The sequence below is a fragment of the Gammaproteobacteria bacterium genome, assembly GCA_015709635.1.
GTDB lineage: Bacteria > Pseudomonadota > Gammaproteobacteria > Burkholderiales > Nitrosomonadaceae > Nitrosomonas.
This window is the reverse complement of the sequence record CP054180.1, coordinates 115,343-173,013: the sequence shown is the minus strand read 5'-3', so window position 1 is coordinate 173,013 and position 57,671 is coordinate 115,343. Positions and strand designations below refer to the sequence as shown.

Genomic DNA, 57,671 nt, shown 5'->3' with positions numbered 1-57,671 from the left:
ATATTACCCAGCAGCAGGTTACCATTGACGCAGATTTCGCTCGGGCGGCCATCGGCGCCATATGAAGTGCTGATTTGCATGCCCGAAGGATAAGTCGTCTGACTGACACGACCAGCGCTGTCGTATTGGTAGCTCAACGCTTGCGTGTAGTTGATGGCATTACCGTTGCCGCTAACGATCTTGGCGGTTTGTGTTTTGGTGAGCAAGCGGCCGCATGGATCGTAGCTGAAGCCGGTGCTACCGGATTCATCCGTCATGCCGATCAGCCGCCCGATGCCATTGGGTCCGGTATCGTAACTCCAAGAAATGGCGGCTGTGGCGGCCACACCGGCAGGCGGTGTGGAGTGCGTACGTTGCGTGGGCCGGTTTAACGCATCCCAGCTGTAGGTGTGCATGATGCCGCGCGCGTCCAGCATGGTCTTTAAGTTTCCGCCCGAGTCGTAGGTATACGCAGTTGTGCCTCGATCAACCGAGACTTCCTGAATCACATCGCCGAAACCATTGTAGGTGTAGGTCGTAGCGATATCGCGTGGATCGGATACGCGGGTGATTTGATCCAACGCATCGCGTTCTTGCCGGGTGTGGCCATTGGCAGGATCGATGGTCTGCGTCAGGCGGTTAAGCGCATCGAATTGATGAGCCACGGTGTGCAGCAAGGGATCGCTGGTTTGTTTCAAGTTGCCTTGCGCGTCATATCGATACTGCGTGATCTGGCTTTGCGCACCGGTGTCTTTCCATAACCGGCTCAAGGCGTCAAATTCGCATTGCCGGGTTTGGGTCAGGTTATTGAGTGGATCGAACAGCTCTTCCTTGGTGCGGTTACCCATAGCGTCCAGCGTATAGTGCACGCGATTACCCAGGTTATCGGCCATATCGGTCAAACGATGCGCGGCATCGTAGGTGTAACTTAAGAAGCTGTTATCCGGCAGGATGATTTTCTTGAGCTGGCCGGCGTTATCGTACTGGTGGCCGGTAATTTCCGTGCCAACGGTTCGTGACAGCAGCCGTTGCCGGGCGTCGTACGTCAAGACGGTGGTCAAACCATTTGGATCGATGATTTCTTCCGGCTGGCCATGCGCATTGTAGCGTGTGATTTGCGTGACATGTCCCAAGGCATTGGTGATGTTTGAAACTTGTGCGCGGCAACCTTTATGGCCGCCAGCACAGGTGGCATCAGGGGCAAAATAATTCGTGGTGGTTACATCGCTGACATCGGTACGCGGCCCGTCCTCGGTTTTTTGCAGGATCACACCGGGAATGCTGGCGTGATACAAATATCCGGTCGTCCAGGTGCGTGTGTCATTCGTTACGGTGTCCTTAATTTGATGCTGCGTAACGTTGCCGTAACTGTCATAACCAAAACCGGTTTCTTTTCCGGCTTCAGTAATTTTGATTGGCAGACGGAAATTCGCATGCCATTCGGTGAGAATCTTGCGCTCGCTGCTGTTGGCAGCAGGTGTATAACTAAACAGATCTCCCGGGCAGCTACTGCCGCTACTCAGCCCTTCAACCCGGGCAATCTCCAGGTTCCGGGCCAGATCATACGCATAACAGGTCTTATTGCCATTGAAATCGGCCCGGCTGGCGGCATTGCCGTTGGCGCCATAAGTAATCGCAGAAGACGCGGCACTACAACCCGAACCCGCCGGTTGCGATTGGCCGGTGCTCTTGGCCACACCCAGAATCGTTTGGAAATGGTGCGTGTATTGACTATTCAGCGGATCGGTGACCATCGTGTTGCTGCCGTCCACGCTATACCCCAGCACATACCGCTCCACCCCGCCCGCATGCTCGGTCACAACCGCACGGCCTTGTGCGTCGTAGGTATAAGTGGCAAAGCGAATACCGTTCTCGTCGGTGATACCGGTCAGCGCATTCGGCAGACTGGCTCCACTGGTGTATGCAGCTTCGTTGTAATGGTAGGTGCGGGCTTTGCCATCGAGATAGATGACTGATGTCAGGTTGCCATTGGCATCATAAGCATACTGATAAATTCCATTTGCCGGATCAGTCATTGTACTGATGCGGCTGGAGCCATCGTAGGTGAAGCTGAGTGCACGCCCGGTGTCATCGGTGACTGTGTACTCAGGCGGCCATTGGCATCGTAGCTGAGCGTCTGCGTGCGGCCATCGCGGCTTGAAATCGATAGCAACTTGCCGGAAGAATTGTAGGTTTCTATGGTGTCGTCGGCAGTGATCAGTTACCAGCCGCTTCCACCAACAATTTGAGCCAGCACATCGCCACCGGCCTGCTGATTGATCCAAACTGAGTTTGTCAATCGGAAATATGCCGTCCTGCCGTCAGGACGCGTAGCTGTTATGATTTTGGGATTGACATATAGGCTGCGTTGAAAAGAATGATTCCAGGATGAGCCTGCAGAAGAGCCGCCAGATAAACCCTTAGCGTTGTAGTATCGGGAAAAACTCAAACCTCCAGAAGATACAATGTCGACTTCTTCGGCGTATTTGTTGCCCGTAGCGGTATTCACGGGATTTCCGATACATGAGCCTGATTGAGGTTGACCTGCGTTGATACCTTTATCTGGAATGGTATCGGGGATAGTGCAGATCGTTTCACTAGTTATAGTGCTAACAGGGTCTCCTACATTACATACAGGATATTGCCATACTGCAAGCACATCATAAGTCTGCGACGGAGAAATCTGTTGCACCTTTGCATAACACCGATATGCTGATGCCGACCCAGAAGTAATTGAATGACCGTTTTGATCAGTGGGAATTGTAAACATGCTAAGAATGTTTGCGGTACTTGGACCCGGCACAGGATAGAATGGAGTACCTCTTAAGAGAGTGACTTGGTGCTCACAACCATTTTGTGCTGTTGACGTGTAGTAATTAGGTGCAGAAGGTTCTAGTGGGACTTTTATGATCGGTCCTCGCTCAAACCCATATACACTGGCATTTCCGATAGAAAAGAGGAAAAAAAGACCCATCAATAGTTGTTTCGATTTATTGCAAACAAAACTTCCCGTCATAACTATCCCCTAGACAACTGTTGATTGGCTATTGCTTCAGCGGGTGAAGCAGTGAATACATCCGCCCACAAAACGGTAAAAGAATGCAATTATCGCTATGTGACAAGTGCTTGAAGCACCCCAGAATGAAATGTGAGATTCTTAAAAGCAAGAAATCTTATAACTATCTTTCTAAATCAATGCGCTAAATAGCAGTCTATTTATCCGCTATTCCTCAGTTTTTCTCCATAGATTGATTCTTTGATGAACGAGACAGCTCGATCACCTATCCTTGATAAGAAGGATAGATATTTCAATCTAACTTCATGTAAGAAAAAACTTCTAAAAAATACTCTTTTTAATAAAAAATACAGTGCAGCCTGTACATTAATTTGGCAAAATTGGCCTATTTGCAGATAACCTTTCATTTACCGGGGAAATAAAATGAAATATAAGAGTCTTCAGGAGTTCAGCGCGTATGTCGCCGAACGCAATCCGAATCAGCCGGAGTATATGCAGGCAGTTACGGAAGTCATTGAAAGTTTGTGGCCGTTCATATTGGAACATCCGCGCTACGCCGAGCACGGCTTGCTGGACCGGCTGGTCGAACCGGAGCGGGTGATTATATTTCGTGTGTCCTGGGTGGACGATCACGGCGAAGTCCGGGTCAACCGCGGTTACCGCATCCAGCATAGTTCTTCCATCGGTCCTTACAAAGGCGGTGTCCGGTTTCATCCGTCAGTGAATCTGTCGATTCTTAAATTCCTGGCGTTTGAGCAGACTTTCAAGAATGCGCTGACCACATTGCCGATGGGCGGCGGCAAAGGCGGTTCCGATTTCGATCCGAAAGGCAAAAGCCCCGGTGAAATCATGCGTTTCTGCCAAGCCTTCATCAGTGAATTGTTCCGTCATATCGGCTCGGATACCGACGTGCCCGCGGGCGATATCGGCGTGGGCGGGCGTGAAGTCGGCTTCATGGCGGGTATGATGAAGAAATTATCCAATCGCGCGGATTGTGTGTTTACCGGTAAAGGATTGAGTTTCGGCGGGTCGCTGATCCGCCCGGAAGCAACCGGTTACGGCACGGTGTATTTTGCCCAGGAAATACTGCAACACGCGGGGCGCTCGCTCGATGGCATGCGCGTTTCCGTTTCCGGCTCCGGCAATGTGGCGCAGTTCGCCGTGGAAAAAGCCATGTCGCAGGGCGCTAAAGTGGTGACCGTATCCGATTCCAGCGGCACGATCGTCGACGAAGCGGGCTTCACTGCCGAGAAACTGGCGATTCTGGCGGAGGTGAAAAACCACCTGTACGCGCGCCTCGATGAATACGCCAAACGGGTCAATGTCACCTATCTGCCGGGTGCAAAACCCTGGCATGTACCGGTACAGGTCGCGTTGCCGTGCGCCACGCAAAACGAATTGAACGGCGAAGATGCAAAGATACTGGTCAAGAATGGCGTGATTTGCGTCGCCGAAGGCGCCAACATGCCGTCGACCGCGGAAGCCGTCGAATGCTTCCTGCACAACAAAGTGCTCTATGCGCCAGGCAAAGCCAGTAACGCCGGCGGCGTCGCGACATCCGGTCTGGAAATGAGTCAGAACGCCATGCGCATGTCCTGGACGCGCGAAGAAGTCGATGCGCGCCTGAAGGAAATCATGCAAGCCATCCACAAATCCTGTCTGAAATACGGCACCAAAGCCGACGGCAGCGTGAACTATGTCGACGGTGCGAATATCGCCGGTTTTGTCAAAGTGGCTGAGGCGATGCTCGGTCAAGGTGTGATCTAAAACCAGTTCGTCATAGTTAGAATCAGAAGTGGATTTCGGGCTCTTACAGCGCTGCTGTGAGAGCCCGAATTCATTGTAGAATATCAACCAGCGTTTTTTCCATCTTGTCAGTGAGTCCGCACGGTTAATAGCCATGAAAAATTTTCTTTTTGTATTGATACTATTAGCTTACGCTGGAATATCAGCGGCAAGTCAGGACAGCGATTTCCTCGGCGCCCGGGATGCCTTCCAATCGGGCAACGTCAAACTTCTCGACGATTACGCGAAACGGCTGCAGCGCCATGTGCTGTGGCCTTATGTCGAGTATTACCAGTTGCGCATGGCATTGCGCACCGCCGATAGCGCGCAAATCCGCTCCTTCCTGGCACGTTACGACAGCGATCTGGTCGCGGACCGGTTGCGCGGCGACTGGCTCAAAATGCTCGGCAAGAATCAGCAATGGCCGCTTTTCGATGCCGAGTATTCTTTAGTGGTCCATAAAGATACCGAGTTATTGTGCTATCACTACCAACGCCGTCTGAACGCCAACGATAATGCCGTGCTGACCGGCACGCGTGCATTATGGTTTACACCGTCCAGCTTGCCGGATAGCTGCACCCCGGTTTTTCAAGCGCTCATTTACAGCAAAAAGATCACTTTGGAAGATATCTGGAGCCGGATCCGCTCAGCTTTGGAAGAAGGTCAAACCGGTGTGGCTACTCACGTGAATCGCTATTTACCCAGTCACGAAGCGTTAAACAGCACCGAGTTGAATAATGCCGCGAAAAATCCGCTGCGCTACCTGGATACTTTGAAGCAAAAAATCCACACGCGCAGTGATCGTGAAATTGTCTTGTTTGCATTGCTACGCCTGCTGCGCAACGATACTGATCAGACCTATAAGCAATGGCTGAAAATCAAGAACCAGCTCACCGCATCCGATCGCTCATATTTTCTGGCACGATTGGGACATCGCGCCGCCATGCGGCATGATCCGCGCGCCCTGGATTGGTTCAGAGAAGCGCAAAATACCGCACATCCCTACCCGGCATCGGATACCGTGCTGGCGTGGCAGGTGCGTGCCGCCTTGCGAGTCGCCGATTGGAGTGAAGTGCTGAAAACCATCGACCGGCTGTCACCGGCCGAGCAGCACACGGATACCTGGCGTTACTGGAAAGCGCGCGCGTTGAAGGCAAAAGGCAAAACGCTGAACGCCAATCAGATTTTTATTCCGCTCAGCGACGAGCACAGTTTTTACGGTCAACTGGCCAGAGAAGAACTGGGCGCCACGCTCAGCATCGCGGAAAAAACCTACCGCGTCAGCAACGGCGAAGTATCCGCAATGGAACGCAAAACCGGAATTCAGCGCGCTTTGGCATTTTCGCGCATGAATTTACGCACCGAAGCGTACCGGGAATGGAGCTGGACGACGCGGAATTTCAGTGATGCAGAGCTGCTGGCCGCGGCGGAAGTCGCCCGCCGCCAGGGCTTATACGACCGTGCCATCAATACCGCTAATCGCACCCTTTCGCAGCATGATTTCAATTTGCGCTTTTTGTCGCCGCACCGTGAAACACTCAAAAAAGTTCTGCAGCAGCATGAGCTCGACGAAGCCTGGGTGTTCGGTTTGATCCGCCAGGAAAGCCGTTTTATTGCGGACATCAAGTCGCATGCCGGAGCGGCCGGTTTGATGCAGTTGATGCCCGCGACTGCGGAATGGGTTGCCAAACGGTTGGGCATAGCGAATTTCCGTCAGCATCTCGTGGTCGACGTGAATACCAATTTGCAATTGGGTACGTATTATCTCAAACATGTGCTCAGCACATTGGATAATCAGCCGCTGCTGGCCTCCGCCGCCTACAATGCCGGGCCGGGCCGGGCCAAGCGCTGGCGTGACAATGCGGTGCCGCTGGAAGGCGCGATTTATGCGGAAACCATCCCGTTCAACGAGACGCGCGATTACGTCAAAAAGGTCTTGAAGAATTCGGTGTACTACGCCAAGGTTCTCGATCATGGACACGATGCGCCGACGCTCAAGGAGCGCCTGGGCGTTGTGCGCGCAGCCAAGTAACTTTTTATTTGCCAAAACAAATCATGAAAACTTATCTTGTGGGCGGCTCCGTACGTGATGAGCTACTTGGATTGCCGGTCAAGGATCATGACTATGTCGTGGTGGGCGCTTCACCCGAGGATATGGTGCAACTTGGCTATCGTCCGGTCGGCAAGGATTTTCCGGTTTTTTTGCATCCGCAAACACACGAGCAGTATGCACTGGCGCGCACGGAACGAAAAATTTCGCGCGGCTACAAAGGGTTTGAAGTGTTCACTTCGCCGCAAGTCACTTTGCAAGAAGATCTGGCGCGGCGCGACCTGACCATCAATTCGATCGCCAAAGATGAAGATGGCAATATCATCGATCCTTTTAACGGTGTGGCCGACCTGGAAGCGGGCATTCTGCGTCACATCAGCCCCGCCTTTTCCGAAGACCCCGTGCGCATTCTCAGAGCGGCGCGTTTTGCGGCGCGTTTCAATTTTCACGCCGCTCCAGAAACGCTCGCCTTGATGAGCGATATGGTGCATAACGGCGAAGTGGATGCGCTGGTGCCGGAACGCGTGTGGCAGGAACTGTCGCGCGGGTTGATGGAAAAAAATCCGGCACGGATGTTCTACATGTTGCGCGAATGCGGCGCGCTGGCGCGCATCGTGCCCGAGGTCGATGTGCTGTTCGGCGTTCCGCAACCGGCGCATGCACATCCGGAAATCGATACCGGCGTGCATATCATGCTGGCGATCGATTATGCCGCCGCGCAAAACTATTCACTGCCGGTGCGTTTTGCCACCCTGACGCATGATCTGGGTAAAGGCACGACACCGCCCGAGGAATGGCCGCGCCATATCGGTCATGAAGCGCGCAGCATCGAACTGACGCAGAATTTATGCGAACGCATCCGCGCGCCCAAGGATGTGCGTGACCTTGCCTTGCTGGTCGCCCGTTATCACGGCGACGTACACCGGGCGGAAGCGTTGAGACCATCCACCATGGCGGATATGTTGCAGGCGGTCGATGCTTACCGCAAACCCGGCCGCTTCGACGAATTCCTGCAGGCTTGCGCGTGCGATTTTCATGGCCGCCCCGGCTATGCAACGAAACCTTATGTGCCAGCGGAACGGTTTCAGCACGCCTATGGCGCAGCCAAAAGCGTCGACGCCGGTGCAATTGCAGCCGGATTACGTCAGCGCATCACCGATTCCTCCGAATTACCCGTGGCTATCAACGCCAGTGTGCGCGAAGCGCGCATTGCCAGAATAAAAACCGCCTTCAGCTTAAATTCGGCAGCTCATTAAATCTTACCGGACGAAAGACGGTAGTGATGATACCGATGGGATTCTTCTCACCACCCCCATTACCGCATCGCCTCCCATAGCAAGGCACTCAACAGATAATCATTCGTTTAGTTCGAAAAGAATGCTTCATCATGAAGATCATGTTTTTCACTTTCGCTTATCGTGTATTATGTCAATGACTTTAATCGATCGATTGCCAAATTTCGGGACAAGAAAGGGAGGAGAACATGACATTTCACATATTCCATATTAACGAAGTATATTCCAATGCTGCAGGAACCGTTCAGTTCATTGAGTTTAAAGGAGATGCCGATGATCAGGATGAATGGGCCGGGCATACCATCACTTCGACAAACGGTGTCACCACGAATACCTACACCATTCCTACGAACCTCCCCAGCGAGGCGACTCTCAACAAGACGGTGCTGGTTGCGAGCCAGGGATTCGCGGATTTGGGCATCGTAACACCCGATTACATTGTGCCAAACGGTTTTTTGTTCACTGGCAGCGGCACGGTGAATTTTCCCGGAATGATTGGCGGCAAGATCACTTACGCCAGCTTACCGACTGACGGAATCAAGTCGCTGAATCCCGATAGTTCCACTGATATCAATTCTCCGACAAATTTTGCCGGCAAGACCGCTACAGTACCCAGTAACATTTTCTCCGGTACTGATGGCCCTGACAATTTGACCGGCACCTCCGGCGATGACTACATTCTGGCTTCCGGCGGAAATGATACCCTGGATGGGTTGGGCGGAAACGATACCCTGGGCGGAGGTTTGGGTATCGATACCGCAATCTATCACAGCAACCGCGCAAATTATACGGTTAGCGGCACTAGCTCCGGGCTCAGTGTTACGGGAGCGGAGGGTAACGATAGCTTAACCGGTATCGAACGCTTTCAATTCGCCGACAAAAAAATCGCCATCGACCTCGGCACCGGACAATCGGCCGGCAACACCGTCAAACTCATCGGTGCCGCGTTCGACGCGCCGACCATTCAGGCACATCCGGATTATGTCGGCGTTGGTCTCAATTTGTTCGATTCTGGTCAAAGTATGCTGCAAGTCGCGCAACTCGTCGTCGGCGTATTGGGCAATCCCAGCAACGACGCTTTTGTCGATCTCGTGTACCAGAATGTAGTGGGCAGCGCGCCTTCCCCGGCGGATCACAATTTTTATGTGGGATTGCTGACAGGTAGCGGCGGCTCAATGACGCAAGCGCAATTGCTCGAAATCGCGGCCAACTCGGATATCAATGCAACGAACATCAATCTGGTCGGACTGCAGCAAACCGGTGTAGAGTTTATTTAATCTCTTTGCGTTGTCTACAGTATTCGGAAGAATACTGTAGATGAACAACCATAAAAACACTCACTTGACCTTATTGGATCACCATCACCAGGAGATCTGGCGGTTATATCACGCCCGGCTGCAGAAGGTAGTTTGGCGGAACGCTTCCACGTCAGCCGGTCAACGTTTATGCCATACTGAAACGCACCGGATTGCAGAAATTTACCCTGCGTAACAGCAGTATCAATCATCGCTCAAGATGTTGCAGTACGGCCTGAAACACTTGGCTAAGGTTGCACAAATCACCCAGGAACATCTCAAGCCCGCAACCAAACGCTATCCAAGTCTTACCCCGGTGAGCTTGTTCACTTCGATACCGAATGGCATCCCTTCCTGAAAGAGCGCTCAGCACTTAGATTAATCCGCCAACTCATTCTCCACCAGCTTAACCCAATACGCCGCACCCAGCGGCAGAATCTCGTCGTTAAAATCGTAGTTCGGGTTGTGCAACAGACAACTGCCATCCGAGCTGCCGTTGCCGATCCAGATATAACATCCCGGTTTTTGTTGCAGCATGAAGGCGAAATCTTCGGCGCCCATGCTCGGGGTCGGTGCGGTATTGACGCATTGTTCACCGGCGACTGCGGTAGCGGCGCGGATGGCGCCGGTAGTTTCAGCGGGGCTGTTGAGCGTGACCGGGTAGCCGGGATTATCGGGGTTGAATTGGATGTCGGCGCGAATTCCGAAGCTCTGAGCGGTGCTTTCAGCCAGATGGCGGATGCCGTGTTCCAGTTGTTCGCGCACGGAATTTTTGAAACTGCGGAAGGTGCCGCGTACCACGGCCGAATCCGGCAACGCGTTCCAGGTATTGCCGCCATGCACTTGCGTGACGCTGACCACGGCTGCATCGGCGGGATCGATGCGGCGGCTGACGATGGTTTGCAGTTGCGTGATCAGGTGTGCCGCAGCAACCAGCACATCGTTGCCGAGATGCGGCATGGCCGCGTGGGTGGCTTGACCTTTTAAGGTGATTGCAAAGCAATCAAACGACGCCATCATCGGGCCGGATTTGACGGCAAAATGCCCCACCGGGATATCCGGAAAATTATGCATGCCGAACACCCGCTGCGCCGGAAACTGCTCGAACAAGCCTTCGTTGATCATTTGATGCGCACCGGCACGGCATTCTTCCGCCGGTTGAAAAATGAAATACACGGTACCGTCGAAACGGCCGTACTTGGCGAGATAACTTGCGGCACCGAGCAGCATGGCGCAATGTCCGTCGTGGCCGCAGGCGTGCATTTTGCCGTCGTGGCACGAAGCGTGATCGAAACGGTTTTGTTCCTGGATATAGAGCGCATCCATATCGGCGCGCAACGCAATGCTGTTGTTGCCGCCGCCGCGGCGTAAAACGCCGACGATGCCGGTTTTTGCCAAGCCCTGATGAACTTCGATTCCGGCTTGTTGCAGTTGCCCGGCTATTAGCCGGGCTGTTGCGGTTTCTTCGAATGCCGTTTCCGGATGTTGATGAATGTGTTTGCGCCAGCGCTGCATGTCGGCATGCAGCACCCGGATTTCTGCAGGAATGATCATAGTCAGTCAGTAATTGGTATTAAATAATCCCGGTATACCACATTAAATCTGAACCGGCGACTAAAACACAGCGGCGTCATGCATTGACTGCAGCACGCGCCGCAGCCAATGCACCTTTCACGTGGCTTGAGCCTCAGCGCCAGCTCAATACCACATAGCGCGATACGTCGTCATCCCGCACTAATAGCAGTACCTTATTATTGGCGCTGCTTTTCACCGCGCGTTCAAACTCCGCGGCGGTATTGACCGCCTTGCGATTCACTTCCAGGATCACGCTGCCGCGACCGATGCCCGCCATGGTAGCTACCGATCCGGGCGCTACTTCGGTAACGATAACACCTTTTCCGGCTTTGATACCCAATTGCTTTGCCAGATCGGCGGTGATCGTTTGCACTTTCAAACCCAATTTTTCACTGGCTTGCGATGACTCTTCCATCGCCAGTTTATTGTCGGTCAGTTTGTCGATTTTCACGGTAATGCTGCGCTGCTTGCCGTCGCGGACGATGTCGAATTCCACTTTACTGCCCGGCTGCTCCATTGCGACTTGGTTGCGGAAATCACCGGTTTCACTCACCGGTCGCCCCTGAAAGCTGACAATGACATCCCCGGCCTTGAGCCCCGCTTTGTCGGCCGGCGAGTTTTTGGTCACCTGGGCAATCAGGATGCCTTTTTCATTTTTCAAATCGAAGGATTTGGCCAAATCGGCGGTCAACGGCTGAATCATGATGCCGAGATAGCCGCGCACCACTTCGCCCTTTTCGATCAATTGATTGGCAATGCGTTGCACCAGATTGATCGGAATGGCAAAACCGATGCCCATATAACCGCCGCTGCGGCTGAAAATGGCGGTATTCATGCCGATCACTTCGCCGTCCAGATTCACCAGCGGTCCACCGGAATTGCCGGGATTGATCGCGGCGTCGGTTTGAATGAAGTCTTCGTAATCGTTAATACCAAGCGATGTTCTGCCTTTTGCGCTGACTACACCGACCGTCAGGGTATGGCTCAGGCCGAAGGGATTGCCGATGGCGACCACCCATTCGCCGACTTCCAATTGGGAATAATCGCCGATTTGCACTACGGGCAGCCCGCTTGCTTCGATTTCGATCACGGCGATATCCGATTTGGGATCGGTTCCTTTGATTTTTGCTTCAAACTCACGGCCATCGAGAAACTTGACGCTGATTTTGTCATTCCCTTCGACCACATGATTATTGGTCAGGATGTAGGTTTTATTACCGTGCTTATTATCCGCAGCGAAAACAAATCCTGAGCCCTGCCCGACTACGGAACGTTGTTTTCCCTGTTGCTTGCCTTTCCCTTCGGGCGCGTTGTAACGTGGCATATCCGGGAAACGATCGCCAAAAAAACGTTTAAACAGATCATCCCCGAACGGCCATTGCTGTCCATCACCAAACGGTACGCCGAACGGCGACATTTGCGCTGCTTCAGATTCCCGTTCAACCTGAATCAACACCACTGAAGGTGAAACTTTGCGCGCCACTTCAGCAAATGCCTTGCTGGTCTGCCGCAAACTTTCCACGCCGTTTCCCTGTTGCGCGAATAAATCAACCGGCATTAACAGCGCCAGTATCAACAGCATAAAAATACGATATCCACACATGATCGCTCCTCTAATTGACAAAAAACAATCGAATCGTAGTATTTGATAGATTGAAAGACCTATAGTTTAGGGTGCCTAGCACAAATTACAAGTAACCCTCATGCCATGATCAAATCTGCTAGTATTTTTTATTTCAGGATGAACACACATGATGATTGTCATTTCTCCGGCAAAAACACTGGATTTCGAAACGCCTCCGATCACCCGGGAACACACACAACCCGATTTTCTCGACGATTCGGCACAATTGATCGATGTGCTCAGAAAGCTGGAGCCGGATCAGATCGGCACGTTGATGTCGATCAGCCCGAAACTGGCAATCTTGAACTCGAATCGCTATTTTTCCTGGAAACGGCCGCTCACCCCGGACAATGCCAAACAAGCTATCTTCGCATTCAAAGGTGACGTTTACACCGGTTTGGATGCGGAAACCATGACCGCAGCGGAACTGGCTTTCGCACAAAAACATTTGCGCATGCTGTCAGGCTTGTACGGCGTGTTGCGCCCATTGGATCTGATGCAGCCGTACCGGCTGGAGATGGGTACGCAACTCAAGAATCCACGCGGCAATAACCTGTACGAATTCTGGGGAGATAAAATCACCCAGGCGCTCAATCAAGCTATGGCAAAACAAGAAGACGATATTCTGATCAACCTTGCCTCCAATGAATATTTCCAATCCATCCAACTCGACAAACTTAACGCACGAGTTATCACCCCGGTTTTCAAGGATCAGAAAAATGACGTTTACAAAATTATCAGCTTCTTCGCCAAGAAGGCGCGCGGCATGATGAGCCGTTACATCATCCGGAACAAACTTACAGAACCCGATACCATTAAAAACTTTGACGTGGCGGGCTATCAGTTCAGCACAGCGGATAGCTCAAAGGATGAATGGATTTTCACCCGCGCGGAATCCAGATCCGCATAACCTGCAGCAGTGACTTTTTAACTTTCTGGCAGACTCAATCGATGCGCGCGAATAAACCCGTAGAATTGGCGAAAAACTATGTCACGTTATCCAACCATCACGACCTCGCGTTAATCAGACCCTTGTTCGCTGATGATGCTACTTATTACTCCGCCTATTTTGGTGAATATAAAGGAAGTGCCGCTATTCACGTCATGATGATCAGCTTTTTCGATCATTTTCCCGATGCACATTGGGATGTGTCAACGTATCGCGGCATTGAAAATGATGGCGCAGAGTTTGAATTTTTAATGACCGGCACGGATGCCACTTCCGGAGAGCGGGTGAGAAGAAGCGGCGTAGAACGCATATACTTTACCCTGGAAGGATTGATCAAGCATATTGCCGTTTACAAACCCGGCAATATGCCGCAGTCGGACTAACATACTAATGACCGGAAGCATTGTTTAAATTTGCAGATAACGCTATCCTGATAAGTCATATCAATTTTTAGACTAGATAAGACCATAATGACACAAGATGAGCAAAAACGTGCAGTCGCAGCCGCTGCAATCGAGCATATCCCGGTTGGATGTATCGTTGGAGTTGGAACAGGTTCCACTGCCAACTACTTTATTGACGAATTAGCCAAAATCAAAAATAAAATCGAAGGTGCGGTCGCCAGTTCGGATGCAACAGCGCAACGCCTAAAAGGTCACGGTATCGAAGTACTCGATCTGAATAACGTCATTGACCTTCCTGTGTACGTCGACGGCGCGGATGAAATCACCGAACATTTACATATGATCAAAGGCGGTGGCGGCGCATTGACCCGGGAAAAAATCGTCGCAGCAGTAGCACGGAAATTCATCTGTATTACCGATCAGAGCAAACTGGTCAATATTCTTGGTAACTTCCCGCTGCCTGTTGAGGTCATACCAATGGCGCGTAGTTATGTCGCGCGTGAAATCGTGCAACTGGGCGGACATCCGGCATTACGTCAAGGGTTCGTTACTGACAATGGAAACATTATTCTGGATGTGCATGGCTTACAAATCATGAATCCGGTCGAATTAGAAGGAACACTCAATCAAATTACTGGCGTTGTCACCAATGGCCTTTTTGCCCGACGCCCGGCGAATACGCTATTATTGGGAACAGATAACGGTGTCCGGACAATTACTATCTGATTAACAAATCAATCTTCGGCATAAGTATAAACTTACAAACTTCGAAATCCTCAAGAGGCAATTCATGGCAAACAAAGAACATATTTCCAAGCAGTTCGATGCTGATCTTGAAGAAGTGCGCACACGCGTTTTGCAAATGGGTGGCTTTGTCGAAGAGCAGATCGAATGCGCAATTGAAGCGCTAACTACTGGTAATGAAGAACTGATTGATCAGGTTATTACCCGTGACCATCGCGTCAATGCGATGGAGGTTTCGATTGATGAGATCTGCAATCAGATTATTGCGCGCAGACAGCCGACTGCGAGTGATTTGCGGATGATTATGATGGTGATTAAAACAATTACCGACCTGGAACGCATTGGTGACGAAGCGGCAAAAATAGCACGCATGGCAAAGTTGATCTACGCATCAGATCGTATGCACATTCCACGTTTTAATGAAGTCAAGCATGTTGCCAGTATCGCTATGGATATGCTGCATAAAGCACTTGATTCCTTTGCCCGGCTGGATCTGAATGCTGCCGCGCAAATTGTGCGGCAGGATGAATTCGTTGATGAAGAATTCCGTTCGATCTTGCGTCAATTAATCACTTTCATGATGGAAGATCCAAGAAAAATCTCCACTTGTCTGGAAATTGTATTTATCGCCAAAGCCATTGAACGCATTGGAGATCATGCCAAAAACATGTCCGAATACGTTGTGTACATGGTAAAAGGCAAGGATGTGCGCCACGTAACAGCCGACCAGATTGAGCAGGAAATCAAGGAATAAGCAAAGAGATTTTCTAGGGATGCAAAAGCGCCCTACAGGATTGGAATCAGCGATTCCAGCAATCCGCAATACTTCCACCCGCACCCTGAGCTCCCGTATTGCTCAAAGTCAGTGTGCCACATACATCACCGGCCATCGAACCAACCGGAACGGCTTGTAGTATAAATGTATTATCTGCCACGGCTTGAAGCGATATATTATATTGTGCTGTACCGCTTCTCGGCGACTGCGTAACAGGTAGTGTCACCGCGATATCATCTCCCCCTGTATTTGCTATGCCATTAGCACCGACCGTCGCGTCATATTGATTATTTTGGCTGTAAAAACGCTCCATAAATTGCGCGTTTTCATAAAGCAATGACTTTGCAACAGCCCGGTTAGATTGCCTCACATAGTTCTGATAAGACGGAAACGCGACTGAGGTAAGAATACCCAGAATAGCAACCGTAATCATAAGCTCAACCAAAGTAAAGCCAGCGGCCTTAAATGAAAAGAAAGTTGAATTCATAACCCTTTTGATCTCCTCGAATCTAATTTTCATTATACTTATTGAATTTACTTCAATGCATCAGCTCTCGCCACGTGACTCTGCCACGTAGTCCGGCAGCACCTTTCGCTGTTGTCGTCAGCGCGAGCGTACCATCTGCTGTAGAGAAAACAAGGTCATCACTATCTGTATGACCTCTGATACGTGTAACTCCACCCACAGAAAATCCAATTTCTATTCCCGCTGACAAACCGTCGTCAAGCCCGAGCACTCTATTTCTATTGATGTCAAATGCTGGAGAAGAGAGCATGCCTCCTGTCAAAAAATCGACTGCATTTACGAATCCTCTACCTCCAAAATCGCAAGGCGATGCAGAAGGCACAATACTATTGAAAACAAAAATTCCATCTTCGAGGCTAGGTACGCCGGTCAACCTCTCCCCACTAACAGGTAGATTTGCGTACCAACCCTTAATCGTCGTTGAATACGACACCGAATTTTGCGTTGCTGTTCTAACAGTTCCATCCGTTATCACCTGTTGAACAAGCATTCCTGCCGTTACTGTAGCTACGGTATTATTATCCCATATCCCGTAGATTGTCTGAGTATTGGTACTGGTGGTATCTGCAGTTTCCAAGTATTTTCCTGTACCGAATAAAACCAATTGCCCGCCTTTGGGATGAAAGCTTACAGAAGGTGGAGCAATAATCGGTTTCGATGTACCGGATACAAATAAAGGTGTTCCGCCAATCGCCACATTCCAACTTGAGGATGTAGCCGAGCTTACGTCAAATTTCCACAAATTCCCCTTGATATCACCAGCATAAATCACATCGGCCTTACCATTGCCATTAGTATCAAACGGTATCGGTGTCGAAAGACCATTTCCAGTACCGGAACCGGCAATCAACTTGATGTAATCAGTTCCGATCGTCCAGCTGCCATCCTCGCCTCCTGTAATAAACAGGATATAAAGAACTGCCTTACCGCCTGTGCTGTTATAACCATTTCCAACTATCACGGCCCATTGATTGTTCTCCATTTTGACGATCTGCATTGCTTGACCGGTAAACGAATTAATTTGCGGCAAGTTGTGACTATAACCCATGTCGCTATCATCGGCGCTGGTAAACTCCCACAGCAATATATTTGCAGCATTCGCTCCAGTAAAAGTCGGCGCTGATTTTGATGTATCGGTTGGATTTGTAACATCCAGTGCATAGTACCCTTGACCACCGCCATTCATGCCACCAACAAGAATACTTTTCCAGTTCGAAGTTAATGTCGAGTAAACATCCCCCATCATGGGCGATCCATCGACAAAATAGCGATGATTGGAGGTATAGTTCTTGTCCGTTAACCAGCTTAGATTTCCATAAGCTGTACTCGGGACATAAACCAACTGTTCTTTACCGGCATTTGCAGTTGTACATCCTGCCGTCACCCCGGCAATGCAAGCATTAAATCCATGTAGCATCCCATCGTTGGCACCAACGTATAGCATTGGAGTTCGGTCCTTGTAGCTATTCTTGAATGATGCGTAACCAGGATGATCCACATCCGAATAACCCGCCGTAGGCTTTCCAACATAGAGTGGACCTGAGTTGACGATATCACCCAATTTACTGTTTGGACGAGTACGGAAATTATTAATGGATGTAGAGCTGGCACAAGTGAACGTTCCAGTCGCACCCTCATGCGCTGAATCTCCCCGTAAAAATGCCACCCTCTCCGGGCCGCAATTATCGGTAGTACCTGCAGAATTTTTGTTGAGAAAAGCTTTTTGTGCAGTGGTTAAATTAGCGTATTCAAAAGAAACCCCATCACTAGTACCTTTCGTGATAATGACGCGAGAAGCTGGCGCAATTGTTCCCGGCGCAAGTGAAACCTGCCCGGCATCCCATTCAGTGGTGCCCAGTACTCCGGCAGAGCTAATTGGAATCGACAACAATTGGCCACTCCAATCACCACTATTAAACTTTGCTTGATAAACGCGGCCGTTTGTCATTAACGAATTTGAATTGGCCGCTACAGCAGAAGCTGAGCCTGTCCGCGCCACGATATGCGATAGTGTGTTGGATAAAGCATTCGCAAAACTGGTTGGATCGGCAGCACTAAAAAAAGCGCCTCGGCCGTTTACAGCAGCATGCCAGAGATCATCTACTTTTGCGGGATCACTTGCGGTTGGATCAGGCCACGACTCCGATCCGGATGGCAATGTAGTACGTGTTCCGTTAACTCCTAAACCCACTGTAAAAGTAACCATATGCTGCCAAAAGGCAGGATCAGCAGGATTAGTGGGAACATTATTTGATAAATCACTACGCAAATCATTCTTCCAATAATTTATTGCCACATCGGCTAGCGTATTACTGTAACTATCAGAATAAGGGAGCGCAGGTGCATAGGTATAAGTTGCAGGTACCGCTGGCGAAGAATTATTAGTAATAGAAGAACCTGCCAGATTGTCGGAATTGCCTACACTTGGCGCGGTACTATCATTCCAGTAACCATCCGTCATTAAGATATTGTAATTTTGACGACAAGAGTGTTGCGTACCTCCTGTGGATCCTGGGTTTTCACCCCAAGGACCTTTGTCATCCGTTCGTTGAAAGTATTTCCCTACTTTGTCAACAGCGGTCCTGAGTGGTGTCCCCAGTGCAGGAATATCTTGGGTATAAAGATTATTAAAGAAACTTGTTCTATCGGTACCGGTAAATTGTCTGACACCACTAACCACAACACTCGTTGACACACCATCTATAGTCGAGGTAGCCTGATTAATCGTAGCGAACCCAACGCGCATGGTATTCCCCTGCGCGACAAAAGCTTTACCTACACCAGCGCGCGCCAACAATACACGAGAACGATAATAGGTATACCAATTGGCAAAGTTTTGAATTTCTTCACTGTAAGTACAGTTAGGTGCAGCAGCACAATCGGAGCGATTTGCTCCACCAACATAAGTCGAAGTAGAAGATTTTATTTCAACCTGCGTATAACTACTGGCTGAATTGGTAGGGCCACTGTTATATTTGAAATAGACAGCAGGATAAAAAGTTTTTGATGAGCTGGATGAAAGAGTTCCATCACTTTTGAGCCAGCGCGAAGTTTGTGTATTGTTAACCGTAAGATTGCGACATCCTGCCGCAGTATTCAATGGATTATGGTAAGCACACGTAGAACTGGCGTTACTCATCAATGATCCATCCGAGTTACTCCAAGGTTGATATCTTATTGTAGGATCGTAATAAATCCGGTTGACATAACTGGAACGTAACGAAGCAGAGTATTTATTAGCAGAATCAAAATCGATGGAATAGTTGCTGTAATCTGCCGCACCATAAACCCCTGATGCGCGAGGAAACATGAAATACACATCTTGAACAATCAAATCTTCCGGTAAAATCTCAAACTGCATTGATCCAGAATCATCCAGTGTAAACATGATATTGGGAGAAATATTGCCTCCCAGAAAGAGGGGAGTATTCGAGAGCGGCGATAGCGCTTGAACGCTGCTTGCTAAAAAAACCAGAGAAAAGCTAACCGCATTTCCTATCGTTAAAAATTTTCTCTTCATGATCTTTGCATCCTTATAGTCTTTTATATTCCTACGGCCTAAAAACTTCTTGCAACCAAACGACGGTACCCTGTTTGGCTCCTTGCGCCCGAACCGTAATACGGTAGTAATATCTTAAAAAATTACCGGGTGGCGTTTTTTGAATCCCTTCGATCAAATAAGTCGGTGCTGGTACGCCAGCCGGCAAAATAGGTGCGGTGTATGCAACACCGTCAACTCTAAAAGTATTGCCTGCAACATAACCGATAGGGCAAGTCGGAGTGCAGTATGTCGTCCATGAAGGCGTACTTGGAGCATCGACGCCGGAGCCGTAATAACAAAATCCGTCCGTGCAGTTTGTATCGAATTCACTCATCCCTTCAATCGATCTGGGGGAATTCGTGGAAGGGTCATTATCGCGAATATGATGCTCGGCATACCGCAAAGCCATTTCAGCCGCTTGGGTTGCAATCATACGATCCCGTATATTGGCGGACATCCGTTCTTCTACCGTCGCCATTTTTGCAGCTGTTATCCCAAGAAGTGACAAAACCAGCAAGAAAATCAGACCTGTTACGAATACTGCTCCACTTTGCCGCTGCCGAAGAGAAAATTCTATATTCATGGCGTACCATTGATGCGATTACGTAAATTAAATGTCGCCGTAAAGGCCCTTCTTAATCGTCTATCGGATGGAATTGCGATTGATGTTCCACTGCAATCAAGGTAATTACCTGCAGAAACAACATTGGTCTTTTCCGAGCGAACCAAAACGCAAACACGTGCGGTAACAACATCATTCCAATCCGCAGGTAACTCGATATACTGATCGACGGATTGATCACCGTCGTTATCTATTCCATAAAGAATTTGTAAATCTTCTACGTTGCTTAATAAAACTTGACCTGATGGCGGCGCTCCTGGCACGGTTGGTGTAGCGGAAATTTGACCCGCGCACTGCAATTCCGCGTTAGCAGCATCAATATTGAAATAATTTTGAATGATCGTACCTGCAACAGCTACCCCAGTACCTCCGCAATCGCTATCCCCAATTGCGCCCTCATATTGCAAAGTCAATGTATCCGCTATGCCGGTACCACCATTAGTGCCGCTAATTGCAGTTCCGGCGAAAGCTACTTTAAAGCCCGTGAAAGGCATTTCCACATGTCCGGCTTGCTTGATGCTGCGTCCAATAATCTCCAGCGCGAAACGTCCGCCTTCTTGTACGCGCGCATTATCTTCTTGTTCGCGGAAAACTTGCCGGCTGCTGACAAATACGCTGCCGATAACAAGCAGCAATACCAAACCTATTGTCATGCCAACCATCAACTCGACCAGAGTAAATCCACGCTGAATCCCCGGAACACCATCTCTCCGATAGTCCGTGAATCTATTTTGGTTGGCTGATGAAGCCATCATGGCGCAAACCTTGTGACAAAACACCGTGTATTTACACCTACAGGGCAGTTTGGATCAGCGTTAGGATCAACATCGACATTCATTTCTTTCTCTGTCCACATCAGTATAATTAAATACCCCGCTGCTAAGCTTCCATTCACCGTTCCAACTCCACCAGGAAGTAATCTTGCGTTTGCTGTGTTCCATTGCGCATGATCATAAGCAGCCATTTGTGTCGGATTGCATGCGCTGGCTACACAATCCGAGCTACTGGGGATACTTGCCGAAAGTGCATCGTATGCACCGGCAGTTACACCAGCAATATTGGCACGCATACGATCGGCAATATCCTCTGTTTGTTTACTGGCTATCGAACGATAGTATGCGACATTGTTGCCACGTGCACCTGACACAACCAGCGCTGCCATACTCAGCAAACCAAAAGACACAATCAGAATCGTAATGAGCACTTCTATCAAACTAAAACCGCTAGCTTGAATTTGTCGTTGTACTAAGGATTTTCTGTTTATCCGCATGCTCTGCCCGTCTCAGTACGAAAACGTCCCTGCATATTCAAGATAATGGCTTTGGAATACGATGCTCCCCGGCTGTCACATAATGTAAAAGTATCGTTGGATCCCATCGAAAAACCATTAGCCGTGAATATCACTCTTGGCTTAGTTCCGGCAAATGTATTGCCACCGGTGAAAGCAGTGCCAACTTGCAGAATTTCCTCACCAGCCTCAACCACACCATTGTTATTGATATCCGAAAAGACCAGCCAGCCATTCGACCAGATAACCCCACCAGTGCAACCGGTACCGTTTGTACTTGGGCAAAGGGTAATGGAACTGCTACGGCGAATGGCTTCACTTTTCGCTAAAGCCAGCGCGGAATAAAAGTTATTGCTTTGCATCATCAGCAAATTGTCTTGTACAAATGTGCGATAACTTGGCACAGCAAGCGATAGCAAAATGCTAGCAATGCTCATTGTGACGAGCAACTCGATCAAAGTTAAACCATTCTGGTATAGCTGATCAGCCAGCGATCTTTCTTTCATTTGAATATTTCCATACCATCTTTTAAGTTGATTTGCGGCTAGCTACCGGCTAGATTTTAGCGGCCACAATTTAGACAAACTTTAGCTTTTCAAGCACAATCTTACGTTTCAAACAATTTATCAATTCAGCACAAAACGTTATTACACGATCCGTATGGAACAGCATTTTCCTTACCAAGACTTTTTCCCTCAGCGCAAACACAAGTAATTCGTTCGTTATGAAACAAGATGTCGTTATCATTGGCGCTGGGATCATAGGGCTCGCAACTGCAGAACGTCTTTTAGCTCAGAACGCTAAAGTTACGATTCTGGAGCGCAATAGAACCGGAGAAGAGGCATCTTGGGCGGGTGGCGGCATCTTGTCTCCGCTTTGCCCGTGGGATTATGCGGATGAGGTTACTCGTCTCACCCGCTACAGCGCGCAGCTATTCCCAGCTTGGATTTCCGTTTTACACAACACAACCGGAATCGATTCCGAGTATGCAATATCCGGCATGCTGATATTACCGCCGTTTGATGCAGAAACCGCGCAGCAATGGTGTTTCAGACGAGAAATTAGAATTGAGCAGCATACAGCTGATGACATTTATGCAATGAATCAAAATGCCGAAGCTGATGCACTAAAGCCGCAAGATCACGCCTTATTTTTGCCGGATGTTGCGCAGATCCGCAATCCAAGACTCTTACGTGCGTTGCGAAGCCGTGTTGAACTATTGGGAGGGAAGATTGTTGAAAACTGCACGGTTAATCACCTTAAAACCGCACACCAACAAATACAAGCCATTGATTCATCGTGCGGCGAATTTGCCGCGGACTGCTGTATCGTTTGCGCAGGCGCATGGAGTAAAGAAATACTGGGAATTCACGCGCCCGAACTGTATATCAAACCGATTAAAGGGCAAATGCTGTTATTTAAATTCGATGCGCCGCCAATTCAATCCATCATCGTGCAAAATAACGTTTATCTCATCCCGCGCCGCGACGGTCATTTACTCATTGGCAGTACTTTGGAAGATACCGGATTCGATAAGCAAACAACGGTAGCCGCTCGCGATTATTTGTTGCAGCACGCCCAAGCCATTTTACCTGAGCTTCATGGAATGCCGATCAAGCAGCAGTGGTCAGGATTACGTCCGGCCTCGCCGGAAAACATCCCGACGATTGGCCGTCATCCAGTGATTCGTAATCTGCTGATTAACAGCGGCCACTTTCGCTACGGCGTCACGATGGCTCCCGCCAGCGCTGAAATCATCGTCAATGAACTGACAGGAATATCGCAACCGTTTGACATTACCCCTTACCAAGCGGGATGGGGAGCAGTTAGATAGCTATCAACTAAGCTTTAGGTAATGGAAATACAACCGATTCCACTACACCGCTCAACTCTTCTATCGTCACATCTTCACCGATTTGTTCGGCACCGATTTGTTTAAGCCGGGAAATCACTTGCTGTACCAGTATTTCCGGAGCAGAAGCACCGGCTGTAATACCGATATTTTTCTTCCCGACAAACCACGCTTCCTGTAATTGCTCAGCGCGGTCCACCATATATGCTTCCACATCGGCGTTTCTCGCCACTTCACAGAGCCGATTGGAATTCGAACTATTGGGAGAGCCAACCACGATGACCAAATCGCATTGATTAACCATTTTTTTAACGGCATCCTGACGGTTTTGCGTGGCGTAGCAAATATCGTCTTTCTTGGGTCCGATAATCATCGGAAATCTTCTCTTCAAAGCATCGACAATGCGGGCAGCATCGTCGACCGACAACGTCGTCTGCGTCACATACGCCAAATTGCTTTCATCCTTAACCTTCAAGGTTTCAACATCCATCTCGGTTTCAACCAGATACATACCTTTGTCGTCACCTTCAATTTGCCCCATCGTGCCCTCGACTTCCGGATGCCCCTGATGGCCGATCATGATGATCTCTTTTCCTTCCTTGCGCATCTTGGCTACTTCGACATGCACTTTGGTAACCAGCGGGCAAGTGGCGTCAAATACTTTTAATTTACGCTCAGCCGCCTCCCGCCGTACCGCGTGCGACACGCCATGCGCACTGAAAATCAGAATGCTGTCCTTCGGCACCTCATCGAGATTCTCAACAAATACAGCGCCCTTCTTTTCGAGATTCTCGACCACAAAACGGTTATGCACGACTTCATGGCGCACATAAATGGGCGCGCCATGCATGGTTAGTGCACGCTCGACGATTTCAATCGCACGGTCCACGCCGGCACAGAACCCTCTAGGATTCGAAAGTAGTACTTTGATCATTTATTTATCCTCCGACAATGGATAGGCAACCTGAACTCATTCACCAATACAAATACAGGCAGTGAAATTTTGGCACAATTATTTATACCTCTTGATAACGCCGGGCCAATGCGATACGTTTTTCGTAAGCTTCCCGGGCAATTTGAATGTCTTCCAGAAATAGCGGTAATTCTTTCAGCAACAAAGCTTGCGGACCGTCAACCAGCGCCTTGCTCGGTACCGGATGAAAATCGACCAGCACCATATTCGCTCCCGCCACGATACCTTGCGCCGTGACATGCATAATATCCAGAATGCCATCGGGCGAGCCGGCACGAGTACCCACGGAATGGGATGGATCAATACAAACCGACATGCGCGTCAGCCGTTTGACCACAGGAACATGGGAAAAATCAACAAAATTGCGATGCGGATCTCCCATGTTCGTTTTCATGCCGCGCAAGCCGAACACCACTTTGCGATTGCCTTCCGAAGCCAAATATTCAGCGGCGTTTAATGATTCGTCCAAAGTGATGCCAAAACCGCGTTTAATCAAAACCGGGAAATTTTGTTGCCGGCCGACAATTTTCAACAACTCAAAATTCTGCGTGTTCCTTGTTCCAATTTGCAACATGACACCGGTCGCATTCCCCGTTTGATACAGCGCATTGCGTATCTCTTCCAAATGCGATTCGTGGGTAATCTCCATCGCGATCACTTTTATCCCGTATTTTCCCGCCAGATCGAAAACATAGGGCAGACAGGTTTTTCCGTGCCCCTGGAACGAATAGGGACTGGTGCGCGGTTTGTACGCTCCCATGCGCGTACAAACCTGCCCATGATCGCGCAGTGCTTTCATCATGATTTCGACATGTTCGATGGTATCCACCGCGCACAGTCCGGCAAATACATTCAGTGAATCCTGTCCAAAACGGACACCGTTATAATCAAAATGGGTTGGCCGATCATCATTTTCGTGCCGCCCCAAAACCCGATACTCTTCGGAAACTCTGACGACACGATCAACACACGGAAGACAGCTGACATCCTCAATTGACAGCACTTTGGTATTACCGATCAGGTAGATTTCTGTGAGTGTTTGTTCACTGCCCGCCTCGGTATGAATGCGCGCCGATATCCCTGAAAAATTGGCAAGATGCGCCATCAACTGTTTATATTCCGGGCTATCGTGCCGGGTATTGGGAGTAAGGACTAGAATCATAAAATAATTTCAATAAGATGATGCCAACTTCCGGTCTACCGTAAAACCGGCTCACGATTTTAACCGAAAACACCGCCACTTACCATGACTACGACGCCTGCGGTAAAACTCAACTGCCACAGTTTTTTTCCTGCTTAACCCCGGCAGGCTCTACCTGAGACAATTTGTCGCATCGCCATGTTGTACAATTTAAGCTAATGTTATCAACTTCGCAGGTAATCAAAGCGACACCATCTCAAATGTTCAGTGATCTCAGCCAATCCCCTCTCAGTAAAAACTTGCAACGTTTGTTTCTCCTGCGGAACATTGCCATTGCCGCCCAGTGCCTAACCTTTGCATTAGTGCACTGGACCATCGATATCGTCATTCCCTGGGTGCAAATGATCACTGTTGTCGCAGTGCTCGCTTTGTTGAATCTGTTGACGTGGATCCGGTTGCATCGGAATTGGCCGGTATCGCATTTGGAATTTTTTTTACAACTGCAGATCGATGTTCTGGCGCTCAGCGCGTTACTGTATTTTAGCGGCGGCTCAACCAATCCGTTTATCTCATTCTTTTTGTTACCCATGACGATAGCGGCTGCCACGCTGCCGTGGCGCTATACCTGGATCATGGCTGTCATCACCATCGCCTGCTATACCTTGTTACTGTTCAATTACGTGCCGTTACCGCACGACCACAACAAGCATCTGGTTGAATTTGCATTGCATGTGTCAGGCATGTGGCTGGCATTTGTATTAAGCACCGTCATCATTGCATGGTTCGTTGTAAAAATGAGTTCATCGATCCGGGAACGCGATCAGGATCTGGCGAAAGCACGGGAACATGCCTTACGCAACGAACAAATCATTGCACTCGGCACATTGGCAGCGGGTGCCGCACACGAACTCGGCACACCGCTGTCAACCATGGCGGTTGTCGCTGGAGAACTCCAGCAAGAATATACGCAGGATCAGGAATTCCAAAATAATATCCACATCCTCCGGGATCAAATCGCACACTGCAAGCAAACCTTGACGCAACTATTGGCAAAGGCGGGGCAGGCAAGAGCCGAGCATGGCAATGAATTACCCGTGGATGCATTCCTATCGCAAGTTCTTGATAAATGGAAACTGATACGCCCATCAGTCAAATTCACTTATCAAAGCACTGGAGAGCAACCCGCACCCAAGATTATGGATAATCAATTACTGAGCCAATCCCTGCTAAATTTGCTGAACAACGCCGCAGACGCATCCTCGAAGTGCATCGAGATCAAAAGCCATTGGGACAAAAATCTGGAGCTTAAACTTGAAATCATTGACGATGGCAAAGGCTTGTCCGCGGAAGTCATGCAGCGTGCGGGAGAAGCTTTTTTTTCCACTAAAGCACCGGGGCAGGGCTTCGGCATTGGCTTGTTTCTGGCTAATGCCAATATTGAACGATTCGGCGGCAGCGTCCGCTTGTTTAATCTTGAAAATGGCGGCGCTTGCACCCAAGTGATCTTACCGCTGATAGGATCGAAAAATGATTGAACCCTTATTAAGTGACGATAGCGAACAACCTAGCTTACTCATTGTTGACGATGATCTAGTCTTTTGTGATGTATTGTCAAAAGCGCTAACAAAACGGGGCTTCAGCATCACATGCGCGCATACGATCGAGGATGCGCTGAATCTGGCTGAAGCGTCAACGCCTGAGTATGCCATTGTCGATCTTAAGTTATCCAGTGAATCCGGTTTGGTTTTGGTTGAGAAATTAAGAAACCTGGATCCGGGAACCCGCATTGTCATGTTGACAGGTTATGCCAGCATCGCCACCGCGGTGGAAGCGATCAAACTGGGTGCCACGCACTATCTCGCGAAACCCGTCGATGCCGATGAAATCATGGCGGCCTTTGAACGCACGGTAGGAGAAGCGAATATCCCGATCAGCTCGCACCCCTTATCGGTGGGCCGGCTGGAATGGGAATACATCCAGCGCATCCTCACCGAAAATGACAACAACATTTCGGTTACCGCCCGGATATTGAACATGCATCGCCGCACGTTGCAGCGCAAACTTGCCAAGCGGCCGCTACGCGAATAAAAAAAGCGCTTTAAAGCAACCTTGCGATTATCCGCATATCTTGACCGAGCATGCGCAAATCCTGAATTGCGAGTCTCTTCTTTTGCTCCAGACTCGTTAACTCCGGCAATTTGATCATGCCTTGCGCATCATCACCGATCAGGTGCGGAGCAAGATAAATAATTAATTCATCGACCAATCCCTCATCGACCAAAGCGCCGCTGAGCGTGCGACCGGCTTCCACTAGCACTTCATTGATTTCCAAATCAGCTAGCATTGTCATCATTTTTTGCAAATCAACCGTACCGTCGGCATCGGGAGAAACCATAACCCGGGCATTCGTCCGGCTGAGTGCAGCTTCTTTTTCCGGATTAGCATCCTGAGCGGTGAAAATGAACGTTTCCTCTCCACCTTGTAATAATCGGGCATGCAGCGGAATTGCCAAATGGCTATCCACGACGATTTTCTTCGGCTGACGGCCTGTTTCGACATGGCGGATGGTCAGTTGCGGATTATCGGACTGTACCGTGCCGATCCCGGTCATGATGGCGCATGACCGGGCGCGCCAGCGGTGCCCATCCTGCCGCGCAGCCTCACCGGTAATCCACTGACTGGCACCATTATTCAGCGCAGTCTTACCATCCAGGCTCGCAGCAATCTTCAAACGGATCCATGGTTTTTTTTTCGTCATGCGGGAAACAAAACCGGCATTCAACGCGTGCGCCTCGGCTTGCAGCAACCCGGTCTGTACGTCGATACCCGCCTGTTGTAACAAGGTGCACCCGCGCCCGGACACCAGCGGATTGGGATCTTCCAGCGCCATAACAACCCGCGCAACTCCAGCCGCAATCAATGCATCAGCACAAGGCGGCGTGCGTCCGTGATGACTGCAGGGTTCCAATGTGACATATGCTGTCGCACCGCGCGCTGCCGCTCCTGCATCAAGCAAAGCATTAATTTCCGCATGCGGCTGCCCGGCTTTTTCATGCCAGCCGCAACCAACAATCTGTTCATCACGAACGATCACGCAACCGACACGCGGATTGGGCATCGTGCTATAGAGCCCTTTCTCGGCCAAGCGCAAGGCGTGCGACATGAAAGCATAATCAGCGGCGGAAAACATTTTAGGCAGATATTTCCAGGCGATCCGGTTGATCGCATCGACAGCAAGTCGCTTCCATCGCTATTCTATTGATTCAGGATTTTTTCTTTGACGGTAATGACTGGTGCGGCTTTTGCACTTCCTTGATGGCATCACGAAAGTCATCCACATCCTGGAAGCTTTTATAAACCGATGCGAAGCGGATATAGGCAACCTTATCGAGTTTATACAATTCTTCCATCACACTCTCGCCGATACTGCGCGATGAAACTTCGCGTTCACCCATCGCTAAAAACTTTTGTACGATGCGATCGATGGCAGCATCGACATAACTGGTGGGAACAGGACGCTTGTGCAGCGCCCGTTTAAAACCGGTCAACAATTTGTTCCGGTCAAATTCCGTCCGGCTGCCGTCGTGCTTCACTACTTGCGGCAAACGCAATTCGACCGTCTCGTATGTCGTGAAACGCTTGTCACAAGCAGGACAACGGCGGCGGCGGCGGATCTTGTGGCCATCTTCGCTGACGCGTGAATCGATGACATTGGTATCATCGGCATTGCAAAAAGGACATTTCATACACAGCTAGGCCAGCAGCTGCTCGAACGAATGATTTTCACATCGGTTCAAGCTGGCAGAGGCCTATCCATAAACCGGAAATTTCGTGCACAATTTTTTCGCTTCAGCAGCCACACGCGATAAAACCGCCGCATCTTCCGGCGCTGCCAGCACATCAGCGATCAGATTGGCTAAGTGTTCCGCTTCCAGCTCTTTAAATCCTCTCGTCGTTATCGCCGGCGAACCGATACGAATGCCGCTAGTGACAAACGGTTTCTGCGGATCGTTAGGAATCGCATTTTTATTGACCGTGATATGAGCATGCTCCAGTGATGCTTCCGCCTGTTTGCCGGTCAGATTCATCGCTCGCAAATCCACCAGAAACATATGACAATCCGTCTGCCCCGAAACAATGCGCAAACCACGATTAGTCAGCACTTTCGCCATGACACGCGCATTCTCAATCACCTGTTCTTGATAATCCTTGAACTCCTTACTGGCCGCTTCTTTAAATGCCACCGCCTTGGCGGCAATGACATGCATCAATGGCCCGCCCTGGGTTTGCGGGAAGATGGCGGAGTTCAATGCCTTCTCGTGTTCCGGTTTGGCCATGATGATACCGCCGCGCGGACCGCGCAGGGTTTTATGCGTGGTACTCGTGACAAAATCCGCAATACCTACCGGATTTGGATAAAAACCGGCAGCAACCAATCCCGCATAATGCGCCATATCGACGAACAGATAGGCACCTACGGCATCGGCGATCTTGCGGAAACGTTTCCAATCGATGACGCGCGCATAAGACGAAGCGCCTGCAACGATCATTTTCGGTTTGTGCTCATGCGCCAACCGCTCCACTTCGTCGTAATCCAAAATCTCAGTTTCCGGGTGCAAACCATACGAAATTGAATTAAAAATCTTTCCGCTCATGCTCACGCTCGAGCCGTGCGTTAGGTGGCCGCCGTGCGCTAACGACATGCCGAGCAGGGTATCGCCAGGCTTTAACACGGATAGATAGACGGCTGCATTGGCTTGCGAACCGGAATGCGGCTGCACATTGACATACTCAGCACCAAAGAGTGCTTTTAACCGGTCAATCGCCAGCTGCTCAACCTGATCCGCGAACATACAGCCGCCGTAATAGCGCTTGAACGGATAGCCTTCGGCATATTTATTGGTTAGAACCGAGCCCTGAGCCTGCATCACCGCAGGACTTGCATAATTTTCCGATGCAATTAATTCGATATATTCTTCTTGGCGTTGTATCTCGCCTTTAATCGCCCGCCATAATTCTGGGTCGACATTTTCTATCGTGTGTTTCTGCGAAAACATGGTAATACCAATCCTTTGAAATTTTTGGGAACCGAGAAAATAAGTATATTACCACTACCGGAAGAGAAACGCTGATAGGTGATCTCAAGTTAATGGAGTAAAAAATAAGGGAAGCTCTATTTTTATGGAACTTCCCTTATTTTACTTGCAGCAAATCTGCACTGGATATTTTAGCGACTCTTCACTCTATGGCAGAATGAGATCCTATTAATCAAATGATTGCAGCTTCTTCTTCGAACGATAGGATAATTTTATCATTATCACCAATATCAACGGTTACCTTACCACCGTTGATCAATCGCCCAAACAATAATTCGTCGGCCAGTGCGCTGCGAATGGTATCCTGGATAAGTCGCTCCATTGGACGCGCGCCCATAAGAGGGTCGAAACCGTGTTTCGCAAGATATTGACGCAGCTTTTCCGTAAAGCTTGCTTCCACTTTTTTCTCATGCAACTGAGTTTCCAGTTGGATCAAGAACTTGTCGGTTATCTGCAAAATAATCTCTTGATCAAGCGGAGCAAATGAAATAATTGCATCTAGCCGGTTGCGAAACTCGGGCGTGAAAAGCTTCTTAATATCGGCCAACTCATCACCCGACGATTTAGCTTTAGTAAATCCAATCGATGATTTCGCCAGCGATTCGGCCCCTGCATTTGTCGTCATGATGATGATGACATTACGAAAATCCGCTTTCCGGCCGTTATTATCCGTCAACGTGCCATAATCCATGACTTGCAACAAAATATTGAAAATATCCGTATGTGCTTTCTCAATTTCATCCAATAATAAAACCGAGTAAGGATGCTTGATTATCGCTTCTGTCAACAATCCGCCTTGATCGTATCCCACATACCCTGGCGGTGCGCCAATCAGGCGAGATACAGCGTGACGTTCCATATATTCGGACATATCAAAGCGATGCAAATGAATACCTAGGGCATAAGCCAACTGCCTGGCCACTTCAGTTTTTCCAACGCCTGTTGGACCCGAGAACAAGAAAGAACCCACTGGCTTCTGTGGATTACCTAAGCCGCTTCTTGCCATTTTGATGGCAGCCGTCAATGCATTGATTGCATTATCCTGACCAAAAACAACAGCTTTCATATCACGACCCAATGTTTTCAACTTATTGCGATCGTTCGTTGAGATATTTTGCGGCGGAATTCGCGCAATCTTCGCTACCACAGTTTCTATCTCGCTTTTGCCGATAACTTTGCGCTTCTTCGATTTCGGCAGCAAACGCTGCGCAGCTCCCGCTTCATCAAGCACGTCAATGGCTTTGTCCGGCAAATGCCTATCGTTTATATAACGTGCCGATAATTCTGCAGCAGAAACCAATGCGCCAGCTGTATATTTAACCTTGTGGTGCTGTTCGTAGCGTGATTTCAGTCCGCGCAATATGGCCACGGTTTCATCGACACTGGGCTCATTAACTTCTATTTGCTGAAAACGTCTTGATAATGCATGATCTTTCTCGAAAATTCCACGATACTCATTAAAGGTTGTAGCACCAATACATCGCAATTGCCCCGAACTTAAAACCGGTTTCAATAAATTCGATGCATCCAGAACTCCGCCAGAAGCAGCACCCGCGCCAATGAGCGTATGAATTTCATCAATGAACAAAATAGCATTGGGATTATCAGTCAGTTGCTTCAGCAATGTTTTAAGGCGTTGCTCGAAATCTCCGCGGTATTTGGTACCTGCCAGCAAGGCTCCCATATCAAGCGAATAAATCTGATGCTTTAAAAGAAGATCGGGCACATCTTCTTCAACGATACGTTTTGCCAAACCTTCCGCAATTGCCGTTTTTCCGACACCTGCTTCACCTACCAATAAAGGATTATTTTTACGACGCCTGCACAATGTTTGAATGACACGCTCGATTTCCTTATCGCGTCCGACCAATGGATCGATTTTATTAATGAGCGCCAAGTGATTGAGGTTCACCGTGTAACTTTCGAGCAATCCGCCAGAATTCGGCTCATGTTCAGCGTCCCCTTCGTTTCCAGGCTTAGCATCATTTTCCTGCGGTACTTTACGGATATTATGTGAGATGTAATTGACCACATCCAAGCGCGTCACGCCTCTTTGATGCAAGAAATAAACAGCGTGTGAATCCTTTTCACCAAATATAGAAACCAATACATTAGCACCCGTCACCTCTTTCTTTCCCGATGACTGGACGTGCAATATGGCACGCTGAATGACCCGCTGAAAACCCAATGTCGGCTGAGTATCAACATCTTCGTTACCTTTAATCACCGGAGTATGGCGCGCAATATGGTCGAGCAATACTGATCGCAATTCTTCAATATCAACCAAACAAGCATTTAATACTTCAGCAGCGCTGGCGTTATCCAACATCGCCAATAGCAAATGTTCTACTGTAATGAATTCATAGCGTTTCTGTCTGGATTCCACAAACGCCATATGCAAACTGACTTCTAAATCGGGTGCGATCATTTCAGTTTTCCTCCATTACACACCTTAGCGGATGCTCATTCTTCCTGGCAAATTCAACCACTTGTTTAACCTTTGTACTTGCAATATCACTTGGGTAAATACCGCATACCCCTACCCCTTCCGTATGCACCTTTAACATTATTCGCGTCGCCTGCTCCTGATTCATGGAAAAAAACAGCTTCAATACCTCAATCACAAACTCCATCGGCGTAAAATCATCATTCAATAATAATATTTTATACAGTGGAGGCGGCTTTTGTTTTACCTTTTCTTCCGCAAGTATAACGGCCTCCGAGTTACTCTCCGTCATCACTTTCTTCCCTATCGGATTGCCAATTATAAATACAAGAGTACTTCATTGCAGTAATGACATATTTGACGATTACGACAAAATTTTCAAGTCTCTTAAGATAATTACCATATTCTCGAGTATAAATATATCGTAACCTCTTGACTTCAACCCTGGATTTGCGTAAAACAGCAAATGGCGTTTGACTTCAAGTTTTCAGCGGTTCAGGTTTTATCCGTCAATGGTCTTGAAATTCAAATAGTATTAGGGTTTCCGGCCCAGTTTTTATATAGGAAGTAGAAATGGCAACAGGTACAGTAAAATGGTTCAATGATTCCAAAGGTTTTGGTTTTATTACTCCTGACGATGGCAGTGAAGATTTATTCGCACACTTCTCAGCAATCAATATGTCTGGATTTAAAACCCTAAAAGAAGGTCAAAAAGTGAGTTTTGATGTCACCCAAGGACCGAAAGGAAAACAAGCCTCGAATATCCAATCCACTTAACTCTTATAAATACTGGCTTAAGACTTATTGACAAAGAATAAAGTTTTAATCTGATGACAAAATGCCTCTTCCGATAATAGGAAGGGGCATTTTTTTACCTTCTTTTTTCTAATCTTATCTTCAACCTAGATATTTAATCATCGCATCTCCAAAAGCGGAGCACGTAACCTGCTGGGCGCCCGGCATCAGCCGTGCAAAGTCATAAGTGACTGTCTTATTTTGAATAGTGGTTTCCATCGCTTTGATAATCATATCGGATGCTTCCACCCAACCCAAATGCCGCAACATCATCTCTGCAGACAATATAATCGAACCGGGATTAACTTGATCTTTTCCGGCGTATTTGGGAGCTGTACCATGTGTCGCTTCAAAGATGGCAACAGAATCACTCAGATTAGCGCCGGGCGCGATACCAATTCCACCGACCTGCGCAGCCAATGCATCGGAAATATAATCGCCATTTAAGTTCAAAGTAGCCACCACATCATACTCTTCCGGACGCAATAAAATCTGCTGCAAAAAAGCATCCGCGATCACATCTTTGATGACAATTCCGCCATTCTCCGGCGGCAATTTCATCCAGGGGCCGCCATCCAGCAACTCAGCTCCAAATTCCTTGGCGGCCACTGCATAACCCCATTTCTTAAATGCACCTTCAGTAAACTTCATGATATTGCCTTTGTGCACGAGCGTCACTGATTTGCGCTTGTTATCTATTGCATACTGAATAGCTCTTCGTACAAAACGTTCCGTACCTTCTCTTGAAACAGGCTTGATACCGATGCCCGAAGTCTGGGGAAAACGTATACTGGTTACCCCCATATCGTTAACCAGAAAATCAATCACTTTTTTTGCAGACGCTGACTCCGCTTCCCACTCGATGCCGGCATAGATATCCTCGGAATTCTCCCGGAAAATAACCATATCCGTTTTCTCCGGATTCTTTACCGGACTGGGTACACCACTAAAATAGCGCACAGGCCGCAAACAGATATATAGATCCAGCTGCTGGCGCAACGCTACGTTAATCGAACGAATACCGCCCCCCACCGGAGTGGTTAACGGTCCCTTTATAGAAACAACAAATTCTTCGGCTGCCCGCAAAGTCTCTTCCGGTAGCCAGACATCCGATCCATAAATTTGCGTCGCTTTCTCACCCGCATAGATCTCCATCCACGAAATCCTACGTTTCCCCCCGTATGCTTTCTCAACCGCGGAATCAACAACTTTGCGCATTACCGGAGTGATATCGATACCGATACCGTCTCCTTCGATAAATGGAAGGATCGGATTATTAGGCACTTGCAACAAATTATCATGACCAACCTGAATTTTTTCACCGTCACTGGGTATCTTTATATGCTGATACATGGCATCTCCAAGTATTCAAATACAATTTATAATGAGTCCGACTAGCAAAGAATTTTTGCAAAACTATTCAACCGCTTCATTTCAACCGCAGTGCAGGAGAAAATCTTCCGTTCTTGAATGGACTTAGACTTGTTGCGCATTATACGTACAAATAGGATGCCTTTCCACGATCGGCACAATAGCGATCGCATCTTTCATCACTGCTAATTGTTCCAACCGGAAAATTAAGAAATCACCGTAAGCGATTATTCGATAATGAATTTACATATCCTCATACCACATCTCTTCTGGCCTGATGCATCACAGATCAATATTTACAATGCATTACCGGTACATCACTTGGAGGCGCTGTTATCAAAAAGCGCTTCCACGATCAATCCGCCACAAGAAATGGAAACTTGGCTGTGCCGGCAATTCAATATAGCGCAGCAGCAAAACAACTGGCCCATTGCACCGATTATGTTACACCTGGATGCTCCGGACTTAGCAAAAGCAAGTAAAGATTTCTGGATGCGTGCCGATCCAGTCCATCTCCGGATTGAACAAAATCACATCATGCTCGCTGATAGTCAAGCTTTCCAAATAACTGAGAATGAAGCCAAGGAATTGATGCAAGATCTTAATAATAATCTCGCCAACTACGATTGCGCGCTCTTGCCGTTAAGACCGGATCGATGGTATCTGCGGTTAGCAAAAATACCGGATATGCAGACATATACACTGGGGCAAGTCACATGCAAAAACATCAATAATTTTCTGCCATCAGGCAATGACAGCATTATGTGGCATAAAATTTTCAATGAAATTCAGATGCTCTTACATGATCATCCGGTCAATCTGGCGCGTGAATCACGCGGCGAACTAATCATCAATAGCGTTTGGTTATGGGGTGGCGGAAAATTGCCGCAATCGGTTCGATCACCTTATACGCGGATATGGAGCGATGATGATTTTAGCCATGCATTGGCATCGGTTAGCGGCACTACATACTCTCATCTGCCGGCGGATGCCGGCGAATGGCTCATGACTCAGCCGCAAGGCAACCACCTTATGGTATTGAATTCTTTACGAGCAAAAGCTCAATACCGAAATGCTTATGACTGGCGTGAAGCGCTTGCGGAGATGGAAAGGCATTGGTTTTCTCCTGCACACACCGCACTTAAGGAAGGCAAAATTGATCAATTGACCATTACGGCACTTGATGGAACTGCAACGCGGAATTTCACCCTTACTCGTTCCAGCTTATGGAAATTCTGGCGTATGACCAAACCCCTTTCCATTTACACTGAGAAACACCAACCTGACTATGAATGAACATTACTACGGCGATATCTTCACGCGCACTAGAGTAATCGACATCGTGGATGCAGTTCCGCAAGGTAAGGAATAATCATGCAAAAAATTTCTTCATTTGATAATGCCAAACCCTATTTAGCCATTTGTATCGCGCTGATTCTCGCCGCAACCTTGATAGTTGATGCCTATTTCGCCGACGGAACCACACCGCACGTACGCGCGGCATTATGGTCCTCGTTAATTTTCACCATTTTGATCACTATCATCCAGATAGCGCGCACAGAAAAAAACACCCGGAACCTTTCCGATCAACTCACCGTGAGTAAGGAAAGACTCGGCAACGAAATCAAACATCGGTTATGGGCTGAAAAAACCGCCTCCGAGAATAAAATAAAATCACAGTTTATCGATGAAAATATTCCCGTGATGCTGGCTTATTTCAATACCGATCTGCGTTGCCGCTACCATAACCGGATATTCCGCCGCTGGTTTGGATTGAAGGCGGATCAGATTGATGGCCGGTTTCTAAAAGAGTTTTCAAATGAAGAATTTTCCTCGGATATTCAGCAGCGTATTGAAGAAATCTTAGCTGGGAAAACCATCCATAACGAGCGTATTCTTAAATCGACCAAAGGCTTTCCTTATATTTTCACGGAACAGTATCTTCCGCACCTTGACAATAAAGGAAAGGCCATTGGCTTCTACACGCTACACACGCCTCGAGCACAAGAAAAAAGCCGCATTACTGCAAAAAGCGCTAAAGCGGAAAATACACTCAAACCGGAATCAAAAAAAACCAGTGACATACAGAATAAAAACGATGAGAACCTTCACTCCGTTCACTCCGGCACGCCAGCATCTAAACAGGGAGTAACAGCAGCTCGTATTGCTCAAGCAATAGAAGGCGGAGAATTTAACTTATACTGCCAGAAAATCATTCCTATCAAACCTACCGCCGCTTCTTCCTCGCACTACGAGATTTTGATTCGCATGCACGAAGAAGAAAATAATTTGATGCCGCCAGGATCGTTCTTACCCTTGGTCGATCAATTCAAGATGATGCCGAAACTGGATCGCTGGATAATTAATCACATCGTTCATTGGCTATCAGCTCACCCGAAAGCCAATTCGGTATTCTATTTGAATGTCGCACGAGATACTTTGAGCGATCAGGCTTTTCCCGGCTTTATTCAAGATTTATTAAAAAGAACCGGAGCCACTGCTTCCAATCTCTGCTTTGAGATCGAGATTTCCGATGCGGAAGCCAATACAACCGACACAAGCGCGTTCACGAACAAAATTCGTCAACTAGGATGCCTGATATCGCTATGCAGCTTCAATGAAAGCCCCGAATCATTCAGTCTGCTCGATAAAATAAAAGTCGATTACGTGAAAATCGATGGCAGTATCGTTTGCAACATTCTTCGAGACGAGGACGAGCTGATTAAAATAAAAAACATCAATCAATTCGCTCATAAGGCTAATACAAGAACTATCGCGGAGCTGGTCGAAACCGATGATATCACCGGGAAATTACGGGAAATCGGTGTAGATTACGCACAGGGATTTGGCATCGCCAAACCTCATCCGTTCAATGATCTTGAATCGGATATTTAGAGGGTCACCTTCATAAATAAAAAGACGCAATCAATTAAAAAATTGATTGCGTCTTTGTTGGATTCAGAACCTGCTCAATACATTACAGCGCTTTGACCATATTCTCCACGACTTTCTTGGCGTCGCCAAATATCATCATGGTTTTATCCATATAGAACAGGTCATTATCAAGTCCGGCATAGCCCACCGCCATACTACGCTTGACCACCATCACAGTGCGCGCTTTATGCGCATCTAATATCGGCATACCATAAATCGGGCTGCCGGAAACATAGGCTGCAGGATTCACCACATCATTCGCGCCCAATACCAAAACTACATCGGTATTCGAGAAATCACTGTTGATTTCCTCCATTTCCTGCACTTGTTCGTAAGGAATCTCAGCTTCAGCTAACAACACGTTCATGTGACCCGGCATACGTCCGGCGACAGGATGGATGGCAAAGCGCACGTTGACTCCTTTCTCATGCAATTTCTCGGCCAACTCCTTCACTGCATGTTGCGCCCTGGCAACCGCCAACCCATAACCCGGCACGATAATCACGCTGTCGGCATTTCCCATCAGGAACGCCGCATCATCAGCACTACCGCTACGGTAGGTTTTTTGCTCACCGCTATCTGCTACCGCCGCAGCCCCGCCATCGCTGCCGAACCCACCCAAGATCACGGACAAGAACGGACGATTCATCGCCTTACACATGATGTACGAGAGAATCGCACCGGAACTGCCGACTAACGATCCGGCGATGATCAGCATCGGATTGCCTAACGAAAAACCGATACCGGCAGCCGCCCATCCGGAATAAGAATTCAACATGGAAATCACCACCGGCATATCCGCACCGCCGATTGGAATGATGATCAGGAATCCCAATACAAAGGCAATCGCCGTCATAGCGATAAACGCATTCCAGTTGGTGGTTTCACTGAAGAAAAACCATAAACCGAAACCAACCATCGCCAGCGCCAGAATCAAATTCAGTGCATGCTGACCACTGAATACAATCGGTGTGCCGCTCATACGACCAGACAGCTTCAAGAACGCAATGACGGAACCCGACCATGTCATGGCACCGATGAACGTACCCAGGAACAGTTCCAATTTACTGCCCGCAGGCAATACTTCGGGCAATCCGAACGAAACTGGATTATTGACCGCAGCAATCGCGATAAAAACCGCCGCCAACCCCACCAACGAGTGCATGAACGCAACCAGCTCCGGCATCGCGGTCATTTGCACGCGTTGCGCAACAATGGCACCGATCACGCCACCGACGGCGATACAACTTAAAATCAAAATCCAGTTCTGGGTCAGCGTCAGTGTTGTGGCAACCGCGATTGCCATGCCGATCATTCCGAACAGGTTGCCGCGGCGTGCAGATTCGGGTGAGCTGAGGCCCTTTAACGCCAGTATGAAAAATACCGAAGCGACTAAATATGCAAGTGCGACCATATTTGCTGACATTTAGGCATTTCCTTTTTTATCTTTTTTCTTGAACATTTCCAGCATGCGTTGACTCACCAGAAATCCACCGAATACATTAATTGCAGCCAAGGTAACCGCTGCGGCGCCGAGCCATACACCCCAGTCGGTTTCCGCAGGGCCCGCTGCCAGCATGGCACCAACCAGGATAATGCCGGAAATGGCATTGGTTACCGACATGAGCGGGGTATGCAATGCCGGTGTGACGTTCCACACCACATGGTAGCCAACAAAAATGGCCAGCACAAAAACCGTTAAATTGACAATCACTGGATCGACTTCACCAATCATGATTACTCCTCTAATTTATGACTTAACGGCGATCTCTCCGCCGCCGCACAGTAATGTTCCCGCAATGATCTCATCCGCGCGGTCTATTTTTAGTTCACCGCTTGCCGGATCAAGCATCAGATTCAGAAAATTCATCAGGTTGCGGGCATACAAGGTGCTGGCATCCGCTGCCACCAAACCAGGCAGATTTGCAATGCCGATCAGATGCACGCCATGTTTGACAACCGTTTTATTCAATTCCGACAACGGGCAATTACCGCCCGCTTCAACCGCCATATCGACAATAACCGAACCGGGTTTCATCGTCTGCACGGTTTCTTCCTTGATCAGAACAGGCGCCGGACGACCCGGAATTAACGCTGTAGTAATGATGATATCCGCCGCCTTGGCACGCTCGTGAACCAATTCACCTTGGCGGCGCTTATAGTCATCCGACATCTCGGTCGCATAACCGCCCGCTGTTTCCGCTTTGGCTTTTTCTTCGTCGCTCAGCGGCACTTCCACAAACTTGGCACCCAAGCTTTCCACTTGCTCTTTCACTGCCGGACGCACATCGAATGCCTCCACCACGGCCCCCAGCCTTTTTGCCGTTGCAATTGCTTGCAAACCGGCAACCCCCGCACCGAGAATCAGAACCCGCGCGGCCTTGACAGTACCCGCCGCGGTCATCAGCATGGGAAAGAATTTTTGATAAACATTGGCTGCCATGATGACCGCTTTATAACCTGCAATATTGGCCTGAGATGACAAAACGTCCATATTCTGCGCCCGCGAAATACGCGGCAGTTTTTCCATCGCAAAAGCAGTCAATCCGTGCTGTGCCAGCGCATCGATGCTTTCTTTCTGGTGCGGTGACAACAAGCCCAGCAATACCGCATCCTTACGCATCATGGCCAGTTCGCCCGGCTCCGGGCCGCGCACTTTAAGTACAATTTGTGACTGCGCATACAATTCAGCCGCATCCGTGACTATGGTCGCACCTGCTTCTTGATAGGCCGAATCCGGTATACTGGCACCCGCGCCAGCGCCTGATTGCACTGAAACTTTATGAACACCCTTGGCAGTATATTTTTTCACGGTCTCCGGTGTAGCCGCTACACGCGTTTCACCACCGCGAATCTCTGCCGGTATGCCTATATGCATTGATAATCTCCCTTTGTTGCTAACCTGCTGGCAAATAAAAACTAGAATTGTGCTTAATTTTTTAATGAATTGCGGATTATAAATCAATTTGTCTGCAATGCATTAATTGGATCAGGAAAAACTTGATACGACCGGATTCTCTGGCGGCTCGCCCAGTTTTTTGTCGTGATAATGGCAACACATGAATCATGCAGAGGTGCGGATGAAATCCGTTACTCCGTCACGCAATGCTTTTTTCTTGAGCTGCCATCAAATCAACGAGCGGCTTCTGCCATGACGTTTATTCGCTCATCTTGCTGAATTCGTTTTCCAGTTGTTGCGTAATCCGTTCCAGCAAAGGAGAAATCTCGGCTATTAATGACTCCGCATCCGGCCATCTATTATCGACACTCGCTTTCTCAAGCGCTTCGCATAAATCGGCAAAACTTGCAGCGCCGATCGTTCTGGCGGACGATTTCAATTTATGACCCAGACGGCCTAACTCTTGTAAATTTTTTTCGACCTGCGCTGCTTTCATTTCCACTAATGTGTCAGTGGCGACTTCAATAAATTTAAGACCGAACTTACGCACCAGCGCCGAATTGTCATGAAACATCCGGTGCATGACGGCAATATCGACCGGTAATGACGCATCCGGAAACGATCCGTTTTCCAATTCGTCAATCACTTTCGTTCATACTCCGATTTTTAAACAACGATCGATCCAACGGCCGGTCAGCTTCTCTTGCACAGTATTCTGGCGCAGACGCATCGCCAACCCTGGGAAGTCGACCTGATCCAATGGCTGATCCTGATTGTAGCAGGAGAATACATAAGTAATCTTGCCAGTTTCCGGATCTTCGTGCGGTTGCAGACATTGCGCGCAAATCTCCTTCATCATGCATTGCATCGGCGAGTTGATCGAACCGATGGCGAAATGATCCGCTTTCAGATACGGCTTTAGCTGATTATGGCGCGCCACCCCGACAGCCGCCATCATGCGATCGGAGCCGATGGCAATGATATGCCCGGCATCCGCTAGTGCCACCGGCTGCTCGCCCAATTCGCCGCTGGCGTAAGCCACCATGGCTTGCACAATGTTTCCGACAAAACTTTTATCTTGCGGACGAGTAGGCGTAAATCCAGGCGCTTCGTCGCAGCACCACACGACAATATCGGCAGCCGCTTCAATCTCGGCGACTTTATAGCGATCCACCAGTTTCTTGTAGCCGGCGAAATACAGCACTTTGGATCCGGCCGCGCGCGCAGCGGCGCCGATGGAAAACAACACGGCGTTCCCCAAACCGCCGCCAACCAGCACCACGGTTTCATTGGATGGGATTTCAGTCGGCGTTCCGGTCGGCCCCATCAGCACGACCGGTTCACCCGGTTTCAGCAGGGCGCACAGATTCGAGGATCCCCCCATTTCCAGCACGATCAGCGAAACCAAACCTTGCTTGAGATCCACCGACGCACCGGTAAGCGCCAAACCTTCCATCGCCAGACGGGTATCATTGCTGATCAGCGCTTGCGTGGCATAATTCTGAAAACGGTAGAACTGCCCGGGCTGGAAGTGCTCCGCCGCCATGGGTGCATGAACGACCACTTCAATGATATTAGGCGCCAATCTTTCCACTTTATGCACTATCGGCCGCAATTGCCGGTTCAGTCCGGCAAAAAACTGTGGCGCGGATTCGCTTGATGCCGGTTTAACCCGTTCCAGCACACGATTGACCACCGGATAACCTTGTTTCGCGCTGGACATGGCTTTGACCACGTTACCCGAGAACGACGGGTGCAAATCGCCAAAGAAACTGATGAAACGGCCGTCCTGCGCATCCTTGTAGCGGCTCAGCAATACCGCCGGATAATCCGGTTTGGGATTGGCGTACGCGGGTTTAACCGGATTGCCTTCCTCATCGCACGCATTGAAATAGCGGCCATCGAGTTGATAGGTTTTGTCATCTTCACGCGCCAGCACGGTATTCGGCTGCGTGCCTGCCGCCACCAGTAACGCGCGCGCCGCTAATTGCACTTCTCCGGCATCATGCCACTGTCCGGCTTCATCGCGCTTTTGCACGGCAAAACGCACCGATTGCGTATGTCCCCAAACATCGACATCGACACGCACCGGCGTCATGCCTTCGGCGAACCAGATGCCTTCTTCCAATGCTTTTTCAACTTCTTCATGATTCAATGTATAAGAAGGACTGTCGATCAAGCGCTTGCGATAGGCAATCGTTGCTCCTCCCCAGGATTGCAGCAAACCGATAATATTCGCCGCCCGTCCTTCCTGCTCCGCAGCCTGACGCTCGGCACGGATGGCACGTGCATGATTCAGGAATTCATCGGCAATGGCTTTCTCTTCCTCGTCCCAGATTGTCCGGATTGATGCCTCGCCTTGCACAGCCATCAGAATTTCATAGCGCTTCAGGAATTTTTCCACCTGCACCGGATAATACGCCAGCGCTTCGGTTGCCGTATCGATGGCCGTCAAACCGCCGCCGATCACCACCACCGGCAGGCGCAACTGCATGTTGGCGATCGAATCGCTTTGCGCAGCGCCCGTCAATTGCAGTCCCATCAGAAAATCCGATGCTGCACGCACGCCGCGCGCCAAGCCGTTCGGCATGTTGAGCACCGTGGGACGTCCGGCGCCCGCCGCCAGTGCGACGTGATCGAATCCCAGCGCGAATGCATCGTCGGTGGTTAAAGTACCGCCGAAACGCACACCGCCGAACAAAGCAAACTCCTCTCTGCGTTCAAGCAGTAAACGGATTAACTTCAAAAAGTTTTTATTCCAGCGCACCGTAATGCCGTACTCGGCGACACCGCCAAAACCGCCCGGCATGCGTTCGTCCAAATTTTCTTCCAGAACGCTGGCAGAGCGAATCGCTTTGAACGGCACGCGTTCACCGCGCGGATCAACTCCGGAAATATCCTCCGGCAATGGCTCAATCTTGAGACCGTCGATACCGACCACGGTATGTCCTTCATTCATCAAATGATGCGCCAGCGTATACCCGGCCGGTCCCATGCCAACTACTAGCACTTTACGGCCGGATGCCGCTTTCGGCACCGGACGGCGCAGATTCAGCGGATTCCAACGTGTCAGTAGGCTATAAATTTCAAAACCCCACGGCAACGCCAGCACATCTTTCAGCGTGCGCGTCTCGGCCTGCGGAATATCCACCGGGTCTTGTTTCTGGTAAATGCAGGACTTCATGCAATCGTTACAGATACGGTGACCGGTACCGGCACACATCGGATTATCCAACGTAATCATGGCCAAACTGCCCACCGCAACACCCTGCGATTTGAGTTTATGAAACTCCGAAATACGTTCTTCCAGCGGACAACCCGCCAGCAATGCACCCAGTTCGCTACGTTTGAACGCGGATGGCTCATCCGGAGACTTGGATTTTTGTATCAATCCCTTGGAGCACGAGTCCTTGCCCTGCTCATGGCACCAGATGCAGTAATTGGTTTCATCAAGCGCCCCCATCAGATCGGTGCCGTCATCGGTCAATGCAAAACCGTTGCGTTCGCGCAAATGACCAAGGCTGTGCAACGGGTAACCGGCCGATTCGTCCGTATCCAGCGACAACAAGTGCTGAAAATCGAGTTTGGCAGGCGACTTGAATAAAATACCCTGTTGCGTATGCCGCTGCCCGGCCGGTGTCCGTAATGCCCAGGCGGCATAGTGCAGCGCCTTGTTCAAGCGGGCTTCGTTGTCAGCTTCCGCGTCCATCCACTGGGCAACTTTAGTAGCAAAAACAAGCTCTGAGAAAGCGGCGCCGAATTCTTTCTCCAGTTCCTTTTCCAGCGCTAGACCATCGATGATTGCCAACTCCTCATCGCTCACTTTTCCTTTGGCACGGCGTTGCACAAACTGCCGTTTGCAGAAATACAGCGGCGCCAGCTCGTGATGTCTTGCCGCCAATTGCTGCACTTCGGTTTCAATGTTGAACAACCGGGCAATGAAATCTTCCAGCCAGGGCGCAATGTCGATCAATAAAGCGGATTCGTCTTTGGGCAGCAAATCGTCCGGACGCGCGCGCGCGTGTTCGAGTTTTTTATAGAGCGCTTCATCGCCGGTGCGAAGGAAATCCAAAAATACTTGATCCAATTTAACCAAGCTACTACGGCGATAAAAATCGGCGATAGTAAAGTTGAAGTTAAAATTTGTTGAGGCGGCTATTGTTTCTTGCTGCGTGTGCAATGTTGCATCCATTTTTTTCATCATCTCGATCATTCAATTTCTTATTGTTTCATTCCATACGAAAATCAGTCCTGGCCTTGTGACGACATTCCAAGCGCCGGCTCATTAAAATCACCCATTATTTGTTTTTTCATAATCTGACAACCATCCCGTAAATTCACCGGCCGGCATCGGTTTCGCAATCAGGAATCCTTGGATTTCGTCACACCCGAGCTCCACCGCCAACGTGTAATCCGCTTCCGCCTCGATTCCTTCCACCACCACATTCAAACCGAAAACTTTGCCTAATTTGATGCTCGACTCCAGGATCGCGCGCGCAGCCGGATCTTCCGCCGCACCATGGGCAAAAATCCGGTCGACCTTGAGCTCGGTAAAGGGCATATGCTTCAGCGTTTTCATTGACGAATAGCCGGTGCCGAAATCATCAATAGCCAACCCGAATCCTTTAAGCCGTATCCGCGTCAAAATATCCAGGGTCTGCGCAAAATCTTTTCCCAGCTTGCTCTCGGTAATTTCCAGCGTAACCCGCTCAATCGGCACATTACACTCGCGCACCGCCGATTCATAAATTTCCGGTAAATTAAACCGATCCAGATTCTCCATCGAAACATTGACGGAAACTTTCAAGTCCAGCCCTTGTTGTAACCACAAATCCAGCTGTTGCGCGGATTTTCTCAACACACTACGGGTAAAATCGTTGATCAGCCCGCTCTGCTCAATGACCGGTATGAAATTATCCGGAGAAACATAGCCATATTGCGCATGGCGCCAGCGCGCCAAACATTCAACGCTGGTGACATGACCACTGGAAACCGCAACTTTAGGCTGATAAAACAAATCGATTTGATTGGCAATCAAAGCCTGTTTGATCTCTTCCGCAGTAAAGATTTGCTGCATCCGCGCAGCGTCCACATGCCGCGGCAGCGGTACCGATAGCTGTGCCAGAATTGCCGCCAGCGAACCGACCGTTACCGGTTTCGCCAATGTGCCAATGACATTCAACCCACGCGCAGTAGCCAAGCGTTCCGTTGCTTTGAGCAAGTCGGGATCAATACCGGAAAACAGCACAATCCTGCCTCTATAGTATTGATCCGCAATATTACGCAAAAACTCGATGCCATCCATACTCGGCATTTCGATATCACAAATCAGCAAATCAATCACCGCCATTTGCGCGGACAAAACGAATAAACCCGCTTTGCCATTTTCAGCAACCAGCACTTCGTCGACACCCAGCTCTCTCAGCAAATGACTGACAAATTCAAGCATAAATTTGTCATCATCAATCACCAGTACGCGTATCGGTTTCTCTTTGTTCATCCAGAATAAGTTAGTGCCGAATCAAAGACTATTGCTAATCAATGAATAAACTCAATTTAGCGATTTGCACCGATGATAGAACCTATTGCACCGTTTTTGGCGCCAGCCATTTCAACAGCGTATCGACCAATCGTTCCGGATCGATTGGTTTTGCCAAGAAGTCGTTCATTCCCGCGTTTTGGCATAAGTCCTTATGATGCTGATCGGCATTGGCTGTCACTGCAATAATCAGTGCATTCGACCATTGCGGACTGGCGCGAATCAATCGCGCCGCTTCCAAGTCGTCCATAACCGGCATTTGAACATCCATCAAAATACAGTCGAATGATGATTGACTCAGCATATCCAGCGCTTCTTTTCCATGATTGGCGATAGCCACTGTTGCGCCGTTATACTCCAGCAAGCCCTTGGCAACTTGCTGATTCAATTCATTGTCTTCCACTATCAGTACAGTAATTCCTTTTAATTTTTGGTCTGGTACCTTTATTTGATCCATACTGTTAACCTGATTTAATATTTTTGCACTTTCATACCGGATTCATGCCAGCCGGTATTTTACTCGTATTGGTGAATTTATTCGTATTCTCGATAGGATTCAAGTACACACGATATTCACACTGCGTTTTCAGAAAAACCTCAGAGTATACTCACAACACTATTAAATATAAATCCAGATTGCGATCAATCAGATCAACAGCAATTAATGTTCCTCCGCGAGATTACGCCACCCCATCGGCAGGCAAAATCATCCCGGCAGCCACGGTATTATTGCTGCTTTCATCAATAATGATGAAACACCCGGTAGCGCGGTTACGTTCATAATTATCACAAACCAGCGGCAGCTGCACTTTTAAGCCGATCCGTGCGATATCGTTCATTTTTAGCGTACTCACCGCTTCTTGCGCCAGTGTATTGACGTCAATCCGGTAATCGATCCGGCCGATGGCGGCTTTAATAACGCGCGTGGTCTGTTTAATCAGGTATTTCCTGTTCAGATCGAGTGGCTGTTCGGAAAGCCAGCACAGCATTGCATCAAACGTTTTGGTAACCTGCGGGTTACCGCCCGTTTTTACCAGCATATCGCCGCGTGAAATATCCAGATGGTCTTCAATGGTCAGCGTGACGGATTGCGGTGCAAACGCCTCGGCAACCGGTCCCTCGTACACGAGAATTTCTTTGATGCGCGAACTCAGTCCCGACGGAAGCACGGTAACGGCATCGCCCGTCCGCACCGAACCCGATTCAATACGCCCCATGTAACCGCGAAAGTCATGCAATTCCTTTGGTTGCGGGCGGCACACCCACTGCACGGGAAAGCGGAAATCCTCCCGGTTGATGTCATCCTCGATGGATACCGTTTCAAGCAAATCCATCAGGGTCGAGCCTTGGTACCAATCCAAGTTATCGCCGCGTTCGACCACCATGTCGCCATTCAGCGCCGACATCGGGATATAGGCGACATTGCGCAGCTTGAGCTTCTCTGCAAATGTGCTGAAGTCGCTGCAAATTTTCTCAAAAACCGCTTGCGAATAATCCACCAAATCCATTTTGTTGACTGCCACCACCAAATGCGGAATCCCGACCAAACTGGCCAGATAGGCATGACGCCGCGATTGCGTCAGCACGCCCTTACGCGCATCGATCAGGATAATCGCCAGATTTGCAGTCGACGCGCCGGTCACCATATTGCGTGTGTATTGTTCGTGCCCCGGGGTATCGGCGATGATGAATTTGCGTTTCGGCGTGGCGAAATAACGGTAGGCGACATCGATGGTGATACCCTGCTCCCGCTCGGCTTGCAGTCCGTCTGTCAGCAGAGATAGATCGACTCCTTCCGCACCGCGCTTACGCGTTGTATTGGTAATCGACGTGAGCTGATCTTCAAAAATAGACTTGGAGTCGTGCAATAAACGGCCAATCAAAGTGCTTTTGCCATCATCGACGCTACCGGCGGTAATAAAGCGCAACAGTCCGGTTTGATCAAGTGAGATTTTTTCAATCGCCGACATTTAAGAACCTTCTGGAAATGGGTAATACCATGGAAAAATTATTAAGAATTGATTGATTCGCACTCGGATATGCTTGGATTAGTCAGCGCACGCTGACGCAGCTGCTTTTTAGAAGTACCCCTCTTTCTTGCGCAGTTCCATCGATGCTTCCGATGTTTGATCGTCCATGCGCGTCGCACCGCGCTCGGTAATCCGCGTCATCGCCGTTTCCGCAATGATCTCCTCGACAGTCGCCGCATCCGATTCCACTGGGCAGGTGCAGCTCATGTCACCGACGGTACGGAAACGCACCGTAATATGCTCGGTTTTTTCTCCCGCCTGCGGTTGCACCAGATGAGAAACCGGCAGCAGGCCGGCGGCACGGCGAATCACCTCACGTTGGTGAGCAAAATAAATCTCGGGCACTTCCAGTTTCTCGCGCACGATATATTCCCAAACATCCAGTTCCGTCCAATTGCTGATCGGAAATACGCGAATATTCTCGCCGGGATGCGTGCGGGTGTTATAAATATCCCATAATTCCGGACGTTGATTCTTGGGATCCCATTGCCCGAACTCGTCACGAAAGGAAAAAATGCGCTCCTTGGCACGCGCTTTTTCTTCATCGCGGCGCGCCCCGCCGATGCAAGCATCGAATTTGAATTCCGCGATCGCATCCAGCAGTGTCACCGACTGAAATGCATTACGGCTTTGCGTTTCGGAACGCAATACCACGCGGCCTTTCTTGATCGAATCCTCCATGCTGCGCACGATCAGCCGTTCGCCCAATTCTTTCGCGCGATGATCGCGAAACGCGATGACCTCCGGGAAATTGTGCTCGGTATCGACATGCATCAGCGGAAATGGAAAGCGACCAGGGCGAAAGGCCTTCTCGGCCAGGCGCAATAAAACAATCGAATCCTTGCCACCGGAAAACAGCAAAACGGGATTCGCGCATTCCGCCGCCACTTCACGCATGATATGGATAGCTTCGCTTTCCAGCGCATCCAAATGGGTAAAGGGCTGGTTACTCATTTCTTTCTCTCAACATACTCGGTTAAGTAAATTGCAAATCGGCAGAAATTACTGACAAAACTGACAAAAAATATCGCGCCTGGCATGCCGCGCTTATTTTATAGGCACGACCTTACTGATATGTAATCCGCATTCTTTGGATTCCGGCGCTTCCCACCACCAGCGTCCGGAACGGATATCTTCACCCGGTGTAACAGCCCGCGTACAGGGCGCGCAACCGATGCTGGGATAAAACCGGTCATGCAGCTTGTTATAAGGCACTTCATACTGCTTGAGATATTCCCAGACTTCCGCGTTGGACCATTCCAGCAAGGGATTCACTTTCTGCATGTGGTTGTCCATATCGTATACCGACACCTTCAAATTCGACCGTGTGGCCGCCTGCTCGCGCCGCATCCCGGTTACCCAGGCACGTTTGCCTTGCAATGCACGGCGCAACGGTTCGACTTTGCGAATATGGCAACACGCCTTGCGCAATTCGACACTGTCATAAAAACCATTGACGCCATGCTCGGCGACGTAGGCTTCAACTTGTTTCACATTGGGAAAATAAATACGCAGCGGTGTTTTGTAGCGCTCCCGCACAGTTTGCATCAAATCATACGTCTCTTGCGGTAAGCGTCCGGTATCCAAGCTGAACATTTCGATGGGAAGCTGATAGCGGTCGATGATATCGGTCAGCACCATATCCTCGGCACCCAAGCTGTTGGCGAAAGCGACCGGCGCGAAGTCGCGCACCGTTTCGGTTAAAACGGCGACCACCTGCTCAATCTTTTGCTGCACGTCACTCATTGACTGCTTTCCGCTTGACTTCCTTTGCGTTGCGCGCGCCGGAACAGCGGCAGCCGCCGGTCGAAAGAAGTTTGATATACCTCGGAGAAATCGCTCAGCCCCTTCAATGCGTCTTCAATTTTCCGGTCCGGGCGCGGTGCGAAAGCGTCAAAGCCCACGCGCTGCATATAAAACAACTGATCGCGCAACACATCGCCGATCGCACGCAACTCTCCGGTATACCCCAAGCGCGCGCGCAGGTTAAAAGCAATCGAATAGCCGCGGCCATCCGAAAATTTCGGAAAATCCACCGCAATCACGGAAAATTTTTGTACGTCGCCTTTCAATGCTTCGGGATGCTCATCGCTCGCCAGCCATACACCGATTTCCTCGCGCTGCTGCAAAGCATCGCGTTGCGCTTGCCATACTTTCAACGGAACGATCACTTTTCCTGCTGCAACGTGAACGTTCTCAGCAGTCTCATTTTCTTGCAGCCGCAGCACCGTCCAATCATCCGCAACAATGGCTTTATTCTTGATAATCATAGCAATCAGAACCTCGGTGAGAAGTACGGCACCTCATACTGCGCAGGTGCCACGATGTGCTTGTCGGCAAGCTCTTCATCCTGAGCGATGAAATCAGCCGCATACACATGATCTTTGAATGGCGCATGACCGATACGGCGCACCGTGTCGATAAAACGCTCGGCTTCGATGCGTTCGCGCACATAAACCTGCAACAGCCGTTCAATGACTTCCGGTACTTGAAAGAAAGTAAAGGATGGACCGATAATTTTGCTGATCGAGCTGTCATTGCCTTCTGCACCGCCGATCGATACCTGATACCACTCGTCGTGATCTTTCTTTTCCACGCCGGTGATACCGATATTGCCGATATGATGCTGCCCGCAAGCATTGACACAACCGGAGATATTCAGCGTGATCTCGCCAATGTCATACTGAAAGTCCAAACTCTCAAAACGCTCGGCGATCAACTTCGCCAATGGGATTGAGCGCGCATTGGCCAAAGTGCAAAATTCCGCGCCCGGGCAACTGATAATATCGGTCAACATACCGATATTCGGTGTAGTCAACTCATAAACAGAAGCTTCCTGCCATAGACTAATCAAGTCTTTTTGCCGCACATCCGCCAACACCAGATTTTGTTTATGGGTGATACGCAATTCGCCAAAACTGTAACGATCCGCCAGATCCGCGGCAAAGTCCATTTGCTCGGCTGTCGCATCGCCGGGTGCATTACCCGGTTTTTTCAACGACAGAACCACACTCACGTAACCGGGAATCCGATGCGGTCTCACATTACGCTGCAGCCAATGCGAGAATGAACGGCTATCCGCTTTGAATTCGTTCAACTTCGAATCGTGACCAGGCAACGTTTCATATGCCGGATCGGTAAAGCACGATGCGACACGATCGACTTCCTCACCGGTCAAAGTGCCGGGACCATCCTTCAGATCCGCCCAGTCAGCTTCCACCTGACGTTTGAACTCATCGATTCCCAATGCCTTGACCAGAATCTTGATACGCGCTTTGTATTTGTTGTCGCGGCGGCCGTATTGGTTATACACCCGCAGTATCGATTCGACATACGTCAAAATATGCTGCCAGGGCACGAACTCACAGATTTCACTGCCGATAATAGGCGTACGCCCCAATCCACCGCCCACCACTACGCGAAAACCGATTTCGCCTTGTGCATTTTTCGTGACCGCCAGTCCGATATCGTGCGCATAAATAGCCGCACGGTCTTCCTGTCCGCCGCTGATGGCAATCTTGAATTTGCGTGGCAAATAGGCGAATTCCGGATGAAACGTGCTCCATTGGCGCAGAATCTCGGCATATGGACGCGGATCGACCACTTCATCATGTGCCACGCCGGCAAACTCGTCCGAGGTAATGTTGCGGATACAATTGCCGGAGGTTTGAATGGCATGCATCTGCACTGACGCCAGATCGGCAAGAATGTCCGGTGTGTCCTGCAATTTGAGCCAGTTGAATTGAATGTTTTGACGCGTCGTGAAATGACCGTAGCCGCGATCGTATTTGCGCGCGATATGCGCAAACATGCGCATTTGCTGCGAAGATATCAGGCCGTACGGCACCGCAATCCGTAACATGTAGCCATGGATCTGCATGTATAAGCCGTTTTGCAGCCGCAGCGGCATAAACTCTTCCTCAGTCAATTCCCCGGAAAGACGGCGACGCACCTGATCGCGGTACTGTCTGACACGTTCATCCACTATTTGCTGATCATATTCATCATAGCGATACATTGTTGATTCCCTCGCTTAGTAGTTCAAAGACGCTCAGTAAAATAACCTCAAGACTCCGTTGGCGTGTAATGCTTCGACACCGGCAGCAACAGTGCGGCATCCAATGGAAATTTGGCACCATACTTCAGGATATGGTTCACATCGTCGTCTTCATCATGCCTCAATGCCATACCGATATAAGCATGCTCACCGCTTTCCCCTACGACAATGCCTATCCTTCCACCACAACCGTTGAACCATGTCACTTGTTTTGGCTTATTCTCAATATTTGTACTCATTAATTAATCAATCCTTGTTTCATTAATGGAAAATTGCCGAAACCCGCCATGGATCGGCAACCCGCCACCCCAGCCGCTCAGCTTTTATTCTGGCGCACAGAACAGCTCTCTGCTTATTAATTTTTTTTGAACACACTGCAATCGTATTGACCAGTTGCCGCCGGCATTTCACTGCCTTTGCATATATGGCCACTACTGAAGCTTAGCGTAATTTGTTATTTTATCAAAAAACCCGGGGGTAATCGTCTGTAACTTGCCACGGCGATCAATCCCGGTGAGTATGACAAATGAAACCGATCAGAGAATCTGACAGAATAAATCTTGCAACCGTATTTTTCCTTTTTAACTGCCCGGCATAATAACAATACCCATTTATAAATCAAAATAATATTATATTAGATACATATAACCATTTATCATTAGCAGGCATAACTCATGAAACTCCAGCAACTCCGCTATTTGTGCGAAACCGCCAATCAGGATATGAATCTATCCAGGGCGGCCAAGAATCTGCATACCTCTCAGCCTGCCATCAGCAAGCAAATTCAGTTGCTCGAAGAAGAACTCGGCGTTGATATCTTTCTGCGCAATGGCAAACGGATTGTAAAAATAACACCGCCCGGCCAATTGATCATACAAACCGCCGTCAGGATGCTGCGCGATGCCGACAATCTCAAAAAAATCGCCCAGGAATTCACCAATGAAGCCGGCGGCACGCTCACGATTGCGACGACACACACGCAAGCACGCTATGCTTTACCGTCCGTGATCAAACGCTTTACCGCGCGCTACCCGAAAGTCAGGCTCATTTTGCGGCAAGGCAATCCGACACAGATTGCGACTCTGGTTACTTCGGGCGAGGCGGATATAGGCATCGCCACCGAAGCGCTTGAACAATACCCGGAGCTGGTCATGCTGCCCTGCTATCAATGGAACCGGTGCATCATCGTACCGCCCAAGCACCCGTTGTTGAAATTAAAAAAACTCACATTGGAAGCGATTAACCAATACCCCATCATCACTTATGATTTTTCTTTCACTGGCCGCACGAAAATCAACAAGGCATTTGCAAGCCGCGGGCTGGAACCCAACGTGGTACTGACGGCGATCGACTCCGATGTGATCAAAACTTACGTGGAGCTGGGGCTGGGTGTTGGCATATTGGCCAACATGGCTTTTGATGCCAAGCGCGACAAGAATCTCAGATCCATCGATGCCAGCCATCTATTCGAACCCAGCACAACACGCATCGGTATCAGCCGCAACAGCTATATACGCGGTTATATTTTCGATTTCATCGAGATGTTCGCGCCGCATCTTGACCATGCCAGCATCCAAGCCAAACTGGAAAGCAGCAAAAAAGGCCTTGCGGAAGACGAAAATTGATTCCCGCCGAAATTAAACGTACCATGGCAATTCGATTGCTGAGCGGTAACTGTCATCAAATTACAAAATAAAGGTGAACCATGATAAAGCTCTTCAGTTTGTTGGTGGCATCCCTAATCCTGGTCATAATCGCGCTCGGATCCGGCGCTTACAATATGGCGGCCACAGAAAAGCATTGGGGTATCACGGAAAAGATCATCGAATGGGTGCGCGAAAGCTCCGTCGAAGCGCGCGCCAAGGATCTACAAGTACCGCAACTGGACAATGCGGAGATGCTTCTGAAAGGTGCCGAGCACTATCACGCAATGTGCACAGCGTGTCACCTTGCTCCCGGCATGAGTCCGACCGAACTCTCGGCTGGTTTGTATCCGCAAGCACCGGTGTTTTATCAACGCGAAGCGATTAACGATCAAGCAGAAAAACAGCATCTCGCCAAGAAATACTTCTGGGTGATAAAAAACGGTTTAAAAATGACGGCAATGCCCGCCTGGGGTCTTAGCCATGATGATCATTCCATCTGGGCGACGACCGCATTTGTCCTCAAAATGCGGAAGATGACACAGGAAGAATACGAAAACCTTATCCATTCGGCCGAGGATCAAGAGCACCATCATGACCATAACGGTCACTCACACTGAGAAACATTGAATAATTGTCTACGCAAATGCAGTGTTTCCATACCCAGCGGATAAATCGCGCTGAAATTCCACCAGTGATCGCTCAGCATCTCATCGCAAGCTATCGCGACGCAAATTATCAGATTAATACCAGCCCTGAATCGTTCACTTTGCGAATTGATCAATACTCGGAACCGCTTGCACGATTTCTCGCCGCCTCCAAGCTACGCTGCGCGGCCATCGTCAGCGCGTATAATCCCCGCAGCCGCTTATCCAGCGAAGAAGATAATTCGGCCGCGCACGCAGCGCTCAGGAATCTGCTGCGACAACATCCTCACACAGTGATCGAAGGCTTGCATACCGATCCGGCAGGCACATGGCCGGCGGAAAAAAGTTTTTTTATCGCCGGAATGGATCTTGATGCCGCAAAACTGGTAGGGCAGCAATTCAACCAAAATGCTGTGGTGTGGATTGATCATGATGCCATTCCGCGTCTGATCCTGCTCCGCTGAAAGCGCATTCAATTCAATATCCGCGGCGTCAACAATTAACCTGAAATTATTCAAAATATTTACGGTCGAAAAATTCCGTATAGCTGGCAATGCAAACCCGATGCTATACTCAAATTTTTCAATAACGGTTTGGGAGACACTTATGAAGAAAACACTCACCTTTCTGACTTTGGCCTTTCTCAGTTTTGGATTGCTCGCCTTTGATGCAGAAGCAAAACGCATGGGTGGCGGCAAAAATGTAGGTACGCAACGCCAATCGGTCAACCAGCAGCAGGCAACACCGAATACACCATCCTCCGCAGCGGCGCCGGCAGCAGCGGCTGCGTCGGGCGGCAGCAAGTGGGGCGGTGCGCTGGCGGGCCTCGCGGCTGGCGGTTTGCTGGCTGCGCTCTTCATGGGTGGCGCATTTGAAAACGTCAACATGATGGATTTTGTGGTTCTGGCGCTGCTGATTGGCGTGGTTTTCTTTATCATCCGCATGCTGCGCAAGCCCAGAAGCGAGGAACGGTCATCTTCGATGCAATACTCGGGCATGAACACCGGCACGCAAGACCGCTTTAATACGCCACCCTTTACTCCAGCGGCGGAAACGGCTGCCGGTGAAACCGCAACAGCGCATCGTCAACCGGCCATTCCGGCGGATTTTCAAGTAGAGCCATTTATCCGCCATGCGAAAGCTTCGTTTATCCGCCTGCAGGCTGCGCATGACCGTGGCGACACCAATGAAATCCGTGACTATACAACCCCGGAAATGCTGGCGGAAATCAGTCAGCAAATTCAGGAAAGAGGCGATGCGCAGCAGAAATCCGAAGTCATGTTCATCGACGCCCATTTACTGGAAGTCGAAACTGCCAATGACATGGCCATCGCCAGCGTACGCTTCACCGGCCAGCTGCGTGAATTACCGAATGGCGAACCGGAAGCTTTTGATGAAATCTGGCATGTGCAGAAAGATCTGAAAAATCCTGACGCCACTTGGCTATTGGCTGGAATTCAACAAGTTTCGTAAATTCTGTAACAAGTAAATTAAAACTCCGGTCAGCACACCTGATTCTGATGCTGTGCTGGCCGGGGAGAAACATCAATAGCGTTTCTCTCTGTTCAAAATTCCCGTCGATTTCCGGTACTCCCAACTGAATCAATGCCATGGTTACGAGATTATCAAAACTTGTCATGGTCTTGGCTTTTGCGTTGTACGCTTCGCTTGTCGCTTACGGTAATCTCACCGATTACAACTCCAACTTCACCCTGGTAAGCCATGTGCTGACGATGGACACCACGTTTCCCGGTAATCAAGCGTTATGGCGCGCCATTCATTCCCCGCAGATTCACCATGCGATTTACGGCGTCATCATCGGTACCGAAATTGCCGTCGCCGCATTGTGCTGGCTTGGCGGCCTTCGCTTATACCAAAACATCAAAGATCCCGCATCCTTCAACCGCGCCAAAAGCTTCGCAATCCTCGGATTGACATTGGGTTTCTTACTATGGTTTACCGGATTCATGACGATGGGCGGAGAATGGTTTCTGATGTGGCAATCCGAAACCGCCAATGCACAGCAAGCCGCATTCCGTTTGGTGATGATCATTGCCGCGACGCTCATCTATTTGGTTCAAATAGACGAGGAAAGACATAGTTAAGTGATGGTGTTTTTCATACGAGCCAACTTACGACCGGCAAAAGCCGCTGTGCCTTGTACCGGCTCAACCGCCAGATAGCCATGCATCGATTCCGGCTTGCGCAATTTGCGCATCCTGATAAGACCGTACACCGCTGACGCCGATAGCCCCGGTAAATTGTTGCTCGACCGCAATCGGCAATCCGCCTTCTACCGGCAGCGCGCCGGGCAACCCTAAATAGTGCAGGCGTCCTTCGGCAACATTGTTTTCCCAGACTTTGGTCGAGCGGCGAAAAGCAATCGCGGCGCGTGCTTTCTCGATGGCAACCTGGACACTGCCGTACTGCGCGCCATCCAGGCGCTGCAGATAAAGCAAATGACCGCCGTCATCCACAATCGCGATGACAACCGGCCATTTATTCCGCAGTGCTTCCGCCTCCGCTCCGGCAGCTATTTTTTTGGCATCATCCAACGTCAGTGCTAGTTTGTGAGTCGTCATCATCACTCCACGGCAGAAAAAAGGTTTATGCGGTTAGCGGCCACGGGTGCAATCATATCCCGGCGCCTTGCTCGAACACTTCCTGGCGCATCTGCGCTTGGGAAATATTGCTGCCGGGCGGCACGCTGCGCGTCAGCCAGACATTGCCGCCGATCGTCGATCCGCGTCCGATGGTGATGCGCCCCAATATCGTGGCGC

At 49.4% G+C, this 57,671-nt stretch carries 53 protein-coding genes (2 of these 53 running past the window's edge); 19 read left to right on the top strand and 34 right to left on the bottom strand.

Annotated features, from left to right (window positions below):
* The 3 genes in view from HRU78_00815 to HRU78_00805 are tightly spaced (at most 48 nt apart) and all read right to left on the bottom strand, a layout consistent with a single transcriptional unit that may run on beyond the window.
* Window positions 1–2,015: the 5' portion of an RHS repeat protein gene (locus tag HRU78_00815; protein ID QOJ22365.1), read on the bottom strand. 778 nt of this gene lie to the left of the window's left edge; 2,015 of the gene's 2,793 nt are visible here — the first part of the coding sequence; it begins with the start codon at window positions 2,013–2,015; the stop codon falls past the left edge of the window.
* Window positions 2,012–2,152: an RHS repeat protein gene (locus tag HRU78_00810; GenBank protein QOJ22364.1), complete on the bottom strand. Its 141-nt coding sequence runs from the start codon at window positions 2,150–2,152 to the stop codon at window positions 2,012–2,014. Before HRU78_00810 ends, HRU78_00815 begins: the two co-directional genes overlap by 4 nt.
* A 48-nt stretch (window positions 2,153–2,200) precedes the next feature.
* Entirely contained in the window at window positions 2,201–2,995 is a 795-nt protein-coding gene (locus tag HRU78_00805; protein ID QOJ22363.1) for a hypothetical protein, read from the bottom strand.
* Between the two features lie 423 nt (window positions 2,996–3,418).
* Between HRU78_00805 and gdhA the strand changes: the two genes are divergently transcribed.
* The 4 genes from gdhA (at window position 3,419) to HRU78_00785 (ending at window position 9,402) form a co-directional block, all read left to right on the top strand.
* Window positions 3,419–4,762, top strand: a complete 1,344-nt coding sequence (gene gdhA, locus HRU78_00800) for an NADP-specific glutamate dehydrogenase (GenBank protein ID QOJ22362.1) — start codon at window positions 3,419–3,421, stop codon at window positions 4,760–4,762.
* A gap of 133 nt (window positions 4,763–4,895) precedes the next feature.
* Window positions 4,896–6,812: a lytic transglycosylase domain-containing protein gene (locus HRU78_00795; protein ID QOJ22361.1), complete on the top strand. Its 1,917-nt coding sequence runs from the start codon at window positions 4,896–4,898 to the stop codon at window positions 6,810–6,812.
* A 23-nt stretch (window positions 6,813–6,835) separates the two neighbouring features.
* The gene (locus HRU78_00790; GenBank protein ID QOJ22360.1) at window positions 6,836–8,086 is read left to right on the top strand and encodes a multifunctional CCA addition/repair protein; all 1,251 of its coding nucleotides are present in this window, start codon (window positions 6,836–6,838) and stop codon (window positions 8,084–8,086) included.
* A 227-nt stretch (window positions 8,087–8,313) separates the two neighbouring features.
* Window positions 8,314–9,402 carry a calcium-binding protein gene (locus HRU78_00785; GenBank protein QOJ22359.1) on the top strand — a complete coding sequence of 363 codons (1,089 nt, stop codon included), beginning with the start codon at window positions 8,314–8,316 and terminating at the stop codon, window positions 9,400–9,402.
* Between the two features lie 396 nt (window positions 9,403–9,798).
* Here HRU78_00785 and HRU78_00780 read toward each other — a convergent pair whose 3' ends face one another.
* A complete protein-coding gene (locus HRU78_00780) occupies window positions 9,799–10,974 on the bottom strand; it encodes an amidohydrolase (GenBank protein QOJ22358.1) in 1,176 nt (391 codons plus the stop codon).
* A 133-nt stretch (window positions 10,975–11,107) separates the two neighbouring features.
* The gene (locus tag HRU78_00775; GenBank protein QOJ22357.1) at window positions 11,108–12,598 is read right to left on the bottom strand and encodes a DegQ family serine endoprotease; all 1,491 of its coding nucleotides are present in this window, start codon (window positions 12,596–12,598) and stop codon (window positions 11,108–11,110) included.
* Between the two features lie 148 nt (window positions 12,599–12,746).
* Between HRU78_00775 and yaaA the strand changes: the two genes are divergently transcribed.
* The 4 genes from yaaA to phoU all read left to right on the top strand — a co-directional run bounded on the left by yaaA (window position 12,747) and on the right by phoU (window position 15,470).
* Complete coding sequence (gene yaaA, locus HRU78_00770) at window positions 12,747–13,529, top strand: peroxide stress protein YaaA (GenBank protein QOJ22356.1); 783 nt, start codon at window positions 12,747–12,749, stop codon at window positions 13,527–13,529.
* A gap of 41 nt (window positions 13,530–13,570) precedes the next feature.
* Window positions 13,571–13,951, top strand: coding sequence for a nuclear transport factor 2 family protein (locus tag HRU78_00765; GenBank protein QOJ22355.1), 381 nt, complete (start codon window positions 13,571–13,573; stop codon window positions 13,949–13,951).
* Window positions 13,952–14,038: 87 nt separating this feature from the next.
* Window positions 14,039–14,698: a ribose-5-phosphate isomerase RpiA gene (rpiA, locus tag HRU78_00760; GenBank protein QOJ22354.1), complete on the top strand. Its 660-nt coding sequence runs from the start codon at window positions 14,039–14,041 to the stop codon at window positions 14,696–14,698.
* 64 nt (window positions 14,699–14,762) lie between these two features.
* Window positions 14,763–15,470 (top strand): phosphate signaling complex protein PhoU, encoded by a 708-nt coding sequence (gene phoU, locus HRU78_00755; protein ID QOJ22353.1) that lies wholly within the window; start codon window positions 14,763–14,765, stop codon window positions 15,468–15,470.
* A gap of 46 nt (window positions 15,471–15,516) precedes the next feature.
* On the opposite strand, the gene HRU78_00750 is transcribed toward phoU, so the two are convergent.
* From HRU78_00750 to HRU78_00725, 6 genes are read right to left on the bottom strand one after another with little or no spacing between them, the layout of a single operon-like run.
* Window positions 15,517–15,978, bottom strand: a complete 462-nt coding sequence (locus tag HRU78_00750) for a type IV pilin protein (protein ID QOJ22352.1) — start codon at window positions 15,976–15,978, stop codon at window positions 15,517–15,519.
* Between the two features lie 52 nt (window positions 15,979–16,030).
* A complete protein-coding gene (locus HRU78_00745) occupies window positions 16,031–19,537 on the bottom strand; it encodes a pilus assembly protein PilC (GenBank protein ID QOJ22351.1) in 3,507 nt (1,168 codons plus the stop codon).
* A gap of 31 nt (window positions 19,538–19,568) precedes the next feature.
* Complete coding sequence (locus HRU78_00740; protein QOJ22350.1) at window positions 19,569–20,141, bottom strand: hypothetical protein; 573 nt, start codon at window positions 20,139–20,141, stop codon at window positions 19,569–19,571.
* Window positions 20,138–20,935: a PilW family protein gene (locus HRU78_00735; GenBank protein ID QOJ22349.1), complete on the bottom strand. Its 798-nt coding sequence runs from the start codon at window positions 20,933–20,935 to the stop codon at window positions 20,138–20,140. Before HRU78_00735 ends, HRU78_00740 begins: the two co-directional genes overlap by 4 nt.
* Window positions 20,932–21,450, bottom strand: a complete 519-nt coding sequence (pilV, locus tag HRU78_00730; GenBank protein QOJ22348.1) for a type IV pilus modification protein PilV — start codon at window positions 21,448–21,450, stop codon at window positions 20,932–20,934. The genes HRU78_00735 and pilV overlap by 4 nt, the downstream gene beginning before the upstream one ends.
* Window positions 21,441–21,974: a type II transport protein GspH gene (locus HRU78_00725; GenBank protein QOJ22347.1), complete on the bottom strand. Its 534-nt coding sequence runs from the start codon at window positions 21,972–21,974 to the stop codon at window positions 21,441–21,443. The genes pilV and HRU78_00725 overlap by 10 nt, the downstream gene beginning before the upstream one ends.
* A 218-nt stretch (window positions 21,975–22,192) precedes the next feature.
* On the opposite strand from HRU78_00725, the gene thiO reads away from it, so the two are divergent.
* Window positions 22,193–23,302: a glycine oxidase ThiO gene (thiO, locus tag HRU78_00720; GenBank protein QOJ22346.1), complete on the top strand. Its 1,110-nt coding sequence runs from the start codon at window positions 22,193–22,195 to the stop codon at window positions 23,300–23,302.
* A 7-nt stretch (window positions 23,303–23,309) separates the two neighbouring features.
* On the opposite strand, the gene ispH is transcribed toward thiO, so the two are convergent.
* Complete coding sequence (gene ispH, locus HRU78_00715) at window positions 23,310–24,254, bottom strand: 4-hydroxy-3-methylbut-2-enyl diphosphate reductase (GenBank protein ID QOJ22345.1); 945 nt, start codon at window positions 24,252–24,254, stop codon at window positions 23,310–23,312.
* 82 nt (window positions 24,255–24,336) lie between these two features.
* On the bottom strand, window positions 24,337–25,455 hold the full coding sequence (locus tag HRU78_00710; GenBank protein QOJ22344.1) for a 3-deoxy-7-phosphoheptulonate synthase: 1,119 nt from the start codon (window positions 25,453–25,455) through the stop codon (window positions 24,337–24,339).
* A 239-nt stretch (window positions 25,456–25,694) separates the two neighbouring features.
* Here HRU78_00710 and HRU78_00705 point away from each other — a divergent pair, with 239 nt between their 5' ends.
* Both HRU78_00705 and HRU78_00700 read left to right on the top strand, forming a co-directional pair.
* The gene (locus HRU78_00705; GenBank protein ID QOJ22343.1) at window positions 25,695–26,969 is read left to right on the top strand and encodes a HAMP domain-containing histidine kinase; all 1,275 of its coding nucleotides are present in this window, start codon (window positions 25,695–25,697) and stop codon (window positions 26,967–26,969) included.
* Entirely contained in the window at window positions 26,962–27,522 is a 561-nt protein-coding gene (locus HRU78_00700) for a response regulator transcription factor (GenBank protein QOJ22342.1), read from the top strand. Before HRU78_00705 ends, HRU78_00700 begins: the two co-directional genes overlap by 8 nt.
* Before the next feature lie 10 nt (window positions 27,523–27,532).
* Here HRU78_00700 and ribD read toward each other — a convergent pair whose 3' ends face one another.
* From ribD to clpS, 5 genes are all read right to left on the bottom strand, one after another.
* Complete coding sequence (ribD, locus tag HRU78_00695; GenBank protein QOJ22341.1) at window positions 27,533–28,624, bottom strand: bifunctional diaminohydroxyphosphoribosylaminopyrimidine deaminase/5-amino-6-(5-phosphoribosylamino)uracil reductase RibD; 1,092 nt, start codon at window positions 28,622–28,624, stop codon at window positions 27,533–27,535.
* Window positions 28,625–28,697: 73 nt separating this feature from the next.
* Entirely contained in the window at window positions 28,698–29,180 is a 483-nt protein-coding gene (nrdR, locus tag HRU78_00690; GenBank protein QOJ22340.1) for a transcriptional repressor NrdR, read from the bottom strand.
* A gap of 63 nt (window positions 29,181–29,243) precedes the next feature.
* Window positions 29,244–30,491, bottom strand: coding sequence for a serine hydroxymethyltransferase (locus HRU78_00685; protein ID QOJ22339.1), 1,248 nt, complete (start codon window positions 30,489–30,491; stop codon window positions 29,244–29,246).
* Window positions 30,492–30,702: 211 nt separating this feature from the next.
* Window positions 30,703–32,958 (bottom strand): ATP-dependent Clp protease ATP-binding subunit ClpA, encoded by a 2,256-nt coding sequence (gene clpA / locus HRU78_00680; protein QOJ22338.1) that lies wholly within the window; start codon window positions 32,956–32,958, stop codon window positions 30,703–30,705.
* A gap of 1 nt (window position 32,959) precedes the next feature.
* Window positions 32,960–33,268, bottom strand: a complete 309-nt coding sequence (clpS, locus tag HRU78_00675) for an ATP-dependent Clp protease adapter ClpS (protein QOJ22337.1) — start codon at window positions 33,266–33,268, stop codon at window positions 32,960–32,962.
* Between the two features lie 281 nt (window positions 33,269–33,549).
* Between clpS and HRU78_00670 the strand changes: the two genes are divergently transcribed.
* Window positions 33,550–33,753 (top strand): cold-shock protein, encoded by a 204-nt coding sequence (locus tag HRU78_00670; protein QOJ22336.1) that lies wholly within the window; start codon window positions 33,550–33,552, stop codon window positions 33,751–33,753.
* A gap of 120 nt (window positions 33,754–33,873) precedes the next feature.
* Here HRU78_00670 and icd read toward each other — a convergent pair whose 3' ends face one another.
* Window positions 33,874–35,124 (bottom strand): NADP-dependent isocitrate dehydrogenase, encoded by a 1,251-nt coding sequence (gene icd / locus HRU78_00665; GenBank protein QOJ22335.1) that lies wholly within the window; start codon window positions 35,122–35,124, stop codon window positions 33,874–33,876.
* A gap of 255 nt (window positions 35,125–35,379) precedes the next feature.
* Between icd and HRU78_00660 the strand changes: the two genes are divergently transcribed.
* Both HRU78_00660 and HRU78_00655 read left to right on the top strand, forming a co-directional pair.
* Window positions 35,380–36,438: a phosphoglycerate mutase gene (locus HRU78_00660; GenBank protein ID QOJ22334.1), complete on the top strand. Its 1,059-nt coding sequence runs from the start codon at window positions 35,380–35,382 to the stop codon at window positions 36,436–36,438.
* Between the two features lie 78 nt (window positions 36,439–36,516).
* Entirely contained in the window at window positions 36,517–38,037 is a 1,521-nt protein-coding gene (locus tag HRU78_00655; GenBank protein ID QOJ22333.1) for an EAL domain-containing protein, read from the top strand.
* Window positions 38,038–38,119: 82 nt separating this feature from the next.
* Here HRU78_00655 and HRU78_00650 read toward each other — a convergent pair whose 3' ends face one another.
* The 13 genes from HRU78_00650 to HRU78_00590 form a co-directional block, all read right to left on the bottom strand.
* On the bottom strand, window positions 38,120–39,502 hold the full coding sequence (locus HRU78_00650; protein ID QOJ22332.1) for an NAD(P)(+) transhydrogenase (Re/Si-specific) subunit beta: 1,383 nt from the start codon (window positions 39,500–39,502) through the stop codon (window positions 38,120–38,122).
* Window positions 39,503–39,811 carry an NAD(P) transhydrogenase subunit alpha gene (locus HRU78_00645; GenBank protein ID QOJ22331.1) on the bottom strand — a complete coding sequence of 103 codons (309 nt, stop codon included), beginning with the start codon at window positions 39,809–39,811 and terminating at the stop codon, window positions 39,503–39,505. It lies immediately after the preceding gene.
* A 15-nt stretch (window positions 39,812–39,826) separates the two neighbouring features.
* Window positions 39,827–40,954 carry a Re/Si-specific NAD(P)(+) transhydrogenase subunit alpha gene (locus HRU78_00640; protein ID QOJ22330.1) on the bottom strand — a complete coding sequence of 376 codons (1,128 nt, stop codon included), beginning with the start codon at window positions 40,952–40,954 and terminating at the stop codon, window positions 39,827–39,829.
* A gap of 280 nt (window positions 40,955–41,234) precedes the next feature.
* Window positions 41,235–41,558, bottom strand: a complete 324-nt coding sequence (locus tag HRU78_00635) for an Hpt domain-containing protein (protein ID QOJ24852.1) — start codon at window positions 41,556–41,558, stop codon at window positions 41,235–41,237.
* A 69-nt stretch (window positions 41,559–41,627) separates the two neighbouring features.
* Window positions 41,628–45,176 carry an FAD-dependent oxidoreductase gene (locus tag HRU78_00630; GenBank protein QOJ24851.1) on the bottom strand — a complete coding sequence of 1,183 codons (3,549 nt, stop codon included), beginning with the start codon at window positions 45,174–45,176 and terminating at the stop codon, window positions 41,628–41,630.
* 90 nt (window positions 45,177–45,266) lie between these two features.
* The gene (locus tag HRU78_00625; GenBank protein QOJ22329.1) at window positions 45,267–46,475 is read right to left on the bottom strand and encodes an EAL domain-containing response regulator; all 1,209 of its coding nucleotides are present in this window, start codon (window positions 46,473–46,475) and stop codon (window positions 45,267–45,269) included.
* 82 nt (window positions 46,476–46,557) lie between these two features.
* A complete protein-coding gene (locus HRU78_00620; GenBank protein ID QOJ22328.1) occupies window positions 46,558–46,971 on the bottom strand; it encodes a response regulator in 414 nt (137 codons plus the stop codon).
* A gap of 223 nt (window positions 46,972–47,194) precedes the next feature.
* Window positions 47,195–48,484: a sulfate adenylyltransferase subunit CysN gene (gene cysN, locus HRU78_00615; protein ID QOJ22327.1), complete on the bottom strand. Its 1,290-nt coding sequence runs from the start codon at window positions 48,482–48,484 to the stop codon at window positions 47,195–47,197.
* Between the two features lie 108 nt (window positions 48,485–48,592).
* Window positions 48,593–49,498: a sulfate adenylyltransferase subunit CysD gene (gene cysD / locus HRU78_00610; protein QOJ22326.1), complete on the bottom strand. Its 906-nt coding sequence runs from the start codon at window positions 49,496–49,498 to the stop codon at window positions 48,593–48,595.
* Between the two features lie 93 nt (window positions 49,499–49,591).
* Window positions 49,592–50,290, bottom strand: coding sequence for a phosphoadenylyl-sulfate reductase (locus HRU78_00605; GenBank protein QOJ22325.1), 699 nt, complete (start codon window positions 50,288–50,290; stop codon window positions 49,592–49,594).
* Complete coding sequence (locus HRU78_00600) at window positions 50,287–50,820, bottom strand: DUF934 domain-containing protein (protein QOJ24850.1); 534 nt, start codon at window positions 50,818–50,820, stop codon at window positions 50,287–50,289. The genes HRU78_00605 and HRU78_00600 overlap by 4 nt, the downstream gene beginning before the upstream one ends.
* Window positions 50,820–52,562, bottom strand: coding sequence for a nitrite/sulfite reductase (locus HRU78_00595; protein ID QOJ22324.1), 1,743 nt, complete (start codon window positions 52,560–52,562; stop codon window positions 50,820–50,822). Before HRU78_00595 ends, HRU78_00600 begins: the two co-directional genes overlap by 1 nt.
* Before the next feature lie 47 nt (window positions 52,563–52,609).
* Window positions 52,610–52,840 carry a hypothetical protein gene (locus tag HRU78_00590; GenBank protein QOJ22323.1) on the bottom strand — a complete coding sequence of 77 codons (231 nt, stop codon included), beginning with the start codon at window positions 52,838–52,840 and terminating at the stop codon, window positions 52,610–52,612.
* Window positions 52,841–53,275: 435 nt separating this feature from the next.
* On the opposite strand from HRU78_00590, the gene cysB reads away from it, so the two are divergent.
* From cysB to HRU78_00565, 5 genes are all read left to right on the top strand, one after another.
* The gene (cysB, locus tag HRU78_00585) at window positions 53,276–54,226 is read left to right on the top strand and encodes an HTH-type transcriptional regulator CysB (protein ID QOJ22322.1); all 951 of its coding nucleotides are present in this window, start codon (window positions 53,276–53,278) and stop codon (window positions 54,224–54,226) included.
* Window positions 54,227–54,306: 80 nt separating this feature from the next.
* The gene (locus HRU78_00580; GenBank protein ID QOJ22321.1) at window positions 54,307–54,864 is read left to right on the top strand and encodes a cytochrome c; all 558 of its coding nucleotides are present in this window, start codon (window positions 54,307–54,309) and stop codon (window positions 54,862–54,864) included.
* 26 nt (window positions 54,865–54,890) lie between these two features.
* A complete protein-coding gene (locus HRU78_00575; GenBank protein ID QOJ24849.1) occupies window positions 54,891–55,355 on the top strand; it encodes a DUF3293 domain-containing protein in 465 nt (154 codons plus the stop codon).
* A 142-nt stretch (window positions 55,356–55,497) separates the two neighbouring features.
* Window positions 55,498–56,364 (top strand): Tim44 domain-containing protein, encoded by an 867-nt coding sequence (locus tag HRU78_00570; protein QOJ22320.1) that lies wholly within the window; start codon window positions 55,498–55,500, stop codon window positions 56,362–56,364.
* 137 nt (window positions 56,365–56,501) lie between these two features.
* Window positions 56,502–56,996, top strand: a complete 495-nt coding sequence (locus HRU78_00565; GenBank protein QOJ22319.1) for a DUF2165 domain-containing protein — start codon at window positions 56,502–56,504, stop codon at window positions 56,994–56,996.
* Window positions 56,997–57,059: 63 nt separating this feature from the next.
* Here HRU78_00565 and HRU78_00560 read toward each other — a convergent pair whose 3' ends face one another.
* Together HRU78_00560 and HRU78_00555 are read right to left on the bottom strand one after the other, a co-directional pair.
* Window positions 57,060–57,473: a heme-binding protein gene (locus HRU78_00560; GenBank protein QOJ24848.1), complete on the bottom strand. Its 414-nt coding sequence runs from the start codon at window positions 57,471–57,473 to the stop codon at window positions 57,060–57,062.
* A gap of 52 nt (window positions 57,474–57,525) precedes the next feature.
* Window positions 57,526–57,671, bottom strand: the 3' portion of a protein-coding gene (locus HRU78_00555) for a serine acetyltransferase (protein ID QOJ24847.1). 757 nt of this gene lie beyond the right edge of the window; only the last 146 of its 903 coding nucleotides appear in the window; the start codon falls outside the window, past its right edge; it ends in the stop codon at window positions 57,526–57,528.

Bases quoted from the DNA above. Each gene is read 5' to 3' on its own strand.
- HRU78_00795 (QOJ22361.1), top strand. From the start codon at position 4,896: ATGAAAAATTTTCTTTTTGTATTGATACTATTAGCTTACGCTGGAATA.
- HRU78_00705 (QOJ22343.1), top strand. From the start codon at position 25,695: ATGTTCAGTGATCTCAGCCAATCCCCTCTCAGTAAAAACTTGCAACGT.
- ispH (QOJ22345.1), bottom strand. From the start codon at position 24,254: ATGATCAAAGTACTACTTTCGAATCCTAGAGGGTTCTGTGCCGGCGTG.
- HRU78_00640 (QOJ22330.1), bottom strand. From the start codon at position 40,954: ATGCATATAGGCATACCGGCAGAGATTCGCGGTGGTGAAACGCGTGTA.
- HRU78_00785 (QOJ22359.1), top strand. From the start codon at position 8,314: ATGACATTTCACATATTCCATATTAACGAAGTATATTCCAATGCTGCA.
- HRU78_00660 (QOJ22334.1), top strand. From the start codon at position 35,380: ATGAATTTACATATCCTCATACCACATCTCTTCTGGCCTGATGCATCA.
- ribD (QOJ22341.1), bottom strand. From the start codon at position 28,624: ATGTTTTCCGCCGCTGATTATGCTTTCATGTCGCACGCCTTGCGCTTG.
- HRU78_00710 (QOJ22344.1), bottom strand. From the start codon at position 25,455: ATGATTCTAGTCCTTACTCCCAATACCCGGCACGATAGCCCGGAATAT.
- HRU78_00620 (QOJ22328.1), bottom strand. From the start codon at position 46,971: ATGGATCAAATAAAGGTACCAGACCAAAAATTAAAAGGAATTACTGTA.
- pilV (QOJ22348.1), bottom strand. From the start codon at position 21,450: ATGCGGATAAACAGAAAATCCTTAGTACAACGACAAATTCAAGCTAGC.
- HRU78_00625 (QOJ22329.1), bottom strand. From the start codon at position 46,475: ATGAACAAAGAGAAACCGATACGCGTACTGGTGATTGATGATGACAAA.
- rpiA (QOJ22354.1), top strand. From the start codon at position 14,039: ATGACACAAGATGAGCAAAAACGTGCAGTCGCAGCCGCTGCAATCGAG.
- HRU78_00590 (QOJ22323.1), bottom strand. From the start codon at position 52,840: ATGAGTACAAATATTGAGAATAAGCCAAAACAAGTGACATGGTTCAAC.
- HRU78_00745 (QOJ22351.1), bottom strand. From the start codon at position 19,537: ATGAAGAGAAAATTTTTAACGATAGGAAATGCGGTTAGCTTTTCTCTG.
- HRU78_00575 (QOJ24849.1), top strand. From the start codon at position 54,891: ATGCAGTGTTTCCATACCCAGCGGATAAATCGCGCTGAAATTCCACCA.
- yaaA (QOJ22356.1), top strand. From the start codon at position 12,747: ATGATGATTGTCATTTCTCCGGCAAAAACACTGGATTTCGAAACGCCT.
- HRU78_00740 (QOJ22350.1), bottom strand. From the start codon at position 20,141: ATGAATATAGAATTTTCTCTTCGGCAGCGGCAAAGTGGAGCAGTATTC.
- icd (QOJ22335.1), bottom strand. From the start codon at position 35,124: ATGTATCAGCATATAAAGATACCCAGTGACGGTGAAAAAATTCAGGTT.
- HRU78_00580 (QOJ22321.1), top strand. From the start codon at position 54,307: ATGATAAAGCTCTTCAGTTTGTTGGTGGCATCCCTAATCCTGGTCATA.
- HRU78_00725 (QOJ22347.1), bottom strand. From the start codon at position 21,974: ATGAAAGAAAGATCGCTGGCTGATCAGCTATACCAGAATGGTTTAACT.
- thiO (QOJ22346.1), top strand. From the start codon at position 22,193: ATGAAACAAGATGTCGTTATCATTGGCGCTGGGATCATAGGGCTCGCA.
- HRU78_00645 (QOJ22331.1), bottom strand. From the start codon at position 39,811: ATGATTGGTGAAGTCGATCCAGTGATTGTCAATTTAACGGTTTTTGTG.
- phoU (QOJ22353.1), top strand. From the start codon at position 14,763: ATGGCAAACAAAGAACATATTTCCAAGCAGTTCGATGCTGATCTTGAA.
- HRU78_00750 (QOJ22352.1), bottom strand. From the start codon at position 15,978: ATGAATTCAACTTTCTTTTCATTTAAGGCCGCTGGCTTTACTTTGGTT.
- HRU78_00670 (QOJ22336.1), top strand. From the start codon at position 33,550: ATGGCAACAGGTACAGTAAAATGGTTCAATGATTCCAAAGGTTTTGGT.
- HRU78_00685 (QOJ22339.1), bottom strand. From the start codon at position 30,491: ATGTTTTCGCAGAAACACACGATAGAAAATGTCGACCCAGAATTATGG.
- HRU78_00735 (QOJ22349.1), bottom strand. From the start codon at position 20,935: ATGATGGCTTCATCAGCCAACCAAAATAGATTCACGGACTATCGGAGA.
- HRU78_00560 (QOJ24848.1), bottom strand. From the start codon at position 57,473: ATGACGACTCACAAACTAGCACTGACGTTGGATGATGCCAAAAAAATA.
- HRU78_00775 (QOJ22357.1), bottom strand. From the start codon at position 12,598: ATGTGTGGATATCGTATTTTTATGCTGTTGATACTGGCGCTGTTAATG.
- HRU78_00630 (QOJ24851.1), bottom strand. From the start codon at position 45,176: ATGAAAAAAATGGATGCAACATTGCACACGCAGCAAGAAACAATAGCC.
- nrdR (QOJ22340.1), bottom strand. From the start codon at position 29,180: ATGAAATGTCCTTTTTGCAATGCCGATGATACCAATGTCATCGATTCA.
- HRU78_00765 (QOJ22355.1), top strand. From the start codon at position 13,571: ATGCGCGCGAATAAACCCGTAGAATTGGCGAAAAACTATGTCACGTTA.
- clpA (QOJ22338.1), bottom strand. From the start codon at position 32,958: ATGATCGCACCCGATTTAGAAGTCAGTTTGCATATGGCGTTTGTGGAA.
- HRU78_00595 (QOJ22324.1), bottom strand. From the start codon at position 52,562: ATGTATCGCTATGATGAATATGATCAGCAAATAGTGGATGAACGTGTC.
- cysB (QOJ22322.1), top strand. From the start codon at position 53,276: ATGAAACTCCAGCAACTCCGCTATTTGTGCGAAACCGCCAATCAGGAT.
- cysD (QOJ22326.1), bottom strand. From the start codon at position 49,498: ATGAGTAACCAGCCCTTTACCCATTTGGATGCGCTGGAAAGCGAAGCT.
- HRU78_00700 (QOJ22342.1), top strand. From the start codon at position 26,962: ATGATTGAACCCTTATTAAGTGACGATAGCGAACAACCTAGCTTACTC.
- HRU78_00655 (QOJ22333.1), top strand. From the start codon at position 36,517: ATGCAAAAAATTTCTTCATTTGATAATGCCAAACCCTATTTAGCCATT.
- clpS (QOJ22337.1), bottom strand. From the start codon at position 33,268: ATGACGGAGAGTAACTCGGAGGCCGTTATACTTGCGGAAGAAAAGGTA.
- HRU78_00805 (QOJ22363.1), bottom strand. From the start codon at position 2,995: ATGACGGGAAGTTTTGTTTGCAATAAATCGAAACAACTATTGATGGGT.
- HRU78_00635 (QOJ24852.1), bottom strand. From the start codon at position 41,558: ATGCACCGGATGTTTCATGACAATTCGGCGCTGGTGCGTAAGTTCGGT.
- HRU78_00780 (QOJ22358.1), bottom strand. From the start codon at position 10,974: ATGATCATTCCTGCAGAAATCCGGGTGCTGCATGCCGACATGCAGCGC.
- gdhA (QOJ22362.1), top strand. From the start codon at position 3,419: ATGAAATATAAGAGTCTTCAGGAGTTCAGCGCGTATGTCGCCGAACGC.
- HRU78_00605 (QOJ22325.1), bottom strand. From the start codon at position 50,290: ATGAGTGACGTGCAGCAAAAGATTGAGCAGGTGGTCGCCGTTTTAACC.
- HRU78_00650 (QOJ22332.1), bottom strand. From the start codon at position 39,502: ATGTCAGCAAATATGGTCGCACTTGCATATTTAGTCGCTTCGGTATTT.
- HRU78_00790 (QOJ22360.1), top strand. From the start codon at position 6,836: ATGAAAACTTATCTTGTGGGCGGCTCCGTACGTGATGAGCTACTTGGA.
- HRU78_00565 (QOJ22319.1), top strand. From the start codon at position 56,502: ATGGTTACGAGATTATCAAAACTTGTCATGGTCTTGGCTTTTGCGTTG.
- cysN (QOJ22327.1), bottom strand. From the start codon at position 48,484: ATGTCGGCGATTGAAAAAATCTCACTTGATCAAACCGGACTGTTGCGC.
- HRU78_00570 (QOJ22320.1), top strand. From the start codon at position 55,498: ATGAAGAAAACACTCACCTTTCTGACTTTGGCCTTTCTCAGTTTTGGA.